Below are 57,290 nucleotides of genomic sequence, written 5' to 3' on the forward strand. Positions count from 1 at the left end.
ACGAGTCGGTGCAGATCTATAACAACGAGCGGCCTCATCTGTCGCTGAAATACAAAACACCCGATGCGGTGCATCGGGCGTTTTGAGGCTGAAACAGGTGTAAACCTATTTCAGGACTAGACACGCGCGTGATTGGGCTGTGCGCTTGTCGGGTCCTTGGCTAAACTGCCGGATCATTAGCCGAAAAGCCGCCCATCATGCTTCGTTTACTGTTCTGGATTGCCTTGATCGCCGCCGCTGTCTGGTTGTGGCGCAAATTCAAGGCCCCCGCCTCGTCCAACCGATCGCCTCGCGAACAGGATGCCGCGCCGATGGTGCGCTGCGCCCACTGCGGCGTGCATCTGCCCCGCGACCGCGCGCTGAACCTTCAACAACAGTGGTATTGCAGCCAGGCTCATCTTGAGCAAGGCCCCGGCTCCAGTGATCGCTGAGGCCGACAACGCCGACAGCAAACAGGCTCAGCGACTGCTGCGCCTCTATCATCTGTACCGTTTGAGTGTCGGCATCACCCTGGTGTTGCTGATCTCCAGCAACATGGACAACCGCCTGCTGACCTCGGCCAACGACGAGTGGCTGCGCAATGGCAGCTGGTTGTACCTGGTGCTGAACATCCTGCTGGTGGTGTTTCTCGAGAACATTCGCCGCCCCGCCCAGTTGTTCGGCCTGGCACTGGTCGACATCCTGCTGCTATGCGGCGTGTTCTATGCGGCCGGCGGCGTGGCCAGCGCGATCGGCAACCTGCTGATCGTCTCGGTGGCCATCAGCAACACCTTGCTGCGACGACGTATCGGCTTGCTGATCGCCGCCATCGCCACCCTCGGCATCGTCGGGCTCAGCTTTCTGCTGAGTTTCAGCCATCCCCTGAGCGCCAACGATTATCTGCAGGCCGGCACCCTCGGCGCCCTCTGCTTCGCGGCGTCATTGCTGGTGCAAGGTTTGATGCGCCGTCTCGAAGTCAGTGAGAACCTGGCCGAACAGCGCGCCAGCGAAGTCGTGGGGCTGGAAGCCCTCAACGCATTGATCCTGCAACGCATGCGCACCGGCATTCTGGTGCTCGACGAACAACGCCGGGTGCAACTGGCCAACCACAGTGCCAGGGTCCTGCTGGGCCAAACGCATCTTGAAGGTGACTTGATCGACGAGCACTCGAGCGCATTGGTCGAACGCCTGCAACTGTGGCTGAACAACCCGACCCTGCGGCCGCAAAGCCTGAAAATTGCCGGCAACGGCCTGGAGCTGCAGCCGAGTTTCATCGCCCTGGAACAGAACCCGAACCGCCAGACCCTGGTGTTTCTTGAAGACCTCGCCCAGATAGCCCAGCAGGCCCAACAATTGAAACTGGCTGCGCTGGGCCGGCTGACCGCCGGTATCGCCCATGAAATCCGCAATCCGCTGGGGGCCATCAGTCATGCAGCGCAGCTGTTGCAGGAGTCCGAGGAACTCGACAGCGCGGATCGGCGTCTGACGCAGATCATTCAAGACCACTCCCAGCGCATGAACCGAGTCATCGAAAACGTCCTGCAACTGTCCCGCCGCCAGCAAAGCGCACCGCAACGGCTCGACCTCAAGCCGTGGCTGGAGCAGTTCGTCAACGAGAGCCGCGAACGCTCCGGCGAGCGCCAGCACATTCACCTGCACATCGGCCCGGGGGATTTCCGCACGTTGATGGATCCCGGCCAGCTCACGCAGATTCTCGACAATCTGTTACGCAACGGCTGGCGCCACAGCGCCCTTTTGCACGACCCGGCCGAGGTCTGGATGACGCTGTTCATCGACCCCGAGAGCACGCTGGCCGTGCTCGAAGTGCAGGACAACGGCCCCGGCGTGCCGCTGGATCAACAGGCTCACCTGTTCGAACCGTTTTTTACTACCAGCAGCCAGGGCACCGGCCTTGGGCTTTATCTGTCCCGTGAGCTGTGCGAAAGCAATCAAGCGCGCCTAGACTTCAAATCACGCCAAGGCGGCGGCTGCTTTCGCATCACCTTTGCTCACGGACGGAAACAAAGTTGAACACGAGCCCACGGCAAAAAATCCTCATCGTCGACGACGAGCCGGATATCCGCGAACTCCTGGAAATCACCCTGGGACGGATGAAACTCGACACCTTCAGCGCACGCAATCTCGAAGAAGCCCAGGCACTGCTGCACCGCAAGACCTTCGATCTGTGCCTGACCGACATGCGCCTGCCCGACGGCACCGGCCTGGAGTTGGTGCAGCACATTCAGCAACGTTATCCACAACTGCCGGTGGCGATGATCACCGCCTACGGCAGCCTGGAAACGGCAATCAACGCCCTGAAGGCCGGGGCATTCGACTTCCTGACCAAACCGGTGGACCTGACACGCCTGCGCGAGCTGGTCGGCTCGGCATTGCGCATGCCGGCGCCGGGCAATGTCTGCACTTCGATCGACCGGCGGTTGCTCGGCGATTCACCGCCGATGCGCAACCTGCGCAAGCAGATCGACAAACTGGCCCGCAGCCAGGCACCGGTCTACATCAGCGGCGAGTCTGGCAGCGGCAAGGAGCTGGTGGCCCGACTGATTCATGAACAGGGCCCGCGCGCCAGCCAGCCGTTCGTGCCGGTGAACTGCGGGGCGATTCCGTCTGAGTTGATGGAAAGCGAGTTCTTCGGCCACCGCAAAGGCAGTTTCAGCGGCGCGGTGGAGGATAAACCGGGGCTGTTTCAGGCGGCTCATGGCGGCACACTGTTTCTCGATGAAGTGGCGGACCTGCCACTGCCGATGCAGGTCAAGCTGCTGCGGGCGATCCAGGAAAAAGCCGTGCGCAGCGTCGGCGGCCAACAGGAAACCGTGGTCGATGTGCGCATACTCTGCGCGACGCACAAGGATCTCGATGCTGAAGTGGCTGCCGAGCGATTCCGTCAGGATCTGTATTACCGGCTGAACGTGATCGAACTGCGTGTACCGTCCCTGCGCGAACGTCGCGAGGACATCGAGGCACTGGCCGGCCACATGCTCAAGCGCCTGGCCAATGGCACCGGGCAACCGGCGGCACGCCTTCATCCCCATGCCCTCGAGGCGCTGAAAAACTACCGTTTTCCGGGCAATGTGCGGGAGCTGGAAAACGTACTCGAGCGGGCGCACACCCTGTGTGAAAACCGCACGATCGAGGCCGAGGATTTACGCCTGAGTGAAGGTAATGGCGCCGCCGAGGCCGGGATTGCCGATCTGACGCAGATCGACAACCTGGAAGACTATCTGGAAAGCGTCGAACGCAAACTGATTCTGCAGGCGCTGGAAGAAACCCGCTGGAATCGCACGGCGGCGGCGCAGCGGTTGAGTCTTTCGTTTCGGTCGATGCGCTACAGGCTCAAGAAACTGGGGCTGGATTGAACATTCAGGGGAACGCAGCCTTTGTCGGCTGCGTTTTGTTGATATGGCTTCAGATCCGTCCGGCCGGTGCATACGGCGCCGGATCAATGATCGGCGCGCGCCCCAGCATCACATCGGCAAACAACTGACAGGACGCCGGCGCCAGCACCAGCCCGTTGCGGTAATGCCCGCAGTTCAGCCATAGACCGTCAACCCCCGGAACCCGGCCAATGTAGGGAATGCCCTCGGGCGAACCCGGTCGCAGCCCGGCCCAGTGCCCCACCACTTCGGCATCGGCCAGCGCCGGCAGCAACTCGACTGCCGAGGCCTTGAGGCTTTCCAGTGCGTTGTCCGTCGGGGTCTTGTCGAAGCCTTCGTGTTCCAGCGTACTGCCGATCAGAATGTGCCCGTCACGGCGCGGAATCGCATAACGCCCCTTGGCCAGCACCATGCTCGGCAGGAAATCCGCTGCGCACTTGTACAGAATCATCTGACCCTTGACCGGTTCCACCGGCAGCGACAGGTCCAGGTTCTTGAGCAGTTCGCCGCTCCACGCCCCTGCGGTGAGAACGACCTGATCACCGGTGATCAAACCCGTGGAGGTCTGCACGCCCACCACCCGCTCGCCCTCACGGACAAACCCGCTGACTTCACACTGCTCGTGAATCGTCACATTCGGCAGTGCCTGCAACGCCGCTTTCAAAGACTTCACCAGCCGCGGATTGCGCACGTTGGCCACATCGGCCATGTAGATCGCCCGGGAAAAACCGCCTCCGAGCACCGGCACCGCATCATGCGCCGCCGAGATATCCACAGCCCGCAGCGGACGGTTTTCCCGCGCGGCCCAGGCCAGCGCTTCGGCTTCGTCATCCAGGTCCAGCCAATACAGGCCGGTGGTCTGCACTTCGGGGTCGACCCCGGTATCGGCAAAAAGGCGCTCGCCCAGCTGTGGATAAAAATCCTGCGACCAGTGCGCCAGCGCGGTGACGGCCGGGCTGTAGCGCCACGGGTACAGCGGAGACACGATACCGCCGCCGGCCCAGGACGATTCCTGGCCGACGTTCGAACGATCCAGCAGCACCACGCTGCCGACCTCGGAGGCGAGGTTGTACGCAGTGAGCAGGCCAATCACCCCGCCACCGACAATCACCACTTGCTGTTGCCTGGTCATGTTTGATCCAACCGTAAAAAGACAGTGGGCGCAAAAGGCGCCCGAAATAAAGCGGCTCAGCGGCCCCAGCAATCCTTGGTAGTCAGCCCGGTGGTCGCGTTGTTCATGCTTCTGACACCGGTGTTGGTGAGAGTGAAATCCCCGCACTTGTCAGTGGCCATAGCCGTGCCGGTCTTGCGGGTCGCGGTCAGCTGGAAGGTCTGATCGGTGATCGTCGGCGTGATGGTGTAGAAATCGTTGCCGGTGCTCAACCCAGTGACACCGGTGTAGACGTTGTTCTTCGAATAGAAGCGTTCGAGGATCTGTGCCTGTTCCGACAAATTGCTGACTACGTCGGCACGGCGGCCCTTCTTTACGTATTCGGTGAGGCTCGGATAGCCGATGGTGATGACGATACCGATGATCGCAATCACGATCATGATTTCGATCAGGGTGAAACCTCGGTTGGATCTGCGCATGCCTCGAACTCTCGCTTACTGAATTTGCCGCCACATGATACGACGGCTGCCGCCGCCGGATTTTTCCACCAGGGTGGTGATACCGCCACTGGAATCGTTCACGACCTTGCGTGATGCACCGTTGACGATGGCGTTCAGGGTCGGGATACCGCCGGTGAACACCACGCCGCTGGAAATCGTGTCGTTGCTGTCGACCACGCCATCAGCGTTGGTGTCGAGCACCGCGTAGTTGAGCATCTTACCGCTGAACGCATCGAGTTCGATCAGTTTGCCGGTACCGAAACTGGAACACGGGTCTGTGGTATCGACGCTGGCCGTGGTAAACACGATGCGTCCCAGCACCAGACTGGCCTGGTTGATCACCCGTTCGCCGGTCAATGCGTTGTTGTACACCAGCGGCAGGTACCAGCCCTTCTCCGCCGGATACGTCGTGTCGTTCTGGCTGGTGGTGACGAACTGCCCGGTACTGCCGGAGAACACCCCGGTAATCGCCTGCGCCTGCAAACTGCTGACCGTGATCTGGCCCGACCCGCCATCGGCGTCCCACACCGAATAGAACGCCTGCAAATCCTTGTTGGTCTTGTCGGCGGTTTCGTTGAATTTGCCGGTGCCGACGAAAATCTGTTTGCCACCCAGAGCGTTGTCCGCCAGCAACGGTTGCGCGGTGATCGGCTGAGTCGCCCCGCCAGCCGTGGTAAATAACGGCTTGCCGGAAAACGCTACGCCCCAGCTGTCGGACGACGTGGCGCTCAGGTCGAACTTCCACAACCGTCCCTTCAAGTCACCGCCATACGCAGCCTGCACCACGTTCTGCGAATTGACCCGCAGCTTCACCGAGGACAAACCGTTGGTGGTTTCCGTACTGTCGATGACGATTTTCTTGATCAGCGAGCCGTCACGGACATCCAGCACATACAGCGCCGCCACGCCGGAGTTGCTGCCGTAACCGTTGGCAATGAATGCCGCCCAGCGACCATCGGCCAAGCGTGCCACTTCCGGGCGGGCATAGGCGTAACCCAGATCATTAAATGCGTTGGAAGTACTGGCGGTGGCCGGAGCGCTGACCTCCCACAAGGCACGGATGATGTTGCCCGCCGAGGCATCGAACAACTGGAGCCCGTAGAAAGTCTTGCCGCCGGCGCCCGTGCCGCCGATGGCCAGGGTTTTCCACGCCGTACCGAATTGCGCGTCGAATACACCGAGCTGACCATCCACCAGAAACTTGTGGCTGACGCCGTTGATGTAATTCGGATCGGCAATCAGGCGCAGCGAGGGCAATACGCTGGACGGCATGTAGGCATAGCGTCGGGTACCGTTGGCCGAGTTGATGACACTGACAAAACCGTCGTTGGCGTTCACCACGAGGCTGGCATTCATGTTCGAGGCTTTGGTGGTCAGGTAGGTACTGTAAGTGGTGTCACCGGCCAGATCGGAAGCGGTTTTTTCCGTGGGCGAAGCCAGCACCAGTGGTGAGTTGATGATGTCCCCGAGCAACACGCTGCGCACTTTGAGTCCGGTCTTGTTGGTGCCCTTGCTCCATTCGACCAGGTCGATGCCGCTGATACCGGTGGGCAACCCCTGGCTGAGAACAGTCTGCTGGGCCGGGGAGAGGTTGCCGTAGGCCAGCGTCACCGCCGCGTTGTTCAGGGTGTTCCACGACTGGTAGGTCGGCGCGGTGGCGCCGGGCACGATGGCCGTGTCGGTGGACCACAATACCGCCGAGGTGTTGACCGCCCCGGCCGAGGTAAAACCAAAGGACTTGATCGTGCCGCGCCAGTCCTTGGGGTCATAACTGGTCTGGAAGTAACTGGTGCCGCTCGCGAGCGTGGTGCCACTGGCCACACCGCTGCCGCCGGAGCCGGCCTTGGAGGTGATATCGCTCAGTGCCGACGACAGCGCGGCGTTCAGGCCGGCGCTGTCGGTCGCCTGGTAGTAGCGGCCCTGTCCGTAATCCGCTGCGTCCGAGAGCATGTCATTGGAGGCGGTGAAACCCACGGTGTAGGTGTTCATGTTCTGCCTGGGAAAGTCCACCGCATTCCAGCTCTTGCCAGCCGCGTCGGTGCCGGAGGAACGCATGTCGATGTCGAAGGCGAACTTGGCGATATCGTCCAGGTACAGCGTATCGCCCTCCCCGTCCCCGTTCAGGTTGTTCCCGTCATTGTTGATGCCATCCCAGTTCGGCAAGCGGCTGCCGCCCAGCGGGTCGTTGCTCGGAAAGGTGCGGTCGTAGGTCGGCAAACCGTCAGTGATCACCACGCCGTAGTTTTTCTGGCAGCGATACTGGATCGGGCTGGTGTAGGTGCTCGGCGTGCTGTTGTAGTAAGGCGCCATCCCGCGCATGTAGCGGGTGATTTCATAATAGGTCTCGGCCAGGGGAGTGTTGGCCACCGCGCTCAGGCCGTTGATCGAGGAAATCAGTGCGTTGTAGTTGGTGTCGGCCTGGGCCTGGGTCACGCTGCCGCTGACCGGTGACAGGTCGCTGATGGAGCGTGCAATGAAACCGCCGTTGCCGGGGTTGTTGCTGGTAGCCGGATTGAAGGTGGCCAGGCCCATGCGCAGGTTGCGGTTGCTGGTGACCAGTGCGGTGGAGACGTTGCGCGCCACGTTGATCCGGTAATCATTGGGAATGGCCCCGGTGGTGAAGTCGCGTGTGCCGTTGTTGATCGCCAGCCCGACCACGTAGGAAATGTAATCCGCCGAATAGCGAGTGTTGCCGCTGCCCACCGGATCCGGCAGCTTCAGGCAGAGCGGCGTCAGGCTGTTGTTGTAGAACGCATAAGCGCCGCCGGAGCAGCCGGAGGTTGGCAGGCTCGAGAGAAAGATCGTATCGCCGGTAATGGCGCTCGAGCTCAGGCACAGGCCAATGACTGCGTTGCACTGGCGGGCCGCCGTGCGATCCACGGTCGGATCAAATCCTGTCGCATAGATGATGCTGTTCATGCTGCCCGAGTCGTCGATCATCAACATCACGTTCGGCGGCACGGCGGCCGCGCTCAACAGCGGCGAATCGGACGGTGTGAAGGCATACGCCGGCGCGGCCAGATAGAGCCCGGCCAGCATGCCGAGTAGCAGCGACAACCACTTGAAGCGTCGCTCAATACTTCGCATAGACACTCTCCACCACACTGCGCGAAGTACCCGCGATGCCAACGGCCGTGACCCGGTACAAGGTCGCCGAGGTGTTGCTCGGCACGTTCACCGCAGTCAGGGTCGTGCCGATGTTCTGCACCCCGTAGAACCCACTGCCGGCGGCGATCCAGGTCACGCCCGACGTGGAGTTGAACCCCGCCGCGCTGACCACCGAGGATTCCGCCGGCGGCGCACATTGAGTAGTGCTGGCACACACCGCCAGCGTGTAACCATCCAGCTGCACCGCACTTTCGCCGATGCGCAGTGCCGCCTCGGCAGTCTGGAACGATTGATTGCGCAGGCTCACGCTGCCAGCCATTTTTTCCTGCAGGTTGGCGCTCTGCATCGATGACAGGCCGATCACCGTCAGGAGCAGCAGAAACACCAGGCTGACCAGCAACACCATGCCGCCCTGGGACCGTCGCCGATGGAGAGAAACACTCATCGCTCGCCCCTCACTGCAAGCGGTTGCGCAAGGCGGCAACCACGTTGAAGGTTTGATTGCGGACCCGATTATTCGGGTCAGTGAGGGTCAGGCTCAGGCGCACGCTGCGGATCCGCGCCGGATCACCCGGGTTGGCGCTGTAGGTGGAAGCCGCGACGTCGGTCGCGGAACTCGCCAGACCGAACATCACAGTGAACGCACTGACGTTATTCACCAGCACTTGCTGGGCCGGATTACCGCTGCCGGTGCCCATCAGAATCTGGTTGTTGCTGAAGCTGTAGATCAACCGACGGATCGGAAACGCGATCTGTCCCGTCGCCGCAGCCCGTGCGCCGGTATAAGCGGTGGCGCTGTTGCGGCAATCGGAGACCACGGTCCAGGTCGGCGTCCCGCCCGCGCTGCCGACATCGGCGGTGACCAGGGTCAGCTTGAGGTTGGCGTTGTCCCAGCTGATCGGCGTGATCTGGGCCGCATTGAAATCTCCCGCCGAGCTGGAATCGGTAATCGTGCCCAGGCAACCGAACATGCCCACCATGCGCAGTTCCTGAATCATCTTGCTCAACACGAACCGCGCGTCTTCCTGCATGGCGGCCGCACTGTTCTGGCTGACGTAGGTGTTCTTCGCCGCCAGGAAGATTTGCACCACACCCAGCCCCACGATCAATCCCAGCGCCAGGGCGACCAGCATTTCGATCAGGCCAAAGCCGAGGTTATGGCGCTTCATGGCGTGGCCACCGGATCGACCGCGGCGCGGCTGGTCAGGACGAAACTGCGGGGCGCACTGGTCGTATTGGCGGCGCGCGCGTCACTCCAGGTGATGGTGATGGTGTACACGCGCTGATTGAGGGTGATGCTGCCGGTGGCGGTCGGGCCGCCGAAATTGACGATGTTGGTGGTGAAGTCGTAGAGATCCTGATCCCGGGCGACACTCAGGTTGCCCGTGGTCGGCGGTGTGACGGTGTAGTCGGCGCCCGAGTTGGCGCGGATTCGATCCATCATGTCGTAGGCGATGAAACTCGCCTGGCTGGTCATGCGCGAGCTGTCGGTGTACTTCAGCGCATTGAGCTGAACCGCCGCCGCGCCCAGCAATCCGACCGTCAGAATCAACAACGCGACCAGCACTTCGATCAGCGTCATGCCCTCCTGTGCGTGCTTGCTCCCTGCCCTCATCCGCAACTTCCACCCAATTGAATTCGTCCGTTCAGACACACGTTCAGCGTCCTGCTTTGCGTTCCCAGCACATAACTGATGACCACCGCCGTGGACGGTGCCGCCAGTCCGCCCAGATTGTTGAAATCCAGCGCGGTCACTCCAGAGGGTAGCGTCAGAGCCGCGCCGCTGCTCATCGCTGGAACAACCCGCAATACATTGGCCGGAGTGCCAGTACTGTCGTAGACCGACAACTCGCCGGTCCAGACACTGCCGCCGGCGCTCGGCCGCAAGCGGGTGGTGACGCCCCGGTTGATCGCCTCGAGCCTTGCGTAGTTGAGGGCCCGTTGCAGGTCGCCGACCTCGGTGTCGGCCTTGCTGCCCTGCACCGAACGGGTGAATCCCGGCACCGCCATCGTGATCAGGATCACAAACACCGCGACCGCCACCAACAGCTCGATCAGCGTGAAACCTTTTGTACGATGATCCATCGATGCCCTCCGTTGCCGTCGGCTATACCTGTACAAACCTAGAACATTCGACCGGCATGCGCCGGTTGATTTACCGCGAACGGCGCACGGATTGCGCCGCTGTGCACAATCCAGGGAGGACGCGCACATGCCGCAACAGGGTTTCAGTCTGGTCGAACTGCTTATGGGACTGGCGATCGGCGCAATTGTTCTGTCGCTGGTCAGTCCGGCGCTGGCGGACCTCACCGAATCAAACCGGCGGCAGCTGGCCGCGCAGTCTTTGCTCGACGGGATCCGCAATGCCCGGACCATGGCCATCACGCGCAACCAAAGCGTGGTGATTCATGGCATCAACGGTGATTGGGGCCAAGGCTGGCGGATCATTCTGGATATCAGCGGAAAGGGTCCGGGAGATGCCGGTAATCCCTTGCTGATCGAGCAGGCGAGTGACGCAAAGATACCGATTGTCGGCAACTGGCTGGTGAGCCGCTACATACGCTTCAGCAGCCTGGGCCAGCCACTGGTGCCGGACCGGAAATTTCAGGCGGGGACGTTACATCTATGCTCGGCTCGCGAGCCGGTAAGCCAGCTCCAGGTGGTGCTGGCGGCAACCGGTCGCGTACGCCTGGTCAGTCAAAAGGCTGAACAGGCGCTGTGTCGAAAGGATAAAGCGATCAGATCGAGCGAACGCGCAGCTCTTTAGGCATCGAGAACGTGATGTTCTCCTCACGCCCGGCCAGTTCGTCGGCGCCGGTGGCGCCCCAGGCCTGCAACTGCTGGATCACGCCACGCACCAGAACTTCCGGGGCGGAGGCGCCGGCGGTGATGCCGATACGCTCGACACCGTCGAACCAGCTCTTTTGCAGGTCTTCGGCGCCGTCGATCAGGTAGGCCGGCGTGGCCATGCGTTCGGCCAGTTCACGCAGGCGGTTGGAGTTGGAGCTGTTAGGGCTGCCCACCACCAACACCACGTCGCATTCGTCGGCCAGTTGCTTGACCGCGTCCTGACGGTTTTGTGTGGCGTAGCAGATATCGTCCTTGCGCGGCCCGCCAATGGCCGGGAAACGCGTACGCAGCGCATCGATGACACGGCTGGTGTCATCCATGGACAGTGTGGTCTGGGTGACGAAGGCCAGTTTGTCCGGGTTATGTACCTGCAACTCGGCGACATCCTTCTCGTCTTCGACGAGGTAGATCGCACCGCCATTGCTGGCGTAGTACTGGCCCATGGTGCCTTCGACTTCCGGGTGACCGGCGTGACCGATCAGGATGCATTCACGGCCGTCGCGGCTGTATTTCGCGACTTCGATGTGTACCTTGGTCACCAATGGACAGGTAGCGTCGAACACTTTCAGGCCACGGCCGGCGGCTTCGGTGCGCACGGCTTGCGAGACGCCGTGGGCACTGAAGATCACGATAACGTCGTCCGGTACCTGATCGAGTTCCTCGACGAAAATCGCGCCACGACTGCGCAGGTCTTCGACCACAAACTTGTTGTGCACCACTTCGTGACGCACATAGATCGGCGGCCCGAAGACCTCCAGGGCGCGGTTGACGATTTCGATCGCCCGGTCCACGCCGGCGCAGAAGCCACGGGGGTTGGCGAGTTTGATTTGCATGCGGTGCCTCGTGTCTTGCGCGCGAAAGATTGGATCATTACAGGAGCCGGTCAGCCGGCTCCTGCAGAACAGCAATTACAGCGCTTTGACGGAGAAGATTTCCACGTCAAAGGTCAGCGTCTTGCCAGCCAGCGGGTGATTGAAGTCGACGGTCACTTGCGCGTCGTCGAACTCTTTCACCACACCCGGCAGCTCAGTATTGGCCGCATCGTTGAAGATCACCAGCAGACCCGGCGACAGTTCCATGTCCGCAAACTGCGAACGCGGAATGATCTGCACGTTTTGCGGGTTCGGCTGGCCGAAGGCGTTTTCCGGCTCGACGGTCAGTGTACGCTTGTCGCCAGCCTTGAAACCGAACAGTGCCGCCTCGAAGCCCGGCAGCAGGTTGCCGTCGCCGACCTTGAAGGTCGCAGGGGCTTTGTCGAAAGTACTGTCGACCGTGTCGCCGTTCTCCAGGCGCAATGCAAAGTGCAAGGTGACTTCCGTGTTCTGGCCGATGCGTTGCTCAGCCAATACCTGTTCAGTCATGAACGGCTTCTCCGGTTTTTTTACTTTTGAACATGTCCAGTGCCAGCATCACCGCGCCAACGGTGATGGCGCTGTCGGCGAAATTGAACGCCGGGAAGTACCAGCGGTTCTGCCAGTGCACCAGAATGAAATCGATCACATGGCCGAGGGCAATGCGGTCATAAAGGTTGCCCAGTGCGCCGCCCAGCACCAGCGCCAGCGCAATGGCCAGCCAGGTTTCGTTGCGACCCAGGCGTTTGAGCCAGACCACCAGCACCGCACTGACCGCAATCGCGATCAGGGCAAACAGCCAGCGCTGCCAGCCGGAGCTGTCCGCGAGGAAGCTGAAGGCAGCGCCGGTGTTGTAGGCCAGCGTCCAGCTGAACAGATCGGGAATGACCACGATCTGCTGGAACATCTCGAGCTTGCCTTCGAAGTAGAACTTGCTGGCCTGGTCGATGACCAGAACCAGCAAGCTCAACCAGAGCCAGCTCAGCCGTCCGAAACGGCCAACGGCATTAGGCATAGTGACGAACCTCACCGGCGCCATCGATGTTGTCCACGCAACGGCCGCAGATCTCCGGATGCTCCGGGTTCACGCCGACGTCTTCGCGGCAGTGCCAGCAACGGGCGCATTTCGGGAAGGCGGATTTGACGATCTTCAGCTTCAGCCCGCTGACTTCGGTGGCCACAGCGTCGGCTGGAGCCTGCACGAACGGCGCAACAGTGGCAGTCGAGGTGATCAGGACAAAGCGCAACTCGTTGCTCAGTTTGGCCAGGTCGGCAGTCAGCGCGTCTTCGGCGAACAGCGTCACTTCGGCTTGCAGGTTGCCACCGACGGCCTTGGCCGCGCGCTGGATTTCCATCTCTTTGTTGACCGCCACCTTCACTTCCATGATGCGATCCCAGTACTCGCGACCCAGCTCGAAGCCTTCCGGCAACTCGGTCAGGCCTTCGTACCAGGTGTTGAGCATCACCGATTCGTTGCGCTCGCCCGGCAGGTATTGCCACAGTTCGTCGGCGGTGAAGGCCAGGATCGGCGCGATCCAGCGCACCAGCGCTTCGGAGATGTGGAACAGCGCGGTCTGGCACGAACGACGGGCCTTGCTGTCGGCGCCGGTGGTGTACTGGCGATCCTTGATGATGTCCAGATAGAAACCACCCAGCTCCTGCACGCAGAAGTTGTGGATCTTCGAGTAGACGTTCCAGAAACGGTATTCGCCGTAGTTTTCCTGCAATTCGCGTTGCAGCAGCAGGGCACGGTCCACGGCCCAACGATCCAGCGCCAGCATGTCTTCGGCCGGCAGGATGTCGGTGGCCGGGTTGAAACCGGTCAGGTTCGACAGCAGGAAACGTGCGGTATTGCGGATACGACGGTAGGCATCGGCGCTGCGGGCCAGGATCTGGTCCGACACGGCGATTTCGCCCGAATAATCGGTCGAGGCCACCCACAGGCGCATGATGTCGGCACCCAGGGTGTCGTTGATCTTTTTCGGCTCAATCACGTTTTTCAGCGACTTGGACATCTTGCGGCCCGTCTCGTCGACGGTGAAGCCGTGAGTCAGCAGCTCGCGGTACGGCGCGTGATTGTCGATGGCGCAGCCGGTCAGCAAGGAAGAGTGGAACCAGCCACGGTGCTGGTCCGAACCTTCCAGGTAAAGGTCGGCACGCGGGCCGGTCTCGTGGCCCATCGGGTGCGAACCGCGCAGGACGTGCCAGTGGGTGGTGCCCGAGTCGAACCAGACGTCGAGGGTGTCGCTGATCTTGTCGTACTGCGGCGCTTCATCGCCCAGCAGTTCGGCAGCGTCGAGTTTGAACCAGGCTTCGATGCCTTCGACTTCAACGCGCTTGGCGACTTCTTCCATCAGCTCGACGGTCCGTGGGTGCAGTTCACCGCTTTCCTTGTTCAGGAAGAACGGGATCGGCACGCCCCAGTTGCGCTGACGGGAGATGCACCAGTCCGGACGGTTGGCGATCATCGAATGCAGGCGCGCCTGGCCCCAGGCCGGGACGAACTTGGTGTCTTCGATGGCTTTGAGCGAGCGTACGCGCAGGGTGTCGCCGGATACCGGCTCCTTGTCCATGCCGATGAACCATTGCGCGGTAGCGCGATAGATCAGCGGGGTCTTGTGGCGCCAGCAGTGCATGTAGCTGTGTTCGATGACGGTGGTGTGCAGCAGCGCACCGACTTCGGTCAGCTTGTCGACGATGGCCGGGTTGGCCTTCCAGATGAACTGGCCGCCGAAGAACTCCAGCGACGGCACGTAGACGCCGTTGCTCTGTACCGGGTTGAGGATGTCGTCGTTGACCATGCCGTATTTTTTGCAGGTCACGAAGTCGTCCACGCCGTAGGCCGGGGCGGAGTGAACCACGCCGGTGCCGGCGCCCAGTTCCACGTAGTCGGCCAGGTACACTGGCGACAGACGGTCGTAGAACGGGTGACGGAAATTGATCAGTTCCAGCGCCGAACCCGGAGCGGTCGCCAATACAGTGCCTTCGACGCCGTAACGGGTCAGGCAGGATTCGACCAGCTCTTCAGCCAGCACCAGCAGCTTGTCGCCGATGTCGACCAGGGCGTAGGTGAATTCCGGGTGAACGTTCAGCGCCTGGTTGGCCGGGATGGTCCACGGGGTGGTGGTCCAGATCACGATGGCAGCAGGTTTGGCCAGCGATGGCAGACCGAACGCGGCGGCCAGTTTGGCCTCGTCAGCGATCGGGAACGCGACGTCGATGGTCGAGGACTTCTTGTTCTCGTACTCGACTTCCGCTTCGGCCAGGGCCGAACCGCAATCGAAGCACCAGTTCACAGGCTTCAGGCCCTTGAACACGAAACCGCCCTTGACGATTTCGGCGAGGGCGCGGATTTCACCGGCCTCGTTCTTGAAGTTCATGGTCTTGTACGGATTGGCGAAGTCGCCCAGCACGCCGAGGCGGATGAACTCGGTCTTCTGCCCTTCGATCTGCTCGGTGGCGTAGGCACGGCACAGTTCGCGGGTCTTGTCCGCGCCAAGGTTCTTGCCGTGGGTCACTTCAACCTTGTGCTCGATCGGCAGGCCGTGGCAATCCCAGCCCGGGACATACGGCGCGTCGAAGCCCGACAGGGTCTTCGAGCGGATGATCATGTCCTTGAGAATCTTGTTCAGTGCGTGACCGATGTGGATCGTACCGTTGGCGTACGGAGGGCCGTCGTGCAGGACGAACTTCGGACGATCCTTGCCAATCTCGCGCAACTTTCCGTACAGGCCAATACTGTCCCAGCGCTGCAGGATCTGCGGTTCGCGCTGTGGCAGGCCGGCCTTCATTGGGAAGGCGGTGTCCGGAAGGTTTAGCGTGGCTTTATAGTCGGTCATTTAAGGCTCTTCATTAGCGATGGGCGCTAGGTGCGGCTAGTGCACGGGCGGCGGCGACATCCGCGCTGATCGCCGTTTTCAATGCCTCCAGGGAGGCGAAACGCTGCTCTTCACGCAGCTTCTGGTGGAAAACCACCGTCAAACGCCGGTCATACAGATCGCCGGCAAAATCTAAAAGATGGACTTCAAGGTGGGCCTTGCCATCACCTTGCACCGTGGGCCGCACGCCGATATTGGCGACGCCGGGCCAGGTCTTGCCGTCGATGTCGACGTCGACCAGGTAAACCCCGGTGAACGGCACGCGACGGCGTTTGAGTTGAATATTCGCCGTGGGCGTACCCAACTGGCGGGCCAACTTCTGGCCATGCAGCACGCGCCCGGCAATCCGGTACGGGCGACCCAGCAGGCGCTCGGCCAAGGCAAAATCGGCGGCGGCCAGCGCGTTGCGCACCTGAGTGCTGCTGACGCGGATGCCGTCCAGCTCGACGGTTTGCGCCGCTTCCACGGTAAAACCGTGGACCTGCCCGGCCTGCAACAGGAAATCGAAATCGCCGAGACGGTCGCAACCGAAGCGGAAATCGTCACCGACCTCCAGATGCTGCACGCCGAGGCCATCAACCAGGATGGTATCAACGAACTCGCTGGCGCTGAGCTTGCTCAGGCGCTGGTTGAACGCCAGGCACAGAACCCGGTCGACGCCTTCGGCGGCCAGCAGTTGCAGCTTGTCGCGCAACCGGGCCAGGCGCGCCGGCGCGGTCTCCGGGGCAAAGAATTCCCGTGGCTGCGGCTCAAAAATCACCACGCAGCTGGGTACGCCCAACTCGAGCGCACGCTCACGCAGTCGGGCCAGGATGGCCTGGTGACCGCGGTGAACACCGTCAAAGTTGCCAATAGTGGCGACGCAGCCCCGATGCTGGGGGCGCAGATTGTGGAGGCCTCGAACCAGCTGCATAACGCGCTTCTTGCTCATAAAGTGGCCGATTATAACCACACCCGACGGCCGACGACAGGCAACACCGTAACCCAAAGTGAACGAGCCGACAAAACTGCCGGCTCGCGCCCGCTTTTCAAGGGTGAAACCTCAGCTCAAGGCCTTGCGATTGAAGTCGCGCAGGCGGAAACCGAGCAGCAGCAACATGCCGAAGTAAGCCACCACACCGGCAACCACCAGGGCGCCCAGGCGCAGGAAGCGCTCCAACATGTGACCCTGATCCCACGCGGGCATGAAATGCATGCCGATCAACAGCACCGCCGACATCACCGCCACCGCGACCAACAGCTTGAAACCGAACTTCAACCAGCCCGGCTGTGGTTGATACATCTGTTGTTTGCGCAGTTGATAGAACAGCAACCCGGCATTAAGGCAGGCACCGGCACTGATCGCCAACGCCAGACCGGCATGGGCCAGCGGACCGATCAGCACCAGGTTGAACAGCTGAGTAACTACCAGAGTGAAGATTGCGATTTTTACCGGCGTACGGATGTTTTGTTGCGCATAAAAGCCGGGCGCCAGCACTTTGATCACGATGATCCCAAGCAGACCGACAGAATAGGCAATCAATGCCCGCTGCGTCATCTCCGCGTCAAATCCGCTGAACTGGCCGTACTGGAACAGCGAAACCGTCAACGGCTCGGCCAGAATCCCCAACGCCAGCGCACACGGCAGTACCAGCACGAAGCACAGCCGCAGGCCCCAGTCGAGTATCCGCGAATATTCGTGGCGATCCTTGCTGGCGTAGGTCTTGGCCAGTGTCGGCAGCAGGATCGTGCCCAGCGCCACACCGAGTACACCGGACGGCAACTCCATCAAACGGTCGGCGTAATACATCCACGACACCGAGCCCGCCACCAGGAACGAGGCGAAAATAGTGTTGATGATCAGGGAAATCTGGCTGACCGAAACGCCGATGATCGCCGGTAACATCTGCTTCATCACCCGCCAGACGCCGGTGTCGCGCAGATTCAGGCGTGGCAGCACCAGCATGCCGATTTTTTTCAGGTGAGGCAGTTGATAGAGCAATTGCGCCAGTCCACCTACCAACACTGCCCAACCGAGGGCCATGACCGGCGGATCGAAATACGGCGTCAGGAACAGCGAAAACACGATCATGCTGACGTTGAGCAGGGTCGGCACGAACGCTGGCACCGAGAAGCGGTTCCAGGTATTGAGGATCGCACCCGCCAGCGAAGACAGGGAGATCAGCAATATATAAGGGAAGGTCACTCGCAGCAGGTCGGAGGTCAGCTGGAATTTTTCCGGCGTATCGGTGAAACCCGGCGCCGTGGCCCAGATCACCCAGGGCGCGGCGATCATGCCCAGCGCGGTGACCAGCGCCAGTACCAGCGTCAGCAGGCCGGAAACGTAGGCAATAAAGGTGCGGGTCGCCTCTTCGCCCTTCTGGCTTTTATATTCGGCCAGAATCGGCACAAAAGCCTGGGAAAATGCCCCCTCGGCGAAGATCCTGCGCAGCAGATTGGGCAGTTTGAAGGCGATAAAGAAGGCGTCGGTCGCCATTCCGGCGCCGAAGATGCGGGCAATGAGCGTGTCGCGAACAAACCCGAGAATCCGGGAAAGCATCGTGATAGAGCTGACGGCGGCCAACGATTTGAGCAGATTCATTGAAGGAATGTGTGCCTGTCGATAAACAGCAGGCGAATAACGCGCCCACTTGTGCGATACTCCGCGCCGCAACAGCACAGAGCCAAAGCTCGCGAGTTTACAGGTCAAGCGCCGGAAATAAATATCCCGCCTCTTTATACCTACCACTTAGCGGAACGTCTCAAGCGCCCTTGACAAGACATCTCTTCATCGGCATGATTCGCGGCCTATTTTGTTTGCTATTTCCTAAAAAGTCTTTCGAGGAGCTCGACGGTGGCCAACTCACCTTCCGCCAAAAAACGTGCAAAACAGGCTGAGAAGCGTCGCAGCCACAACGCCAGCCTGCGTTCCATGGTTCGTACCTACATCAAGAATGTAGTTAAAGCCATCGACGCAAAAGACGCTGAAAAAGCTCAAGCTGCATACGTTCTGGCTGTGCCAGTTATCGACCGTATGGCCGATAAAGGCATCATCCACAAGAACAAGGCTGCTCGCCATAAGAGCCGCCTGAATGGCCACGTCAAGGCACTGAAAGCAGCTGCCTAAGCGACGTAGTCATTAAAAAAACCGACCTCAGGGTCGGTTTTTTATTGCCTGTGATTTTGCTGAAATCAAGGCCAAAAAAAAGAGGAGCCAACCGGCTCCTCTTTTTTTACGCGCGATTAATGAGCCGATGCCCACGGCAGAATCGGGATCGCCGTCACCGCATTCTGCGGGCTGCCCTCGATCAGGCGATCGCTGTAGACCAGATACACCAGCGTATTGCGCTTCTTGTCGAGGAAGCGCACCACCTGCATGGTCTTGAACACCAACGAAGTGCGCTCTTTGAACACCTCTTCGCCATCCTTCAATTCACCCTTGAAGTTGATCGGCCCGACCTGACGACAAGCAATGGACGCCTCGGCACGATCCTCGGCCAGCCCCAACCCACCCTTCACACCGCCCGTTTTGGCGCGCGACAGGTAGCAAGTCACACCCTCGACCTTTGGATCATCGAATGCCTCGACCACGATCCGGTCGTTCGGCCCGACAAACTTGAACACCGTCGACACCTGACCGATTTCCTCGGCCGAGGCCAGCAATGGCAGCGCCATCAGCAAGCCCAACAATCCTTTTGCCATGCGCATCGCGTTTTCCTTACACCAGAATCAGGTTGTCACGATGAACCAGTTCCGGCTCAGCCATGTAACCCAGCAAACCGACAATCGCATCTGACGACTGACCGATGATTTTTTGTGCTTCCAGAGCACTGTAGTTCGCCAGGCCGCGGGCGATCTCACGACCGTCCGGCGCCACGCAAACCACCATTTCGCCGCGACGGAAACTGCCCTGAACCAGTTTGACGCCGACCGGCAGCAGACTTTTGTTGCCCTGGGACAACGCAGAAACCGCGCCATCATCCAGCACCAGCGTGCCACGGGTTTGCAGATGCCCGGCCAGCCACTGCTTGCGCGCCGCGAGCATGCCGCGCTCAGGCGACAGCAGCGTACCGATGCGCTCGCCCGCCTTCAGACGATCAAGCACGCGCTCCAGACGCCCACCAACAATGATGGTATGCGCCCCGGAACGTGCCGCCAGCCGCGCCGCGCGCAGCTTGGTCTGCATGCCGCCACGACCCAATGCACCGCCAGTACCGCCCGCCACCGCATCCAGTGTCGGATCATCGGCGCGCGCTTCATAAATCAGTTGGGCGTCAGGGTTACTGCGCGGATCGGCGTCGAACATGCCGTCGCGATCCGTCAGGATCACCAGCAGATCAGCCTCGACCAGGTTGGCCACCAGCGCCGCGAGCGTGTCGTTGTCGCCGAAGCGGATTTCGTCAGTGACCACGGTGTCGTTCTCGTTGATCACTGGGATGACTTTCAGCTCGACCAACGCGCGCAAGGTGCTGCGAGCGTTCAGGTAGCGCTTGCGATCGGACAGGTCGTCGTGAGTCAGAAGAATCTGCGCGGTGTGCCGGCCATGCTCGGCAAAGCTCGATTCCCAGGCCTGCACCAAGCCCATCTGGCCGATTGCGGCAGCGGCCTGGAGCTCGTGCATCGCACTGGGTCGCGCAGTCCAGCCCAGGCGACTCATGCCTGCCGCCACCGCCCCGGAGGACACCAGCACCAGCTCGACGCCAGCCTCATGCAGAGCCACCATCTGCTCGACCCAGACACCCATTGCCGCGCGATCCAGCCCTTTGCCATCCGCTGTCAGCAAAGCGCTGCCGATCTTCACGACCCAACGCTGCGCACCTGTCACCTTGCTCCGCATCATCTTCAACCTTAGCTTGAGGGCAGCGCGACCTGGCTCTGCCCGTGACGTTATTCGTGATTCTTCGTGACCAACAATCGATTTCCAGATACTAAAACGCCGCTCGATTGAGCGGCGCTTAAGTTTACTGCAACGAATCAGTCACGCACGTAAATGATTTCCGGACCGTCTTCGTCATCCACATCTTCTTCGTCCCAATCATCGTCGCCGATGTCGTGAACCGACTTCACGCCACTGCGACGCAGGGCACGCTTGTCATCCAGCGCCTGCAACTGCGCACGGGCTTCGTCTTCGATGCGCTGATCGAGATCGGCCAGCTCTTCCTTGTAGGCCGGATCATTGGCCAGGCGATCGGCACGATCCTCCAGGTAGCGCATGATGTCGCGCGTCAGGCGCTCGGTGCCTTCTTTGGCAATGGCCGAAATCACGTAGACCGGACCGGTCCACTCCAGACGATCAACGATTTCCTTGACCCGCGCTTCGTGCTCTTCTTCGAGGATCTGGTCGCACTTGTTCAGCACCAGCCAGCGATCACGCTCGGCCAGCGACGGACTGAACTTGATCAGCTCGTTGACGATCACTTCAGCGGCGTCCGGCGCACTGCTTTCATCCAGCGGCGCCATGTCCACGAGGTGCAGCAACAGACGAGTACGCGCCAGGTGCTTGAGGAAACGGATCCCCAGGCCGGCACCGTCGGAAGCACCTTCGATCAGACCCGGAATGTCGGCAATGACGAAACTCTTCCAGCGGTCAACACTGACCACACCGAGGTTCGGCACCAGAGTGGTGAACGGGTAATCGGCGACTTTCGGCTTGGCAGCCGACACCGAACGGATAAAGGTACTTTTACCGGCGTTCGGCAGGCCCAGCAGACCGACATCGGCCAGAACCTTCATTTCCAGCTTCAGGTCGCGCTGCTCGCCCGGCTTGCCCGGCGTAGTCTGACGCGGTGCACGGTTGGTACTGGATTTGAAACGGGTGTTACCCAGACCGTGCCAGCCGCCCTGAACCACCATCAGCTTCTGACCAGCCTTGGTCAGGTCGCCAATGACTTCCTGGGTGGCGGAATCGATCACGGTGGTGCCGACCGGCACGCGCAGGATCAGGTCTTCACCCTTCTTGCCGGTGCAGTCGGTGCTGCCGCCGTTGGAGCCACGCTCGGCATCGAAGTGCCGGGTGTAACGGTAGTCAACCAGGGTATTCAGGTTTTCGTCGGCCATCATGAAGATGGAACCGCCATCACCGCCGTCACCACCGTTCGGACCGCCGTTTTCAATGAACTTTTCCCGACGGAAACTCATGCAGCCATTGCCGCCGTCACCAGCCTTTACGCGGATCGATACTTCATCAACAAACTTCATAACCAACGCCTCTCGCCGTACGGACGAGCCGAAAAACAATCAAGACATAAGACTCTTGCAAAAATGAGCGCAGCGACCCCAATCCACGACCTGCATCGCACGCCGGCAGCCCATACAAACAGCTTTGCAAGAGACTCACCCCACAAACGAAAAAGCCCCGTCGCAAGACAGGGCTTCTCCAGCACTCTCGCAGTTAGGCTGCGACAACGCTCACGTAACGACGACCGAAGGCGCCTTTTACTTCAAACTTGATCACGCCTTCGATTTTCGCGAAGAGGGTGTGATCTTTACCCATGCCAACGCCGTAGCCAGCGTGGAATTGGGTGCCGCGCTGACGCACGATGATGTTGCCGGCCTTGATGACCTGGCCGCCATACATCTTCACGCCAAGGCGTTTGGCTTCTGAGTCGCGACCGTTACGGGTACTACCACCAGCTTTTTTGTGTGCCATGAGTTCAATTCTCCTAGTGAGGAATTAGGCTGTAATTAAGCCTGAATACCGGTGATTTTGATCTCGGTGAACCACTGGCGGTGGCCCATACGCTTCATGTGGTGCTTACGGCGACGGAACTTGATGATGCGGACTTTATCGTGACGACCTTGGGAGATCACTTCAGCCTTGACGGTTGCGCCAGCAACAACAGGTGCGCCGATGTTCACGTCGTCGCCGTTGGCGACCAACAGAACGCGGTCAAAAGTCACGGATTCGCCAGTGGCGACTTCCAGTTTTTCGATCTTCAGGTATTCACCTTCAGCGACCTTGTATTGCTTACCGCCGGTAACGATTACTGCGTACATGGTATTTCTCCGATAATCCTGCTCACCCAGCTCTTTATAAGAAGAGGTATTGGCTGGCATGGCTGCATGGGGCTGGAACGGCCCAAGTGCAATTGCGTAAGGCAGGTGCTGCCCAGGAAGTTCAGGGTGCGCGATTGTACGCAAGCCTTCGAAGTCATGCAAGGGGCCGTCCATCGCGCCTTGACAGGCCCGGACGTGGGTCCTAGCATGCCGCGCAACCCTTCTGGAGCACCTGTCGCTGATGCAACCCCAAGCTTTCTACCGCGCGGTGGCGGACGATTTTAGCGCCGTCGACGGCATCATCAAGAAGCAGCTGACTTCCCGAGTGCCGCTGGTATCGAAAATCGGCGATTACATCACGTCGGCCGGCGGCAAACGCCTGCGTCCTTTATTGGTGCTGCTGTGCGGCAAGGCCCTGGGTCGCGAAGGCGACGACATGCGCCTGCTGGCCGCTACCATCGAATTCCTGCACACCGCCACCCTGCTGCATGACGACGTGGTCGACATGTCCGGCATGCGCCGTGGCCGTTCGACCGCCAACGCCATGTGGGGCAACGCCCCGAGCGTGCTGGTCGGCGACTTCCTGTACTCGCGCTCGTTCGAGATGATGGTCGAACTGGGCTCGATGCCGGTGATGAAAATCCTGTCCCAGGCCACGCGCATCATCGCCGAAGGCGAAGTGCTGCAACTGTCCAAGGTTCGCGACGCCAGCACCACCGAAGAAACCTACATGGAAGTCATCCGCGGCAAGACCGCGATGCTCTTCGAGGCTTCGACACACAGCGCCGCAGCACTGGCTGGCGCGACCGCCGAGCAGAGCGAAGCCCTGCGCACTTTCGGTGATCACCTGGGCGTTGCGTTCCAGCTGGTCGACGACCTGCTCGACTACAAGGGCGACGCCGAAACCCTGGGCAAGAACGTCGGTGACGATCTGGCCGAAGGCAAGCCGACCCTGCCGCTGATCTACACCATGCGCGAAGGCACGCCGGAGCAAGCCGCACTGGTACGCCAGGCGATCCAGAAAGGCGGGATCGAAGACCTGGAAAGCATCCGTATCGCCGTGGAAGCCTCCGGTTCGCTGGAATACACCGCGCAACTGGCCCGTGATTACGTGGCTCGCGCGATCAAGTGCCTCGACGCGCTGCCGGCCAGCGATTACCGCGATGCACTGGTTGAGCTGAGCGAGTTCGCGGTCGCCCGCACGCACTGATCAGCATCGCGTCATCAAAAAACCGCAGCCTCCGTTGGAGCCTGCGGTTTTTTGTTGCCTGCCATCAGCGGTTAAAACCCTATACAATGTGCGACTTTTAGCGATCCCCTCTCCAAGGAGCCTTAGTGAGCACGTTGCCACCCTGCCCGAAATGCAATTCCGAATACACCTACGAAGACGGCACCCAACTGGTGTGCCCGGAGTGCGCCCACGAGTGGTCTGCCGGCGGTGAAGCCGAAGTGACGTCCGATGATGCCGTGAAGAAAGATTCGGTCGGTAACGTCCTGCAAGACGGCGACACCATCACCGTGATCAAGGACCTGAAGGTCAAAGGCACCTCGCTGGTGGTCAAGGTCGGCACCAAGGTCAAGAACATCCGCCTGTGCGATGGCGATCACGACATCGACTGCAAGATCGACGGCATCGGCCCGATGAAACTCAAATCCGAGTTCGTCAGAAAAGTCTGAGTCTGCTGTCTTCCATCCCGCGCCCGCCGTGGGATGGAGCTTCACCCTCCCCCGCAATCCCCAGCAAATCCTCGCGATAGCCAAACGCCAGCTGTTTTGACCTTACGCAATCTTTACCCGCAAAAAATCACAAACCGCCAATAGGCGCTTGCTATTTGACGAATAAGAATTATTCTCATTGAAACCCTTTCAATGGAGATGAGACCCATGACTTATTTGATCGACGCCTGGCTGGATCGCCCGCACCCGTACCTCAGAATCCTGCATCGGGAAACCGGTGAAGTCTGTGCCGTACTGGAAGAAGAAGCCCTGCACGAGTTGCAGGATCAAGGGGATCTGGACGTCAGCGGCCTGAGTTCCAGCGAGCCATTGGTGCTCAAGGAGCTGGTGCGCAATCTGTTCCTGTTCTGCTATGCCCGGGCCTTGCGCCCGACCAGTGAACTGCACAACAAGATCGAAGTATGAAAAACGCGGAGAAACCCTGCACAAGCCACGCTTGTGCAGGGTAACGGGATTACAGAACCTCGAGCAGCTCGACGTCAAATACCAGAACGCTGTGCGGCGGGATGCTGCCAACGCCTTGAGCGCCGTAAGCCAGTTCGCTCGGCACGTACAGACGCCATTTGCTGCCGGCATTCATCAGTTGCAGGGCTTCGGTCCAGCCCGCGATAACGCCACCGACCGGGAATTCAGCCGGCTGGCCGCGCTCGTAGGAGCTGTCGAACACAGTGCCGTCGATCAGTGTGCCGTGGTAGTGAGTACGCACGGTGTCTTCACGGGATGGCTTGGCGCCTTCACCCTGAGTCAGCACTTCGAACTGCAGGCCGGATGCCAAAGTCGTGATGCCTTCTTTCTTGGCGTTTTCAGCCAGGAATGCCAGACCTTCGCCTGCGGCGGCTTCAGCCTTGGCAGCGGCTTCAGCTTGCATGATCTCGCGGATCACCTTGAAGCTGGCGGACATGGCTTCCTGGCTGACACGGCTTTCCTTGCCGGCGAATGCGTCGGTCAGACCGGCCAGGATGGCGTCCAGGCTGACACCCGGTGGCGGGTTGTCGCGCAGCTGGTCACCCAGCTGACGGCCGATACCGTAGCTGACGCGGGTTTCGTCGGTGGACAGATTTACTTCGGACATGACACTGCTCCGCTGTGCGGACGGCCTCGGAACACGCCGTGCGTACACAGCGCGTCCCGGCGCGCCCGGAACCAAAAGGGCGAGCAGACTAGCACAGATGTTCCGGCAATGATCAGGCCCCTGGGCCTACAGTGCGGACCGCCAGGCCAGCGGCACCTTCAGGCTTTCTTCGGCACTGGCGCCAAGACCGCACATTTCATCGTGCACCGAGGTGTGCACCAGGTTGAACGGCAGCATCGGAAAGTTATGCAGCACATCCCGGGCATGCTCGACCGAACGCAGTGTCAGCATTTTTCCCTGCGCATCGCTCAGCGGGTACGCCGCACCATGCATCCGGGCTTCAAGCAGATAGATTCCGCCTTCCATGGAGATCAGGTTCAGTTCGTCGACCTTTCTGGCGACGGCAAACGCATTCAGTTCTTGCAGGTTCATGAACGCACCTCACGCGGTGGCAAGCCTTGAGACCTACAGGGATATGCCTCGGCCGAACAAAGTACAAGCCACAAACGACACCGCCCGTCTGTTTCGCAACAGACGGGCGGTTTTGTTACAGCCAACGACAGCGCATCAGTGCTTGGTGAGCTTGTCCAGATAACCCATGGCGAACGCCGAAATCACGAAGGTCATGTGAATGATCACGTACCACATCAGGTGTTCGGGATCGACATTCTTGGCATCCATGAAGATCCGCAGCAGGTGGATCGAGGAGATCGCCACGATCGACGCCGCCACTTTCATCTTCAGTGACGAGGAGTCCATGGTGCCCAGCCAGCTGAGCTTTTCCTTGCCTTCATCGATGTTCAGCTCGGACACGAAGTTCTCGTAGCCGGAAATCATCACCATCACCAGCAAGCCACCGACCAGCGCCATGTCGATCAGCGACAGCAGCACCAGAATCAGCTCGGACTCGGCCATGGAGAAGACATTGGGAATGACATGAAACACTTCCTGGAAGAATTTCAATGCCAGCGCCAGCAGCCCCAGGGACAGCCCGATGTAGATCGGCGCCAGCAGCCAGCGCGTGGCGTACATTGCATTTTCGATAAAGCGTTCCATTGACTCTCACACAAGAAGGGTTGAAATCGGCGGCGAGTATACCAGCCGCCCATGACAGCCAGAAACCGCCCGGAAATCCGCCACCTGCGTGTGTGTGTCAAAGTTTTTCTGCTAGTGTCCAAACCATTGACAGCCCAGCGACAGTGGACAGGACGACTGGAAATGGATGTGCGATTGCCGATAACGACTGCCGGAATTTGTCTCGCCATATTGCTTGGCGGGTGTTCGCCCGGCGATGAAAAACCCGCCGTCAGCCTCGAAGAAAAGACTGCGCGGTTCGAGCAATCGCTGGACGCCATCACCGACCCGAAACTCAAGGACGCCGTGACCGAACTCGGCGGTTCGCTGCTGTTGCTTGAACGCGCACAACAGAAGCTCGACAACAAACCGCCCCGCACCGAATACGGCGAGGACGCTCTCGGCGTGCTCAGGCATTACCCAACACCCCAGGCGCTGGTCGACACGTTCATCAATGGCCTGTTCGTGCTGCACAAGGACTCCAGTTCCGATTACCTCACCGACCTGCAGCCGGTGTTCCCCTTCGTGCTCAACATCCCCGGCGGTTTTCTGTTCCCCCATGGCGTGGAATGGCATTCGGTGACCCTGAGCAACAAACGGATCATCGCCTATCAGCCGGAATGGTCGGAGACCGATCCGGGCATTCAGTTGAGTCCGTCCAGCTCCAACGTCACCAACCCCGATGACCTGACCGTCACCTACCCGTTCATCGAAGGGCTGAATGTCGACAAGAAGAACCTGCCGCGCCCGGTCAGCCTGCAAGGCCAGGTGGAAGTCATCGCCCCGAAACGCCTGCACAGTTTCAACCTGGACAAAAAGGACGTCGGCCAGACCCGCTCCGACGGCAACCTCAGCGTGACCCTGCTGAAACTGGACACGCACTACGCCGAACTCGAGTTCAGCAACCAGCTGCCGCTCGCCCCGGAAGTCGCCAACACCCGGCTCAATCCGTTGATCGTTCAGGCCCGCGACTCGACGGGCCAATATCTGGTGCGTGCCGGCGCCATCAACGAAAACCCCGAGCAGGTGGCGTTCTATCAAAAGCAGTTGGCGTACCTGCAGCAGCAAAAAGCCTGGAGCGAGGCGCTGGAAAAAAAGCTGGACGATGAACAACAGGCCTTTGAGCAACAGCATCCGCACCACTACAACAAGGTGTACTTCAACGGCCCGATCGACACCCTCGAAGTCAGCCTGCTGGATTTTTCCGAGGCGACCGTCACCCGCAAGGCGCTGGACCTGCCGGTGCGCGAATTCGATCCGCATACCACGGAAAAAGCCGTGCAGCCGCTCGACCTGCCGATCACTGTCTACGACGATCAGGCTCCCGAATGGCTCAAAGGCGCGTCCCTGACTGAAGAACAGCTGAAAAGCGGCGTTCATATCCGCCAGTCGGTTGAAGAACCAAGCGCCGCGCGCATCGAATTCGACCACCGCAAAACCTTCAATGATGAAATGCTCGGCGACGACTTCAGCCCCGGCGAAAGCCCGGTGACGTTCTTCACTGAAAAGCACAACGGCAAACTCGACGAGCCCATCGAGCTGCCGCCCGAGGCATACCAGGTCGATCCACTACAGGCGACCATCACCTACGACCTGAACCTGTTCCCGGAAACCCCGGCGATTGCCGTCGGCTCGATGCCGTTGTTCCTGGCCACGGTGGACAAACAGGCTTATGAAGCCAAGGCCCTGCCCAAAGGTCTGGAAATCAGGAACAACGCGTTGGTGGTGGATTTGAAGCGATACCCGGCCAACGAATGGCGCTTCTTCGTCAAGGACGACAGCGGTCATTACCTGAAGCAGATTCTGTCGGTCAGCCACGACGCGAGCGCGGAAGGGCCGGCGTTATTCGGCGTGCATTATTTCTATGGCCGTCCGACGCACGTGGAAACCTACCAGCGAACCGACCTCGCCACCGTGCAATACGGCTTTGAGGTCAAACTCGACAAGGCGCAGACCCAGGGCGCTGCACCCTGATCGGCGCTGATGATCGGCACTCTAGTGATCGAAAGTGCCGATACTGCGTCCGCGCCCACCGTTGATCTGCCGCAACTGCGCCTGCAGATGCAACGACCAGATCTGTGGATCATTGGCCAGCTCATAGCCGTGCATCGTCAGGCTTTCAACGATGGTGTCGAGAATCGACTCGGCGGCGATCGGCCCGTGAAACGGGCCCTGGGCTTTGATGGCGGAAGGTTGTTCACCAGCCATGCCGGCGGCGAAGAGCAATGTCCACATGCCGTTATCGCCGGCCAACGGCTTGATGGCGCATTCGATACGGGTCACGAGACCCAGGCATTGACGGGTGAGGCAGAGGTTGCGCGACATGGCGGCGACCCTCGGTAAAGCCGGTGTTCAGCCCTTGCTGAAGAGCTGTTTCGATCCAGTGATACTGTCGATGTCCTTGAGCAGAGAATAGAAGAAAAGTCCGCCGCGCAAGCCGCCCAGAACCAGAAGGCGCCGAATGGTCATTGTGTGAATATTGACGCCAGAGTGATGGCACTTTTGCCGACGTTCGCGACAAAACAAAAACGGGAGCCAAGACTCCCGTTTTTTTGACTGCCGCTGACTCAGGCCGGTTTGGCCTCCGCCAGCGCCTCCTGCGCCAGTTCCTTCTCGGCCTCCTTCAGATCCTCTTCGCTGATCATCTCGGCAATCACCCGCAGACGCTCCACCACCCGCGCGTTGACGCTGCCTTCCGGAAATTCGCCCTGTTCGTTCGGCTCACCGGCCGGCTCGCCCACCAGCAGGCTCAACGCTTCGTCGGCCTGACGCACCGCGTAAACGTGGAACTGCCCGGCACGCACCGCTGCCAGCACCTTCTCATCGAGCATCAAGGTGGCGACGTTGGCCTGCGGAATGATCGCGCCCTGCTCGCCCGTCAGCCCGCGCGCTTCGCAGAGACGGAAGAAGCCTTCGATCTTCTCGTTGACCCCGCCCACCGCCTGCACTTCACCGAACTGGTTGATCGAGCCGGTGATCGCGAAGCATTGCTTGAGCGGGGTTTTCGACAACGCCGAAATCAGCGTGCACGCCTCGCCCAGCGACGCACTGTCGCCATCGACGTAGCCGTAGGATTGCTCCAGCGCGATGCTCGCGGAAATCGCCAGCGGGAATTCCTGGGCGTAACGGCTGCCCAGATACCCGGTAAGAATCATCACGCCCTTGGAGTGGATCGGCTGGCCGAGGTTGACCTCACGTTCGATGTCGACGATGCCGCTGCCGCCCGGGTACACCGTGGCGGAAATCCGCGCCGGCACACCGAACGCCGAGTCACCGACTTCGAGCACCGTCAGCCCGTTGCACTTGCCGACCGCCGCCCCATCGGTATCGATCAGGATGATCCCCGCCAGCATGTCGTCGAGAATCCGCGCCGACACCCGACCGGTGCGAGTGGCCTTGGCCTTGAGCGCACGCTCGATGTGGCCGGCGTCGGTCATTTCATCGTTGGCCAGATGCCGGATGAAATCCGCCTCGCTGACCAACTGAAACAGATCGCCGATCCGCGCCGACAAACGCCCCTGGTGTTCGGCCAGACGCGCACTGTAAGTCGCCAGGCGCGCCACCGCGTCGGCGGTCAGCGGCGCCATGCCCTCTTCCGAAGTGCGGGTTTTCAGCAACTGGGCGAACTGCTCCAGGCTTTCGTCGACCATCGGGATGTCTTCGTCGAAGTCCACCAGAACGCGGAACATCTCCTGGAAGTCCGGATCGAGGTCCTGCAGCGTGTAATACAGCTGACGGGCACCGATGATGATCACTTTGACCTGCAGCGGAATGTGCTGCGGGTTGAGCGTCATGGTGGCGAAACGGCCCATCTCGCCCAGCGGCGACTCCATCTTCAGCTTGCGCGATTGCAGGGCGCGCTTGAGCGCATCCCACACGAACGGCTCGCCGAGCATTTTTTCTGCTTCAAGGATCAGGAAACCACCGTTTGCACGGTGCAACGCACCCGGACGCAGCTGGCGATAGGTGGTGTAGAGCGCGCCTTGATCGGTGGTGTACTCGATACGGCCGAACAGGTTTTCGTAGGTCGGATGCGGCTCGAACACCACCGGCGCACCGCCGCTGGCCGGATGGCCGACCACCAGGCTGGGGGCGTATTGCTCTTCCAGCAGCTTGCGCGCGACGGCGTCGGTCTTGCTGTCATCGACCAGTTGCTCGACCACGGTTTTCAGCAGATAGACCTGCATCGCTTGCAGATAGCCGCAGACGGCCGCGTTTTCCGCGTACTTTTCCGACAGCGGTGCGAGCAAGGGCTGCAACGCCAGGGTGATGGTTTCTTCGTTGAGCTGACGCAACTGGTTGCTCGACTCGCGCTTCCATTGCGGCAGGCTGGCGAGTTCTTCGTTCAGGCGTTCTTCGAGGCCGGAGATGTCGTCGTGAAAACGTTCGCGCTCGGCTTCCGGCAATTGGGCGAACTCGGCTTCGTCCAGCGCCTTGCCTTCGAGCATCGGGGTGAAGGCGATGTTACTGCTGTCACGGTACAGGGCGACGTCTTTTTCCAAAGCCAGACGTTCGATGACATCCAGTGCCTTGTCATAGCGCTGGTTGAAGGCGCGGTCGATGGCGCTCTTTTTCTGCTGGTAGGACGGGTGTTCGAACACCGCAGGAAAGGTCGCCAGCAGGTTGTCGATCAGGCCGTTGATGTCGCCGATAAAAGCACCGGCAGTGCCCGATGGCAGTTCCAGGGCACGGGGCTCGCGCGGCTCATCGAAATTGTTGACGTAGACCCAGTCCGCCGGGGTCTGCAGGCGTTTGCCTTCGGCCTTAAGGTAGCGTTTGACGAACGAGAACCGGCCGGTGCCGGGCTCGCCCATGACGAACACGTTGTAACCGGGGCGTGGCATGGCCACACCGAACTGCAAGGCTTCGACCGCACGTTCCTGGCCGAGCACACCGCGAAAGGGCTCCAGATCATTGGTGGTAGTGAAGCTGAACTGTTCAGCGGAAAACGGACGGGTCAGCGCTTCGGGCGCTAGACGCAAGCTGGCAGCAACAGGATCAGGCATCGGGCTTCCTTAACAATCAGGCGGGGCAGATAGCGGCATTCTGGCGCTGCCCGAGCCCCACTGGCAAGGCGCGCCACACGACAAAGCATAGACAACCGGCCGACCTTGACGCAGCCCCCGTGAAACCGGGGGTATCGCCAAATCTTTCTTAAAAAATCACGGAACCCCGGGAACGTGCCTAAACTCCAAACTGCGCGGCTGGAACTAATACCGGCCCACTGGCTTCGTTTGGATCTGTTTCGTACAGAGCTTGGGGGGCCAGAACCCTGTCCATTGGTATGCACATAAAGAGAACAAAGCTATGAAACGGATTCTTCTCGGTACTCTCTTCACCGCTGTATCCATCAACGCAATGGCGCAAGCTCCAGGCGGCCCGGATTGCGGTTGGGGCAACATGCTGTTCGAAGGTCAGCGTGGCACCCCGGCTCACTTCCTGGCATCCACCACTAACGGCACTTCCGGTAACGCCACGTTCGGCATGACGTCCGGCACCAACGGTTGCTCCACCAACGCTTCGCTGACCTATGGCGGCAAATCCTGGTTTGCCATGAATGGCATGATGAACGAGCTGTCCGAAGACATGGCAAAAGGCAACGGCGAAGCGCTGACGACCTATGCCGTGGTACTGGGCGTGGCGCCGGAAGACCGTGCGCACTTCGCTGCTGTCACTCACGAGCACTTCCAGCAGATCTTCAGCAAGGCTGACGTGACCGCTGAAGACGTGCATACCAACACCCTGGCCGTTCTGAAGGCAGACCCACGTCTGGCCAAGTACGCGACTCAGGCTTAAGCTCGACCCACCCGCTTCCTTCGGGAAGCGGGTTTTATTTTTTCGGCCCGCCCTCCTTGGGTCTTTGTTTCTTTCGACTTAAGTTGCCATTTATGCTCAAACGCCTTGCCTGGCTGGCGCTGTGTGTCTGCGCCCCGCTGTCCGCCGCGCCCCACATCGACCCTCAACGTTTGCAGCAACTGGCCAACGACCGCTTCTGGATTTCCCTCGGTCATTACGAAACCGCCAAGCTCGGTGGCTGGCGCAGCTACGTCAGCGACAAAAAATTCTTCCTCGCCCCCGACGGCAACGAACACCCCGACCATGAGCTGGCCGCTACCGTGCAAGCGCTGTACGCCCCCGCCAGTCTCGGTGAGCAACACGCCCAGTGCGTCTACCCGGCACGCACCCGCTGGCTGAAAGATCAACTCAACCTGACCGACCTGCCGACGCCGGACTGCGCCGAATTCAAGAAATGGTTCAAGGACGTCTCGCCCCACAGCGCAGTGATGATTTTCCCGGCGGCCTATCTCAACAGCCCGTCGTCGATGTTCGGCCATACCCTGCTGCGCATCGACCAGGCCGACGTGCAAAGCGACAAGACTTCGTTGCTCAGTTACGCGATCAACTTCGGCGCCTACATCGAAGGCTCGGACAACAGCATCCTGTACGCCTGGAAAGGCCTGATGGGCGGTTATCCGGGATTGTTCGCGCTGGTGCCCTACCAGGAAAAACTCTCGGAATACCGCAGCCTGGAAAACCGCGACCTGTGGGAGTACCGGCTCAATCTGACGCAAGCCGAAACCGCGCGAATGGTCGAGCATGTGTGGGAGTTGAAGCAGATCCAGTTCGATTACTTCTTCTTCGATGAAAACTGCTCCTATCGCCTGCTTGAACTGTTGCAGGTGGCGCGCCCGAGCCTGCGCCTGACCGAGCAATTCCCGCTGACGGCGATCCCCACCGACACCGTCAAAGCGGTGAAAGAAGCCGGGCTGGTCGAGCACATTGAATATCGCCCGTCCCGCGAGCGCGAACTGCTCAGCCGCGCCGAGCCGCTGAGCGGCGAAGAACAGGACTGGGTGCTGAAAGTCAGCACCGATCAACAGCAATTGCAGGACCCGGCCTTCAAGGCCCTGCCCCGGGACCGGCAAGCGCTGATCATCGACGCCGCGTATCGGCTGGAGCGCTACCGCGCCAACGGCCAGGAACGTGATCCACAGCGAGCCCAGCGCAGCTTCGAACTGCTACGAGCGATCAACAAGAACCCGGCGCCAGAGCTGCAAATTCCACAACCAGGCCTGCCCGAAGACGGCCATGAATCGCGCACCTGGCAGGCCGGTCTCGGCACTCGCGGTGACCGTGCTTTCGGTGAGTACGGCTTGCGCATGGCCTATCACGACCTCAACGACAACGCCGAGAGTTTCCCCCTCGGCGCGCAGATCGAAATCCTGCAGATGAAGCTGCGCCAGTACGAAGGTAATCACTGGCAATTCCAGCAACTGGATCTGGCGACCATCCGCTCGCTGACGCCGCGCAACGCGCTGTTGCAGCCGTTGTCGTGGCAAGTCACCGGTGGTCTTGAACGGGTGCCGGGCAAGCATGACGACGAGACGTTGGTCAGCCACGTCAACGGTGGCGGTGGCGGCACCTGGGCGTTGGGTGACGATGTGCTGGGGTTCGCCCTCGGCACGGTGCGCGTTGAACACAACAATGATTTCGCCGAGTTCGTTTCCCCCGCAGGCGGTTTCAATACCGGCGTGCTGTGGAAAAACCCGTTGGGCAATCTTAGCCTGGAGGCCAAAGGCGATTACTTCTTCAACGGTGAAGTGCGCCGCAGCCTGAGTCTGAACCAACAGTGGGAATTGTCGCGCAACCTCGGCCTGCGCCTGAGCGCCCAGCGTGAGTTCAGCCATCTGGCCACGCCGGAGACCGAAGTGATGCTGGAAGTGAAGTGGTATCACTACTGAGGTTTTGATCTTTCTTTCACGACCCATCGACGAATCCGCTTCTAGACTTTCCTTATCAGCCGTTTGACGGCCCGGGAGAGTGTGATGTGGCGGTGTGTGTTTTTTGCGGGCGTGTTGCTGTTGCTGGGTGGCTGTCAGAGCACCCACGAAGATCTGATTGCCAAGGGTTATCCACCGGCGTTCGCTGACGGTTTCGATGACGGTTGCATCAGCGGTCGCCAGGCCGCCGGCTCGATCAGCGGCGAGTTTCGCAAGAACGTGCCGCGTTATCTCAAGGACAAGCAATACGCCGAAGGCTGGAGCGACGGCTTCCGGCAGTGTCAGGCGATGCTGGAAAACAAGGACCGCGAACAGTATCGCAACGAACACTGGGACGAACGCGAACGCGCCTGGCAGCAGGAGAAGGATCAGGGCGCAGCGCGGGCTTATCGTTCGCAGTAGGTCGCTTCCAGACATCCAGCGAAACCTTTTGCCTGCGACCATGGCCCAACGGCTATAACAGGAGCCCACCATGAGTCGCGCTTTCGTCAACGAAGACAACGCCGCTGCGCAAGCCGATCAGCCGGTCGAACGGCAGGTCAGCACCCAGCCCAACTACGTCACGCCGCAAGGACTTGCCCAGTTGCAGGCGAAACTCGCCGAACTGCAAAGCCTGCACGCCGAACAATCCGCCAAGGGCGAACAGGCCGACAAACAACGACTGGCCGATCTCGAACGGGATTTGCGTTATTTCAATCAACGGGTCGCCAGCGCTCAGGTCGCACCGGCCCCGACGTCGAACGACAAGGTGCAGATCGGCAGTTGGGTGACCTACGCCGACGAACACGGCACCGAGCGCCGGGTGCAACTGGTCGGTGAAGACCAGGCCGATGCCGCCAACGGCCTGATCAACTGGGCCTCACCGCTGGGCCGTGCGCTGCTTGGCGCGCGGCTCAACGATGAAGTGCTGTGGCAGCGCCCGGCCGGTGATCAGCTGATTGAAGTGATCCGCATCGAGCGCTCTTGAGCCCCGTTGCTTAAACCACGCCTTGGGCGAGCATCGCGTCGGCGACTTTGACGAAGCCGGCGATGTTCGCGCCTTTGACGTAGTTGATCCGGCCGTTTTCCTCGCCGTAGTGCACACAGGCGTGGTGGATCGACTGCATGATCCCGTGCAACTTGCTGTCCACCTCGCCGCCCGTCCACAGCAGGCGCATGGCGTTCTGCGACATCTCCAGCCCGCTGACCGCCACGCCGCCGGCATTCGAGGCCTTGCCCGGCGCGAACAGAATCCCGGCCTCGATAAAGATATCCACAGCCTCAAGGGTGGTCGGCATGTTCGCGCCTTCGGCCACGCAGACGCAGCCGTTGCGCAGCAAGGTGCGGGCGCTTTCGGCGTCGAGTTCGTTCTGGGTTGCGCATGGCAGCACGATGTCGCACGGCAACGACCATGGCAATTGACCGGCGCGGAACTCCAGGCCGAAGGCGGAAGCCAATTCGCTGATCCGTCCGCGCTTGACGTTCTTCAGTTCCAGCAGCGCCAGCCACTGTTCTTCGCTCAGGCCCGCCTCGCAATACAGCGTGCCTTCGGAGTCGGAGAGGGAAATCACCTTGCCGCCCAGATCCATCACCTTGCGGGCTGCGTACTGCGCGACGTTGCCGGAACCGGAGATCGCCACGCGTTTGCCTTCGACGGTCTGCTCGCGGCGCTTGAGCATTTCCTCGGCGAAGTACACGCAACCGAAACCGGTGGCCTCCGGGCGGATCAGGCTGCCGCCGTAGGTCATGCCCTTGCCGGTCAGCACGCTGGTGAACTGGTTGCTCAGGCGTTTGTACTGGCCGAACAGGAACCCGATCTCCCGCGCGCCGACACCGATATCACCGGCCGGGACGTCCACGTCGGCACCGATGTGGCGGTACAGCTCGCTCATGAATGCCTGGCAAAAACGCATGACTTCGGCGTCGCTCTTGCCCTTCGGATCGAAGTCCGAGCCACCCTTGCCTCCGCCCATGGGCAGCGAGGTCAGGGAATTCTTGAAGGTCTGCTCGAAGGCGAGGAATTTCAACACGCCCAGATTCACCGAAGGATGGAAACGCAAACCGCCCTTGTAAGGGCCGATGGCGCTGTTCATCTGGATGCGGAAACCGCGATTGACCTGGACCTTGCCCTGATCGTCGACCCACGACACCCGGAACACCACCGCCCGCTCCGGCTCACAGATACGCTCCAGAATCCCCGAGGTCAGATAGTGCGGATTGGCTTCGAGAAACGGCCACAGGCTGCGCAGGACTTCTTCGACGGCCTGGTGGAATTCGGGTTGATCCGGATCGCGTTTTTTCAGACGGGCGAGGAAGGATTCGACGGATTCGATCATGGGAAAAGTCTCGGCAGATTTGTTGTCGTTGGAGGAGATTGAGCCGGACTGTAACAAACGATATGTACACAGCAACAGACAAAAATGTCGCATTTATGAAAACAAATAGTACACACGCTATAAAACAGTCTGCATTGCAGGCAAAAAAAAGCGGAGCCCGAAGGCTCCGCTTTTTCATGCAACCAACCCGTAATCAGGCCAGTTTCTTGTGGCGTACCCGGTGTGGCTGGGCCGCTGCTTCGCCGAGGCGCTTTTTGCGATCGGCTTCGTACTCGGTGTAGTTGCCCTCGAAGAACACTGCTTGCGAGTCGTCTTCGTACGCCAGGATGTGAGTCGCGACGCGGTCAAGGAACCACCGATCGTGAGAGATCACAATGGCGGCGCCCGGGAAGTCCAGCAGGGCTTCTTCCAGGGAACGCAGGGTTTCAACGTCGAGGTCGTTGGACGGTTCGTCGAGCAGCAGGACGTTGCCGCCCTCCTTCAGGGTCAGCGCCAGGTGCAGACGACCGCGCTCACCACCGGACAGGTCCTTGACGAACTTCTGCTGATCGCCGCCCTTGAAGTTGAAGCGACCGACGTAGGTACGCGACGGGATCTCGTAGTTGCCGATGCGGATCTGGTCGGAACCATCGGAGATCTGCTGGAACACGGTCTTGCTGCCGTCCAGGTCTTCGCGGCTCTGGTCAACGCAGGCCAGTTGCACGGTTTCGCCGATCTCGATGCTCCCGGAATCCGGGGTTTCCTTGCCCATCAGCATGCGGAACAGGGTCGACTTACCGGCACCGTTACCGCCGATCACGCCGACGATGGCGCCCTTCGGCATGGAGAACGACAGGTTGTCGATCAGGACGCGATCGCCGTAGCCCTTGGTGACGTTCTTGAATTCGATGACCTTGTCGCCCAGGCGTGGACCGGCCGGGATGTAGATCTCGTTGGTTTCCGAACGCTTCTGGAATTCCTGCGACTGCATTTCTTCGAAGCGTTGCAGACGAGCCTTGGATTTCGACTGGCGGGCCTTGGCGCCTTTGCGCACCCACTCCAGCTCTTCCTTCATGGCTTTTTCGTGAGCCGATTGCTGCTTGGATTCCTGGGCCAGACGATCGGACTTGGCTTCCAGCCAACCCGAGTAGTTGCCCTCGTAAGGAATGCCCGCGCCGCGGTCGAGTTCCAGAATCCAGCCGGCAACGTTGTCCAGGAAGTAACGGTCGTGCGTGATCGCTACCACAGTGCCCGGGAAGTCGTGCAGGAAGTGTTCGAGCCAGGCAACGGAGTCGGCGTCCAGGTGGTTGGTCGGTTCGTCGAGCAGCAGCATGTCCGGGGCGGACAGCAGCAGACGGCACAGGGCCACACGACGCTTTTCACCACCGGACAGGTGTTCGACCCTGGCGTCCCAGGCCGGCAGACGCAGCGCATCGGCGGCAACTTCCAGCTGGCGCTCCAGGTTGTGACCGTCGCTGGCCTGCAGGATCGCTTCGAGCTTGGCCTGTTCGGCGGCCAGCTTGTCGAAGTCGGCGTCCGGGTCGGCGTAAGCGGCGTAGACCTCATCCAGACGCGCTTGCGCATCCTTGATCACGCTGACCGCTTCCTCGACCACTTCGCGCACGGTCTTGGTCGGATCCAGCTGTGGCTCTTGCGGCAGGTAACCGATGTTCAGGTCCGGCATCGGGCGCGCTTCGCCTTCGAACTCGGTGTCGACGCCGGCCATGATTTTCAGCAGGGTGGATTTACCCGAACCGTTGAGGCCGAGTACGCCGATCTTGGCGCCGGGGAAGAAAGACAGCGAAATGTTTTTCAGGATTTCCCGCTTCGGCGGAACAACTTTGCCCAGCCGATGCATGGTGAAGACGTATTGAGCCATGGAGAACCTTGGGTCAGTGACTGATGAATGATTGGGACACAGGCAATGCCCGGCCAGACCGTGCGCGTCGTTCACTGGAAGATATCAATGCGTGCGCGCGGAAAGTCTAGGAGCTGGAACGCTCCCGCGTAACCGGCAAAGCTACCTGAATGACGGAAGGCAGTCCAGCCGAGCGGGGCTGGCACTTCGCCACAACTCAAGGCATGCTAGCCGCCTCTTGGGCGTCCGGCTTATAGTGCACGTCGCGCCAGTCCAGCCAGACCGCAGGATTACAGCTTGTCCAACGTCACTCCGCCAGCCTCTGTGAGCAGCACCCAACCGGCGCCCGGCTCGTCCCTGCGCGGAACATTGAAAGGCGCGCTGGCGACATTGGTGCTGTTGCTGCTCGCGCTGCTGTTCTGGCAACTGCTCGATCAACTGCGCGAAACCCAGAAAAACCAGCGCCAGTACACCATCGACTACACCGCTGACCTCGCCGCACAGGTCAGCCTGAACATGGCGTTGAACGCGCAGATCGCCCTCAACCTGCTACCGATCGTCGAACAACCGCAGTCGGCCGACGAACAGCAGGCGCTGCTGCGCAAACTTCAGAAGTCGCTGCCCGACCTGCGCAGCCTGGCCCTGCTCAGCCCCTCCGGAAAAATCCTCAGCGACAGCGCGACTGACAGCCAAGACGCCGATTACCTCAGCGATCTGGTACGCCGCAGCCGCGCTCAGGCGCATTACTTCAGCAATGACGACGACGGCTCGGTGGTGCATCTGCTGTTGCATCAGGCCAGTGGCAGCACTCGCGGTTACTGGGCACTGCGGCTGACACCCACCTTCTTTAAAGCACTGACTAAACAGGGCGAAACCGGGATCCGTCCTCTGTGGCTGGTGGAGAATCGCATCAACCATCAGATCATCAGCCGCGACGAAGCGATGCCCATCGGCAGCACCAGCGTCCTGACCCCGGACGATCTGGCCAACAGCGTGCTGACCGTGCCGCTGAGCAGCAGCGACTGGCAACTGCGTGGCCTGTTCGACCGTCAGCATGTGCTCGAACAACTGCTGCCGGCGTTCATCGGCAAATGCCTGTTGGGCCTGGCGCTCTCGCTGCTGCCGTTTATCGCGTTGCTCAACATGCGTCGCCGTCAGCGTCAGGTGCATGAAGGGCGTCGGCGTTATCAGGATATTTTCGAAGGCACCGGCGTGGCGTTGTGCGTGCTGGATCTTTCGGGGCTCAAGCAGGTTTTCGAAAAGGCCCAGATCCAGACCAGCGACCAGCTCAAGGCCTGGCTCGACCAGCCGGCGCAGCGCCAGCAATTGCTCCACGAACTGCGGGTGACCGAGGTCAACCAGGTCGCGCTGCAACTGCTCAACGTCAATTCCTGCGACCACGCCTGGCAACTGCTGATCGACGGCCAGCCGCAAAGTCAGTGCGCCATCGGCAATCAGGTACTCGACGCCGTGCTCCAGCAGCAAAAGCAGCTGGAACTGGAAATCAAGCTCCCGGACATCAATGGCCGCGACCAGCATCTGTGGCTGGTGCTGCGCCTGCCGCAGGAGCAGCACGACTACAAGGCCGTGATCCTGAGCATCAACGACATCACCAGCCGCAAACTGATCGAACTGTCGCTGCTGGAGCGCGAAGGTTTCTGGTCGGACGTGGTGCGCACCGTGCCGGATCACCTGTACGTGCAGGACGTGATCAGCCAGCGGATGATCTTCAGCAACCACCACCTCGGCCAGACCCTCGGTTACAACCGCACCGAACTGCATCAGATGGGCGAGTATTTCTGGGAAATCCTTCTGCACCCGGAAGACGCCGACTATTACCACCGCTCGCGGCAGATGCAGCGTCACGCCGGTTACAGCCAGTTGTTGCAATGCCAGCTGCGCTTCCGTCATCGCGACGGCAAATGGCGGCGCTTCGACATTCGTGAACAGGCGCTGGCCCGGGACAAGCACGATCAGGTGACGCGGATCATCGGCGTGGCCAAGGACATCACCGAGCAGATCGAAGCCAGCGAATCCCTGCGCGACAGCGAACAACGCTACCGGATGCTCGCCGAAAGCATCAGCGACGTGATTTTCTCCACCGACAGCCAGCTGTCGCTGAACTACGTCAGCCCGTCGGTGCAAGCGGTGCTGGGTTATGACGCCGAATGGATTTTCCAGAACGGCTGGCAATCGACCATCGCCAACCCACAGCAACTGAGCGGCATCTATCACCTGATGGATCGGGTCAGCAAAGCGCTGGGCAAACCCGAGCAACTGGTGACTTTGCGAAGCCAGGTGCAGACCCAGATGTTCCTGTTCGACTGCCTGCGCGCCGACGGTCGCAAGATCCCGATCGAACTGCGTCTGGTGCTGGTGTGGGACGAACATGGCGCCTTCGAAGGCGTGCTCGGGGTCGGCCGCGACATCAGCCAGCAGCGCCGCGCCGAGAAAGACCTGCGCATGGCGGCCACGGTTTTCGAGCACTCGACCTCGGCGATCCTGATCACCGACCCGGCCGGTTACATCGTCCAGGCCAACGAGGCGTTCAGCCGGGTCAGCGGCTACGCGGTCAGCGAAGTGCTCGACCAGTTGCCGAACATGCTGACCGTCGACGAACAGCAGGACGCGCACCTGCGCTACGTGCTCAAGCAGTTGCATCAGCACAGCACCTGGGAAGGCGAAGTCTGGCTCAAGCGCCGCAATGGCGAGCATTACCCGGCGTGGGTCGGCATCACTGCGGTGCTCGATGACGAGGGCGATCTGGCCAGTTACGTGTGCTTCTTCAGCGACATCAGCGAGCGCAAGGCCAGCGAGCAGCGGATCCACCGCCTCGCCTACTACGACGCCCTGACCCACCTGCCGAACCGCACGCTGTTCCAGGATCGTCTGCACACCGCGCTGCAATCGGCCGAGCGGCAGAAGTCGTGGGTGGTGCTGATGTTCCTCGACCTCGACCGTTTCAAACCGATCAACGACTCCCTCGGTCACGCCGCCGGTGACCGCATGCTCAAGGACATGGCCACGCGGTTGCTGGCCTGCGTCGACGATGACGACACCGTGGCGCGGATGGGCGGCGACGAATTCACCCTGCTGCTGCAACACCGCTCCAGCCGCGAGATGGCGCTGAACCGGGCGATCCACGTGGCCGAACAGATCCTTGGCAGTCTGGTGCGGCCGTTCGTGCTGGAGGGTCGCGAATTCTTCGTCACCGCCAGCATCGGTATCGCCCTGAGCCCGCAGGACGGCAACGAACTCAGCCAGTTGATGAAGAACGCCGACACCGCGATGTACCACGCCAAGGAGCGCGGCAAGAACAACTTCCAGTTCTATCAGGCCGACATGAACGCCAGTGCGCTGGAGCGCCTGGAACTGGAAAGCGATCTGCGCCACGCCCTGGAGCAGAACGAATTCGTGCTGTATTACCAGCCGCAGTTCAGCGGCGACGGCAAACGCCTGACCGGCGCAGAAGCCCTGCTGCGCTGGCGTCATCCCCGCCGCGGACTGGTGCCGCCGGGGGACTTCATTCCGGTGCTCGAAGAACTCGGGCTGGTGGTGGACGTCGGCGACTGGGTCATCAGCGAAGCCTGTCGCCAGCTCAAAACGTGGCACCAGAGCCGCGTGCGCGTGCCGAAGGTCTCGGTGAACATTTCCGCCCGGCAGTTCTCCGACGGCCAGCTCGGCACGCGGATCGCCACCATCCTCAAGGAGACCGGCCTGCCGCCGGCGTGCCTGGAGCTGGAACTGACCGAAAGTATCCTGATGCGCGAAGTCAGCGAAGCGATGCAGATCCTTGCCGGTTTGAAGAACCTCGGCCTGAGCATCGCAGTCGACGACTTCGGCACCGGTTACTCATCGCTGAACTACCTCAAGCAATTCCCGATCGACGTGCTGAAGATCGACCGCACCTTCGTCGACGGCCTGCCGTCCGGCGAGCAGGACGCGCAGATTGCCCGGGCGATCATCGCCATGGCCCACAGCCTGAATCTGGCGGTGATTGCCGAGGGTGTGGAAACCCATGAACAACTGGACTTCCTGCGCGAGCATGGCTGCGACGAGGTTCAGGGTTATCTGTTCGGGCGGCCGATGCCGGCGGGCCGGTTCGAGGCGCAGTTCAGCAATGATGCGCTGTTCATGTTCGACTGAAGATCGGCGGCGCAATCTTCGCGGGCAAGCTCACTCCCACAGGGATTGATGTTGATCACAAAATCGCGGGCCGGCCTCGGTTATTGTGCGAACCGGCTGGTCAGCGAAGGCCGGCACGGACGCCACATATCTGGTCATGAACGCCACTTGTCTGCGACATGATGTCGTTTCATATGCCATCCAAAACCTGTTGGGGTAGAATGCCCCCCTTTTCTGCCCCCGATCCTTGAGGACCGCCATGTTCAGCCGTGATTTGACTATTGCCAAGTACGACGCCGATCTTTTTGCCGCCATGGAGCAAGAAGCCCAGCGCCAGGAAGAACACATCGAGCTGATCGCTTCGGAGAACTACACCAGCCCAGCGGTGATGGAAGCTCAAGGCTCGGTACTGACCAACAAGTACGCCGAAGGCTACCCGGGCAAGCGCTACTACGGTGGTTGCGAGTACGTCGACGTTGTCGAGCAACTGGCCATCGACCGCGCCAAGGAACTGTTCGGCGCCGACTACGCCAACGTTCAGCCGCACGCTGGCTCCCAAGCCAACGCCGCTGTCTACCTGGCCCTGCTGTCGGCCGGTGACACCATCCTGGGCATGAGCCTGGCTCACGGCGGTCACCTGACCCACGGCGCCAGCGTTTCCTCCTCCGGCAAGCTGTACAACGCCATCCAGTACGGCATCGATGCCAACGGCCTGATCGACTACGACGAAGTCGAGCGCCTGGCGGTCGAGCACAAGCCGAAAATGATCGTGGCCGGTTTCTCTGCCTACTCGCAGATCCTCGACTTCCCGCGCTTCCGCGCCATCGCCGACAAGGTTGGCGCCTACCTGTTCGTCGACATGGCTCACGTGGCTGGTCTGGTCGCCGCTGGCGTCTACCCGAACCCGGTTCCGTTCGCTGACGTCGTGACCACCACCACCCACAAGACCCTGCGCGGTCCACGTGGTGGCCTGATCCTGGCCAAGGCCAACGCCGACATCGAGAAGAAGCTGAACTCCGCCGTATTCCCGGGCGCCCAAGGTGGCCCGCTGGAGCACGTGATCGCCGCCAAAGCGATCTGCTTCAAGGAAGCACTGCAGCCTGAGTTCAAGGCTTACCAGCAACAAGTGGTGAAAAACGCCCAGGCCATGGCCGGCGTGTTCATCGAGCGCGGTTTCGACGTGGTTTCCGGCGGTACTGAAAACCACCTGTTCCTGCTGTCGCTGATCAAGCAGGAAATCTCCGGTAAAGACGCCGACGCCGCTCTGGGCAAAGCGTTCATCACTGTGAACAAGAACTCCGTGCCAAACGACCCACGCTCCCCGTTCGTCACCTCCGGCCTGCGCTTCGGTACTCCGGCAGTGACCACTCGCGGCTTCAAAGAGGCGGAGTGCAAAGAGCTGGCGGGCTGGATCTGCGACATCCTGGCTGACCTGAACAACGAAGCGGTGATCGACGCCGTTCGTGAGAAAGTCAAAGCCATCTGCAAGAAACTGCCGGTATACGGCGCTTGATTGCGACGTTAAACCCGTAACATGAAAAACCGGCCAGTGATGGCCGGTTTTTTTCGCCCGCAAGAAAGTTTCGATCGCTAAATGGCTCAAGGTCGGGGCCTCGCGCTCAACTGGTCAGACCGGTCATGCCAATTCGTCATTTTTCACTTGCGATCCCTAAAAAACAGCGCCTAGACTGCACACGCACTGGACATACCGGTAAGACCACAATAATTAAGTCCTGAATCTGATGCGCCCCGCGCACGGCAGCCAGGACACCGACCAGGATTCCTCCCATGCTCAGATGGTGCTCGCGTTCAATCTTCCTCCAAGTGGTTCTCGGACTGATGCTCGGCATCGTCTGCGGACTGACCCTTCCCGAATACTCGGCCCAGCTCAAACCGCTCGGCGACGGTTTCATCAAACTGATCAAGATGCTCATCGGCCTGATCGTGTTCTGCGTGGTGGTCAGCGGCATCAGTGGCGCCGGCGACTTGAAGAAGGTCGGGCGCATCGGCCTCAAGTCGGTTATCTACTTCGAAGTACTGACCACCATCGCCCTGGTGATCGGTCTGGTGTTTGCCTTCACCACCGGGATCGGCAGCGGCGCCAATATCCATCTGGAGCAGCTGTCCGCCGCCGACATGGGCGACATCGCCGAACGCGGCCAGCACATGCACACCACCACCCAGTTCCTGATGGACCTGATCCCGACTTCGGTACTCGGCGCCTTTGCCGACAACAACATCCTGCAAGTGCTGTTGTTCTCGGTGCTGTTCGGCAGCGCGTTGAATCTGGTGGGCGAAGCGGCTTCCGGGATCTCGCGGCTGATCAACGAACTGAGCCATGTGATCTTCCGGATCATGGGCATGATCGTGCGTCTGGCTCCGATCGGCGTGTTCGGCGCCATCGCCTTCACCACCAGCAAATATGGCCTGGATTCGCTGCAACACCTGGGCAGCCTGGTCGGTTTGTTCTACCTGACCTGCATCGCTTTCGTCGCGCTGATTCTCGGTCTGGTAATGCGTCTTTCCGGCCTGCGAATGTGGCCGTTGCTCAAGTACCTGCGTGAAGAGTTGCTGATCGTCATGGGCACAGCGTCCTCCGACGCCGTGCTGCCGCAGATCATGCGCAAGCTTGAACATCTGGGCATCGGCAGCTCGACTGTCGGGCTGGTGATTCCCACCGGTTACTCGTTCAACCTCGACGGTTTTTCGATCTACCTGACCCTGGCCATCGTGTTCATCGCCAACGCCACCGGTACACCGCTGGCCATGACCGATCTGCTGACGATTTTGCTGGTATCGCTGATTACCTCCAAAGGTGCCCACGGCATTCCCGGTTCGGCGCTGGTGATTCTCGCGGCCACGCTGACGGCGATCCCGGCGATCCCGGTGGTCGGTCTGGTGCTGGTACTGGCGGTGGACTGGTTCATGGGCATCGGCCGGGCGCTGACCAACCTGATCGGCAACTGCGTCGCCACCGTGGCCATCGCCCGTTGGGAAAAGGACATCGACGTGCAGCGGGCGAACAAGGTGCTCAACGGCGAGCAGGGCTATAACTTTCAGCCGAGAAAAACGGTCGCTCAAGCGGCGGCCAAAGAATTCTGAATGAGCGCCGTGCCTGCGCCAATGCAGGCACGGCTCATGGAGCGAACACGTGATTACTACATCAACCGTCGTCAACTCAGTGGTGGAAAAACTCCGGGCCGCGCTGGCCCGGGGTCAGTGGCGCTCCGGCGAAATGCTGCCGGGCCAGCGTGAACTGGCCGAACAACTGGGCATCAGCCGCCCGAGCCTGCGTGAAGCGGTGATCGTGCTGGAGACCCTTGGCCTGGTGCGCTCGATGCCCGGCAAAGGCGTGGTGGTCCTCGACGCCCAGGCCAGTGACAGCCAAAGCCACGACAGCGCCGTGGCCGGCGCCAGCCTCGAAGACGTGCTGCAACTGCGCTACACCCTTGAACCGTTCATCGTTGGTCTGGTGGCGCAGTCGATCAGCAGCAAGGAAGTCGGGCAACTGCGCCTGACCCTGATGGACATGCGCGAAGCCCTCGAAGCGGGTGACAGCGAGGCCGGCGTCGGTGCCTACATCGCCTTCCACGAAGAACTGTTCACCCTGACCTCGAACCCGATTTTCCAGAGCGTGGTGCAACAGACCAGCAATGCCCTCAAGCAAAGCGCCGAAGTGCTGCGCAATTCACCGGAGCACCTGGCCGAACGCCTTGAGGAAAACGAAGCCGTAGTACGCGCGATCCGCAGCAAGAACAGCGCCCAGGCCAGCGCCGAAATGCGCCGGCACATCCTGCGTGAAGGCCAGCGGATGGGCATCGAGCTGAATATCCCGGATGACAACCTGAGCCACTGACACGCCTCACACTGGAGACCGGCCATGAACAGTCTTGCCACGCCGTCGCATCCTCGCCCGACCCCGACGGCCCTGCCCTTCTCCCGCCTGCACGCGCCGGTGGAGGATCTGTATCCGCGCCTGTTCGACGCAATCCTCGAACAGCGCATCGATGCTGCCAGCCGTTTCACCGAAGAAAGTCTCAAGCAGATGTTCGGCGTCAGCCGCGCCGATGTGCGTCGGGTGCTGACCCAGCTGTCCCACGAACAGATCATCGTGCTGCGGGCCAACCATCGACCACGAGTGGCCGCGCCGGACGCCGAGCAGACACGTCAGGCCCTGCACGCCCGGCGTCTGGCCGAGAACACGCTGGTGCGGCTGGCTTGTCAGCATGCGCAGGCTGAAGATTTGAAGCGCCTGCGAGCACTGATCGAACGGGAGCGTCAAGCTGTGGATCAAGATCGGCGCGGGGCGGCAATTCGCCTGTCCGGGGAGTTTCATTTGCAGGTAGCGAAAATGGCGCAGAATGCACCTTTGGCGCATTTTCTCGGCACGTTGGTGCCGTTGACCTCACTGGCGATTGCGCGATGCACAGAAACCACGCACAGCTGTTGCGGCTGGCAGGATCACGCCCGGATCGTCGAGGCGATCGAGCGTGATGACTCCGTCGAGGCGGCGTCGCTGATGAACCGTCATCTGGATCACCTGGAGCAGACGATTCTCAGCGGCTCCACGCACTGAGAGCGCGGCGGACTCAGTTCGCCGCCACCCTGGCAAACCCCGCCCGGATTTTCTCTTCCGGCAAATCGTCAGCGATAAACACGATCACGCTTTCCCGCGCCTCGCCTTCCGCCCACTCGGTGTCCCAGTCGAAGCCGTAGAGTTTCAGTACGCCTTGGAATACCAGGCGCCGTTCTTCGCCTGCAATGTTCAACACGCCCTTGTACCGCAGCAATTGCTTGCCGTGCTCTTCCAGCAATTCATTCATGAATTCGCTGAGCTGATCGATATCCAGCGGCTGGTCGGTACGCAGCACCAGACTGGAAATCCGGTCGATGGACGGCGCCTTGCTCACGGGCCGCAAGCTCACCCCGCCGCCAAGATCGGCATTCAGGTTGAAACCGCGCACATCAAGCAATTCGGCCAGATCGATGTTGCCGTGTTCGACCACGCGAATCGGTGCCCGGCGGTTGATGCGGGTCAGTCGCTCGCTGAGCGCGGTGAACGCGGCCTCGTCCACCAGATCGGTCTTGCTCACCAGCAGGCGGTCGGCAAAACCGATCTGCGCCTGGGCGATGGTCTGGGTCAGGTGCAGTTCGGCATGGGCCGCATCCACAAGGGTGATGATGCCGTCGAGCAAATAGCGCTCGCGCAGTTCTTCGTCGATGAAAAAGGTCTGTGCTACCGGGGCCGGGTCGGCCAGACCAGTGCATTCGATGACCAGCCGATCGAAGGCGATTTCGCCGCTGTCCAGCCGTTCGAGCAGCAGGTACAAGGCCTTGGTCAGGTCGGTGTGGATGGTGCAACAGACGCAGCCGTTGGCCAGGGTCATGACTTGCACCGGCTCATCGCCCAGCAATTGGCTGTCGATGCCGGCGTCGCTGAATTCGTTTTCGATCACGGCGATTTTCAGGCCGTGCTCGGCTTTCAATAAATGACGCAGCAAGGTGGTCTTGCCGGCGCCGAGGAAACCGCTGAGCACCGTGACCGGGATGGGAGAAGACAAACTCGATCTCCTTCAATTGCACAAATAAAAATGGGAGCAGGCCGAAAGACCTGCTCCCACCTATCTCTGGTGAACCGCGATCAGCGATTCAGCAGCACTTCGGCCCACCCTTGCCACCGTAACGGGCTTCCTGACGTTCGCGAAAGAACATCTCGTAGCTCATCACCGGTTTGTCCGGGTGTTTGGTCTGCATATGCTCGACGTAGGTGTCGTAGTCGGGCATGCCGACCATCAGGCGCGCGGCCTGACCGAGGTATTTACCGAGGCGACTGAGGTCATTGAACATGCTGCAATCCTCTGGTTACGCGTCCGGCAGGGCCTGGAATGGCGATTCTTTGTCCGTACGCTCTTTTTTGCCCCAGGCGGCGATGCCGACCTTGAGCGCATAGAACAGGATGCTGAATACCACGAACAGGAACAGCGCGGTCAATGTAGCGTTGGTGTAGGCGTTGAAGATCACGTGCTGCATCTGCTCGACGCTTTTCGCCGGCGCCAGCACCTGACCGTTGGCCAATGCATCGCTGTACTTCTTGGCCAGAGACAGGAAGCCGATCGCCGGGTTGGCGTCGAACAGCTTGATGAAGCCTGCAGTCGTGGTGCAGATCAGCAGCCAGGTGGCCGGCAGCAGGGTGACCCAGATGTAACGCTGGCGCTTCATCTTGATCAGGACCACGGTACCGAGCATCAGCGCGATACCGGCCAGCATCTGGTTGGAGATACCGAACAGCGGCCACAGGGTGTTGATCCCGCCCAGTGGATCGACCACGCCCTGATACAGCAACCAGCCCCACATCGCCACACAACCGGCGGTGGCGATCAGGTTGGCGGACCAGGATTCAGTACGTTTGAGTGCCGGCACGAAGGAGCCGAGCAAGTCCTGCAGCATGAAGCGACCGGCACGTGTACCGGCATCGACTGCGGTCAGAATGAACAGCGCTTCGAACAGGATCGCGAAGTGGTACCAGAACGCCATGGTGTTTTCACCCGGCAGGACACTGTGCAGGATCTGCGCGATACCGACCGCCAGGGTCGGTGCACCACCGGCACGAGCCAGAATGGTGGTTTCGCCGATGTCATGCGCCACGGCTTGCAGGGCTTCCGGGGTAATTGCAAAGCCCCAGTTACTGACTGCGGTTGCCACGGACACCACATCACCGCCGACCACGGCGGCCGGGCTGTTCATGGCGAAGTACACGCCTGGCTCGATCACCGAGGCAGCGACCATGGCCATGATGGCCACGAACGATTCCATCAGCATGCCGCCGTAACCGATGTAACGGGCGTTGGTTTCGTTATCCAGCAGCTTCGGCGTGGTCCCGGAAGAGATCAGCGCGTGGAAACCGGATACCGCACCGCAAGCGATGGTGATGAACAGGAACGGGAACAGACCGCCCTTCCACACCGGGCCGGTGCCGTCGACGAACTGGGTCAGTGCCGGCATTTTCAGCTCGGGCATGGTCACCAGGATGCCGATCGCCAAGGCGACGATGGTACCGATCTTGAGGAACGTGGAGAGATAGTCACGCGGCGCCAGAATCAGCCACACCGGCAGCGAAGCGGCGACGAAACCGTAACCGACCAGCATCCAGGTAATCTGCACGCCAGTGAAGGTGAAGGCCTTGGCCCAGACCGGATCGGCGGCAATCTGCCCACCCAGCCAGATCGAACCCAGCAGCAGCAACACGCCGACTACCGAGATCTCGCCGATGCGGCCCGGACGGATGTAGCGCATGTAGATGCCCATGAACATCGCGATCGGGATGGTCGCCATCACGGTGAAGATGCCCCACGGGCTCTCAGCCAGGGCTTTCACCACGATCAGCGCCAGCACCGCGAGGATGATGATCATGATCAGGAAGCAGCCGAACAGGGCGATGGTGCCGGGGATACGGCCCATTTCTTCACGCACCATGTCACCCAGCGAACGGCCGTTGCGACGGGTCGACATGAACAGGACCATGAAGTCCTGCACCGCACCCGCCAGCACCACGCCGGCGATCAGCCACAGCGTACCGGGCAGATAACCCATCTGCGCCGCCAGTACCGGGCCAACCAGAGGTCCCGCGCCGGCGATGGCCGCGAAGTGGTGACCGAAGAGAATGTGTTTGTTGGTTGGAACGTAGTCCAGACCGTCGTTGTTGAGCACGGCGGGGGTGGCCCGACGCGGATCGAGTTGCATCACATTGTTAGCGATGAACAGACTGTAGTAACGGTACGCAACCAGATAGATGGCCAAGGCGGCGACCACAATCCACAAGGCGTTGATCGCCTCGCCTCGGCGCAATGCCACTACGCCCAGGGCGCACGCTCCTACGATTGCCAGCAGCAGCCAGGGTAAGTGGCGTAGCAGGCTATTATTATTTTTCATTTTATTATTCCAGCCAGGGTGGACAAGAAAGACAGCCACCCCGAGTTTAGCGCTACTGGCGGCAAAGGCCATACCCCGACATTGGTCTAGACAGTCCATTCGTTGGCATCACCCCGCCGGTCGGGTCTATAGTCAGCTGACCTTCCTGAGGATTGCGCCATGAGCGAGCACCCGTCCGAGCGTCGCCGCTTCAAACGTATCGCGTTCGACGCCAGAACCGAATTGAGCCAGGGCGAGTACATCTGGCCGGTGAAGCTGATCGACCTGTCGCTCAAAGGGCTGTTGATCGAGCGGCCCGAGCCGTGGCTGGGCAATCCCGAGCAGGACTTTTTCGTCGACATTCATCTGAGCGAGGACGTGCACATCGAGATGGATGTGCAACTGGCTCATGAAGATCACGGCCAGCTCGGTTTCGTGTGCCGGCATATCAGCCTGGAGTCGATTCAGCGCCTGCGTCGCCTGATCGAACTCAATCTGACCGACGAAACCGAACTGGAACGCGAGCTTGGGGCGCTGATTGACGTCTGATCACTCGAACAACGAGTCCAGCGCCTGCTCCAGACGCGTCACCGCAATGATCTGCAAACCCGGAGGCGCTTCCTTCGGCGCATTGCCCTTGGGCACGATCGCGCGCTTGAAGCCGTGCTTGGCGGCTTCCTTCAATCGCTCCTGACCGCTCGGCACCGGGCGCACTTCGCCGGACAGGCCGACTTCACCAAACACCAGCAAATCATGGGGGAGCGGACGGTTGCGCAGGCTCGACATGACGGCGGCCATCAACGCCAGGTCAGACGCGGTTTCCAGCACCTTCACCCCGCCGACCACGTTGAGGAACACGTCCTGATCGTGGGTCGGAATGCCGCCATGCCGGTGCAGAACAGCCAACAGCATCGCCAGACGATTCTGGTCCAGACCCAGCGTCACCCGACGCGGATTGGCCAGATGGCTGTCATCCACCAGTGCCTGGACTTCCACCAGCATCGGTCGGGTGCCTTCCCACGTTGCCATCACCACACTGCCCGGGACTTCTTCCTGAGCGCGGGTAAGAAAAATCGCCGAAGGGTTGGAGACTTCTTTCAGGCCCTTGTCGGTCATGCCGAACACGCCGAGTTCGTTGACGGCACCGAAACGGTTTTTTACCGCTCGCAGCAAACGCAACCGGCCATCGGACTCGCCTTCGAAATACAGCACGGTATCGACCATGTGTTCCAGAACCCGCGGCCCTGCAAGCGCGCCTTCCTTGGTCACGTGGCCGACCAGGAAAATCGCCGTGCCGCTTTGCTTGGCGTAACGCACCAGCAACGCCGCACTTTCGCGTACCTGGGATACGCCGCCCGGCGCCGATTGCAATTGTTCGGTGAAAATCGTCTGGATCGAGTCGATCACCATCACCTTGGGTTTTTCCTGGCGGGCGGTGGCGATGATGGTTTCGATGCAGGTTTCGGTCATGACCCGCAGTTGATCCTGCGGCAGGCCCAGGCGGCGTGCGCGCATGGCGACCTGTTGCTGGGATTCCTCACCGGTGACGTACAGCGCCGGCATGCTCTTGGCGAGGTTGCACAGGGTCTGCAACAGAATCGTCGATTTGCCGATGCCGGGGTCGCCGCCGATCAGTACCACCGAACCGTCCACCAGACCGCCGCCAAGGACTCGGTCGAGTTCACCGGAGGCTGTGGAAAAACGCGGAATCTCTTCAATGCTGACTTCGGCCAGGGTCTTGATCTGGGCCTGTTGTCCGGCCCAGCCGGTGCGCCCGCTCGGGGCGGCGGCACCGCCGCTCTCGACCATGGTTTCGGTCAGGGTGTTCCAGGCGCCGCATTCGCCGCACTGCCCGGCCCACTTGGGAAAGGTTGCGCCGCACTCGGTGCAGCCGTACATGCGCTTGGCCTTGGCCATCTGAACCCCCGGCAAAAACCGAGATGATAACGCAGCCATCGTCGATCAGCGCGGCGCACCGGACCGGATTTCTCCGCTGGCCAGACGCGCGGCGCTGCTGTCGGTCAAACCCCGACAGTTGCCGGGGTTTGAGGGGCGCGCGGTCAGTCGGCCAGTTTGGCCGCCAACGCCTTGACCCGACTCAGGTCACCCTTGGCCACTTTGGTCACCCCGGCGCCGTATTCCGGATCCGCCTTATAGAGGAAGGACAGCATGATGTGCTTGCTCTCGTCATCGGCACTCGCCAGCGAACCGCCAAAGCTCTCGATCAGATCCTGACGTTCCTTCTTGCTGAACGAGCGATACAGATCTCCGGCCTGCTTGAAGTTCTGTTCACGCTGGATCTTCGCCTGTTGCGTGCTGCCCTGCAGCGCGGTCTGGCTGTATCGCGTGCCTGCCGTCTCTTCACGCGGCTGCAGACGGCTAGGCTCATAGTTGACGCCCGAGGTGCTCGCACCGGCATTCATCGCGCCATCCTGATTGCCATTGTTGACAGCAGTTTTGGCGGCATTGATCGGCAATTGCAGGGCGTTGGCGCCAAGGCGATACATCTGGGTATCGGCGTAGGCAAATATCCGGCCTTGCAACAGACGGTCTTCCGAAGGCTCGATGCCCGGCACCACATTCGATGGCGCCATGGCGACCTGTTCAGTTTCCTGGAAGACATTCGCAGGATTACGGTTCAACACCATTTGTCCAACTTTTCGCTCTGGAACACCTGGCCAGATCTTGGTTGCATCAAGAGGATCGAATTCAAACTTGGACAAGTCTTGCGGATTCAAGACTTGAATGTACAAGTCCCACTTGGGAAAGTTTCCTTTTTGAATGTTTTCTACCAAGTCGTGAGTCATGTGGCTGTAGTCGCGCCCCTGAACTTTCTCAACTTGTTGCGGATCGAGATTTTTGATGCCCTGCAAACTTTTCCAGTGAAACTTCACATAGTGCACATCGCCCTTGGCATTAACCAACTTGTAGGCGTGCACACTATTGCCGTCCATCTCCCGATAGCTGGCCGGAGTGCCCGAGTTGGAATACAACTCGGTCAATGTGCGGGTGGCTTCCGGTACATGGGAGAAGAAATCGAAACGACGCGAGTCATCGTCAAGGTTAGTACGCGGATCGGGCTTGAAGGCATGCACCATGTCCGGAAACTTGATCGCATCGCGGATGAAGAACGTCGGGAAGTTGTTGCCCACCAGATCCCAATTGCCGTCAGCGGTGTAGAACTTGGTTGCGAATCCCCGAGGGTCACGCAGGGTTTCCGGAGAGTGATTGCCGTGAACCACCGCCGAGAAACGTACGAACACCGGCGTGACCTGGCCGGCGGTAAACACCTTGGCCTTGCTCAGATCACTCAGATCGTTGGTTGTGGTGAACGTGCCATGGGCACCGGTGCCGCGAGCATGCACGACACGTTCGGGAATGCGTTCACGGTCGAAACGTTGCAGCTTCTGGATCAGTTGCACGTCCTGCAACAGCACCGGGCCGTTGGCGCCGGCGGTTTGCGAGTTCTGGTTGTCGCCGACTGCCGCACCGTTATCCCGGGTCAGGGGGGCGGCGTTCACGGAAAGGGTCAGCAGGCTGGCGGCCAATACGCCAATGGTGCGACGGGGAATAATCCCTGAACCAAGTGTGGAATTCATTTCAGGTTCCTCTGTTTTTTTGAGGCGCATCCAGGTGCGCCAGACAGAGGCTAAGAGCTCAGCCAGACAAACATAAATAGAAAGATCGTAACGCGATGATTGATTAATTTTTCTTCAGGATCAGGGAGTTGCAGCGTATTTCGCGCGCGATTAGTGGCACTTTGCAAACTAATTGCGAAATGGTGTGTCGATAAAAACGGGCTTTGTAAGAAGGTGTTACGCGCAGGACGCGTTATGCTGATTTACACTGCGTACACCAAACTCATCTGTAACAAGGAAATAACTATGGGCGTGCTCAGCGAGTTCAAGGCCTTCGCGGTCAAAGGCAATGTGGTCGACATGGCCGTCGGTATCATCATCGGCGCGGCCTTCGGCAAAATCGTTTCGTCGTTTGTCGGCGATGTGATCATGCCGCCAATCGGCCTGCTGATCGGCGGAGTGGATTTCAGTGACCTGGCCATCACGCTGAAAGCCGCCGAGGGCAGCGCCCCTGCGGTGGTGCTGGCGTACGGTAAATTCATCCAGAGCGTTCTTGACTTCGTGATCGTCGCCTTCGCGATTTTCATGGGCGTCAAAGCCATCAACCGCTTGAAACGCGAAGAAGCCGTAGCGCCTACCTTGCCGCCCGTGCCGACCAAGGAAGAAGAACTGCTGGGCGAGATCCGCGATCTGCTCAAGGCCCAGAACAACCGGCCCTGAAGACTGAAACGGCGCCTGAGGGCGCCGTTTTCTTACCAGTAGTTTTCCACCGCGACCTGCCCCGGTCGCCGGGTCAGACTCAAGGCCATGCCACGTTGCTTGAGCAGGGCCCGGGTGTCATCGATCATCTGCGGGTTACCGCAAAGCATGACTCGCGAATGCGCCGGCGTCAGCTCCACGCCTGCCCTATTCTCCAGCTCGCCATTTTCGATCAGCGTGGTGATGCGCCCGTTGAGGGCGCCGGCATACGGTTCACGGGTAACCACCGGGATGAACTGGAACTTATGAGCATATTCAGCCAGGTAGTCACGCTGAGTCAGCTCGGCAATCAGCTGCTGATAAGCCAGTTCCCGCGCCTCTCGCACGCTGTAGACCAGAATGATTCGTTCAAACTTCTCCCAGACCTCGAAGTCCTGAAGGATCGACAGAAACGGCGCCACGCCTGTGCCGGTGGATAACAGCCAGAGATCGCGGCCATCAATGAAGCGATCCAGCGTCAGATAACCAAAGGCCTGGCGCTCGATCAGCAAGGTATCCCCGGCTTTCAGCCGGCTCAGTTCACTGGTGAATTCACCACCCGGCACCACGATGGAAAAGAATTCAAGAAATTCGTCGAACGGCGAAGACACCATCGAGTAGGCGCGCCACACCGTACTTCCATCCTCGCGCGTCACGCCGATCCGGGCAAATTGTCCGGCACGGAAGCGGAAACCTGTATCCCGCGTGGTACGCAGCGTGAACAGGTTCGGGGTCAGTGGTTGCACATCGAGCAGTGTCTGGCGGCTGAATTTTTCGCTGCTGGCGGTCATCGATTTACTCCATCAACAATGACTCAAGTGTTACGCATTAGTCCTCGCGGGAACACCGACAGTTTGTAATGACATTCCATAGTGCTATCACTCTGAAAAAATTCAATCAATTAGTGTGAGCATTAAAGATCTTTATATGAACCCTCACATATAAAATCCGGTTATGGATATTCTCTATAACCCGCCTCTTCAAGAGCAAAAAAGTTTAAACACTTTGCAGGAAGCGTCCTACACTGGATTTCGTGTCGGGGATCTTGGATCCAATCCCCCCCCCTGCGAACCAGCTCCTGGAGAACTAAAAAATGGATAGGTGGAAGGAGTACCAGATAAAACAGCTTACGCGCGCGAAGGAAATCGAGAGTGCATTCCCGATTTTGAGAACGTTTGCCAATAACATAGGTTTCCAGTTTTGCGGCATTCAAGTCTCGCGACCTGAGTCCCCGTCATTCAAACCGTTCCATATCAATAACTTCACTAAAGCGTGGAACGAAGAATACGAGAATAACTACAGTGAAGAGGACCCAATAACATCATACTGCCACCAATCCATGTTGCCATTTCTCTGGAACAGAAAAGCCTTCTCGAAAGCACCGCAAATGTGGAATGCACTTCGAAATCACGGAATGGAACATGGCTGGTCGCAATCGTATCTCAACGAAGAAAATGACCTGTGCTGCACAATCAGTCTGGCACGTCCCCAAAGCGAAATCTTCGCACTGGAACTCTACGATCAATACGGCGTCATGCATTTCATCACGCAGCACTTGAGTGAATTATTCGTCCATGCACTACCGCCAGTGCCGGCCAAACCGCCTCCCGTGCGCCTGTCTACTCGAGAGCTGGAAATTGTCAGGCTGTGCGCCTATGGCAAGACCGCCTGGGAAATCGGTCAGATTCTGAATGTGGCCGAGCGGACCGTGAACTATCACATCAAAAATCTGATCGTTAAACTCAACGCGTGCAACAAGATGTCAGCCATCGTCAAGGCTTCCAAGCTCGGATTCCTCTAGACCTCGTTCAACCCTCGCAGTGAAATCAGACGAGTATTGCCAACAAAAAAAAAGTACCATTTGCAGCCTTCCTGAGTGATGTCGTGAGCGTTCACGTCGCAGTGCACTCGGTTGGTTCCGCCGCACTAAACCCTGGGCCGCGGGACACCCGTCGATTACCCAGAGTCCCCGCCCCATGCCTTTGCTCGATACGCCCTTCGCCCAGCTTGATCTGATCCGCCAGCCCGAACAGCAGAACGAACCGCTACAAGCCTTCGACGCAGCCGACGAATACCTGCTCAATCATCTGGCCGAACAGAATCTGCCGATCGAGACACGGGTTCTGGTGCTCAACGACAGTTTCGGCGCGCTGGCCATCAGCCTGTCAGGCAACGTGCAGGTCAGCACCAGCGGCGATTCGTTCCTGGCGTTTCAAGGCCTTGAAAAAAACCTGCTGCGCAATGGTCAGGCATTCGATGCGCTGCGCGGCATTCCCGCCAGCGAGCCGTTGGTCGGGCCATTTGACCGGGTGCTGATCCGCGTTCCGAAAACCCTGGCACTGCTGGAAGAACAACTGATTCGCCTGCAAGGCCAATTGGCGCCCGGCGCGCAAGTGGTCGCCGCAGCCATGGTCAAACATCTGCCCCGCGCCGCCGGTGATCTGCTGGAACGCTATATCGGCCCGGTTCAGGCTTCGCTGG

The 57,290-nt window shown here is 60.2% G+C and carries 53 protein-coding genes (1 of these 53 running past the window's edge); 22 read left to right on the top strand and 31 right to left on the bottom strand.

Translation table 11 applies throughout. The annotated features are described in order from the left end of the window. The first annotated feature begins 197 nt into the window (after positions 1-197). The 3 genes from JKA62_RS16425 to JKA62_RS16435 are packed head-to-tail and all read left to right on the top strand — an operon-like array spanning position 198 to position 3,353. Complete coding sequence (locus tag JKA62_RS16425) at positions 198-431, top strand: PP0621 family protein (RefSeq protein WP_011335992.1); 234 nt, start codon at positions 198-200, stop codon at positions 429-431. Continuing rightward, entirely contained in the window at positions 421-2,010 is a 1,590-nt protein-coding gene (locus JKA62_RS16430; protein WP_201818871.1) for an ATP-binding protein, read from the top strand. Before JKA62_RS16425 ends, JKA62_RS16430 begins: the two co-directional genes overlap by 11 nt. Continuing rightward, positions 2,007-3,353 (top strand): sigma-54-dependent transcriptional regulator, encoded by a 1,347-nt coding sequence (locus JKA62_RS16435; protein WP_201818676.1) that lies wholly within the window; start codon positions 2,007-2,009, stop codon positions 3,351-3,353. Before JKA62_RS16430 ends, JKA62_RS16435 begins: the two co-directional genes overlap by 4 nt. 49 nt (positions 3,354-3,402) lie before the next feature. Here JKA62_RS16435 and thiO read toward each other — a convergent pair whose 3' ends face one another. Genes thiO through JKA62_RS16470 form a run of 7 tightly spaced genes read right to left on the bottom strand, consistent with a single transcriptional unit; the run spans position 3,403 to position 10,175 of the window. Beyond that, complete coding sequence (gene thiO / locus JKA62_RS16440; protein ID WP_011335995.1) at positions 3,403-4,503, bottom strand: glycine oxidase ThiO; 1,101 nt, start codon at positions 4,501-4,503, stop codon at positions 3,403-3,405. Between the two features lie 56 nt (positions 4,504-4,559). After that, complete coding sequence (locus JKA62_RS16445; RefSeq protein ID WP_011335996.1) at positions 4,560-4,961, bottom strand: type IV pilin protein; 402 nt, start codon at positions 4,959-4,961, stop codon at positions 4,560-4,562. A gap of 15 nt (positions 4,962-4,976) precedes the next feature. Next, positions 4,977-8,069, bottom strand: a complete 3,093-nt coding sequence (locus JKA62_RS16450; protein ID WP_201818678.1) for a pilus assembly protein — start codon at positions 8,067-8,069, stop codon at positions 4,977-4,979. Continuing rightward, entirely contained in the window at positions 8,056-8,535 is a 480-nt protein-coding gene (locus JKA62_RS16455; protein WP_011335998.1) for a pilus assembly PilX family protein, read from the bottom strand. The genes JKA62_RS16450 and JKA62_RS16455 overlap by 14 nt, the downstream gene beginning before the upstream one ends. 10 nt (positions 8,536-8,545) lie before the next feature. After that, a complete protein-coding gene (locus JKA62_RS16460; protein WP_201818680.1) occupies positions 8,546-9,259 on the bottom strand; it encodes a PilW family protein in 714 nt (237 codons plus the stop codon). After that, positions 9,256-9,705, bottom strand: a complete 450-nt coding sequence (gene pilV, locus JKA62_RS16465) for a type IV pilus modification protein PilV (RefSeq protein WP_011336000.1) — start codon at positions 9,703-9,705, stop codon at positions 9,256-9,258. Before pilV ends, JKA62_RS16460 begins: the two co-directional genes overlap by 4 nt. Then, entirely contained in the window at positions 9,702-10,175 is a 474-nt protein-coding gene (locus JKA62_RS16470) for a GspH/FimT family pseudopilin (RefSeq protein ID WP_011336001.1), read from the bottom strand. The genes pilV and JKA62_RS16470 overlap by 4 nt, the downstream gene beginning before the upstream one ends. 127 nt (positions 10,176-10,302) lie before the next feature. On the opposite strand from JKA62_RS16470, the gene JKA62_RS16475 reads away from it, so the two are divergent. Beyond that, positions 10,303-10,857 carry a GspH/FimT family pseudopilin gene (locus tag JKA62_RS16475; RefSeq protein ID WP_011336002.1) on the top strand — a complete coding sequence of 185 codons (555 nt, stop codon included), beginning with the start codon at positions 10,303-10,305 and terminating at the stop codon, positions 10,855-10,857. On the opposite strand, the gene ispH is transcribed toward JKA62_RS16475, so the two are convergent. The 6 genes from ispH to murJ all read right to left on the bottom strand — a co-directional run bounded on the left by ispH (position 10,829) and on the right by murJ (position 18,250). Continuing rightward, on the bottom strand, positions 10,829-11,773 hold the full coding sequence (ispH, locus tag JKA62_RS16480) for a 4-hydroxy-3-methylbut-2-enyl diphosphate reductase (protein WP_201818682.1): 945 nt from the start codon (positions 11,771-11,773) through the stop codon (positions 10,829-10,831). The genes JKA62_RS16475 and ispH overlap by 29 nt on opposite strands. 75 nt (positions 11,774-11,848) lie before the next feature. Further along, positions 11,849-12,286: an FKBP-type peptidyl-prolyl cis-trans isomerase gene (gene fkpB, locus JKA62_RS16485; protein WP_170928297.1), complete on the bottom strand. Its 438-nt coding sequence runs from the start codon at positions 12,284-12,286 to the stop codon at positions 11,849-11,851. A gap of 7 nt (positions 12,287-12,293) precedes the next feature. Beyond that, positions 12,294-12,806, bottom strand: coding sequence for a signal peptidase II (lspA, locus tag JKA62_RS16490; RefSeq protein WP_011336004.1), 513 nt, complete (start codon positions 12,804-12,806; stop codon positions 12,294-12,296). After that, on the bottom strand, positions 12,799-15,630 hold the full coding sequence (gene ileS, locus JKA62_RS16495; protein ID WP_201818684.1) for an isoleucine--tRNA ligase: 2,832 nt from the start codon (positions 15,628-15,630) through the stop codon (positions 12,799-12,801). The genes lspA and ileS overlap by 8 nt, the downstream gene beginning before the upstream one ends. A gap of 13 nt (positions 15,631-15,643) precedes the next feature. Next, positions 15,644-16,582 carry a bifunctional riboflavin kinase/FAD synthetase gene (gene ribF / locus JKA62_RS16500; protein ID WP_007959537.1) on the bottom strand — a complete coding sequence of 313 codons (939 nt, stop codon included), beginning with the start codon at positions 16,580-16,582 and terminating at the stop codon, positions 15,644-15,646. A gap of 129 nt (positions 16,583-16,711) precedes the next feature. Beyond that, positions 16,712-18,250, bottom strand: a complete 1,539-nt coding sequence (murJ, locus tag JKA62_RS16505; protein WP_011336007.1) for a murein biosynthesis integral membrane protein MurJ — start codon at positions 18,248-18,250, stop codon at positions 16,712-16,714. A 252-nt stretch (positions 18,251-18,502) separates the two neighbouring features. Between murJ and rpsT the strand changes: the two genes are divergently transcribed. After that, positions 18,503-18,775, top strand: coding sequence for a 30S ribosomal protein S20 (rpsT, locus tag JKA62_RS16510; RefSeq protein WP_011336008.1), 273 nt, complete (start codon positions 18,503-18,505; stop codon positions 18,773-18,775). 116 nt (positions 18,776-18,891) lie between these two features. On the opposite strand, the gene JKA62_RS16515 is transcribed toward rpsT, so the two are convergent. From JKA62_RS16515 to rplU, 5 genes are all read right to left on the bottom strand, one after another. Next, entirely contained in the window at positions 18,892-19,356 is a 465-nt protein-coding gene (locus tag JKA62_RS16515; RefSeq protein ID WP_007959533.1) for a CreA family protein, read from the bottom strand. A 10-nt stretch (positions 19,357-19,366) separates the two neighbouring features. After that, positions 19,367-20,485, bottom strand: coding sequence for a glutamate 5-kinase (proB, locus tag JKA62_RS16520; protein ID WP_179693687.1), 1,119 nt, complete (start codon positions 20,483-20,485; stop codon positions 19,367-19,369). 137 nt (positions 20,486-20,622) lie between these two features. Next, positions 20,623-21,846 (bottom strand): Obg family GTPase CgtA, encoded by a 1,224-nt coding sequence (gene cgtA / locus JKA62_RS16525; RefSeq protein ID WP_011336011.1) that lies wholly within the window; start codon positions 21,844-21,846, stop codon positions 20,623-20,625. A 193-nt stretch (positions 21,847-22,039) separates the two neighbouring features. Continuing rightward, a complete protein-coding gene (gene rpmA / locus JKA62_RS16530; protein ID WP_003228360.1) occupies positions 22,040-22,297 on the bottom strand; it encodes a 50S ribosomal protein L27 in 258 nt (85 codons plus the stop codon). Between the two features lie 35 nt (positions 22,298-22,332). Beyond that, positions 22,333-22,644 (bottom strand): 50S ribosomal protein L21, encoded by a 312-nt coding sequence (gene rplU, locus JKA62_RS16535; protein ID WP_003228361.1) that lies wholly within the window; start codon positions 22,642-22,644, stop codon positions 22,333-22,335. A 241-nt stretch (positions 22,645-22,885) separates the two neighbouring features. Here rplU and JKA62_RS16540 point away from each other — a divergent pair, with 241 nt between their 5' ends. The 3 genes from JKA62_RS16540 to JKA62_RS16550 all read left to right on the top strand — a co-directional run bounded on the left by JKA62_RS16540 (position 22,886) and on the right by JKA62_RS16550 (position 24,786). Continuing rightward, positions 22,886-23,854 carry a polyprenyl synthetase family protein gene (locus tag JKA62_RS16540; RefSeq protein WP_201818686.1) on the top strand — a complete coding sequence of 323 codons (969 nt, stop codon included), beginning with the start codon at positions 22,886-22,888 and terminating at the stop codon, positions 23,852-23,854. Between the two features lie 125 nt (positions 23,855-23,979). After that, positions 23,980-24,321, top strand: coding sequence for a zinc ribbon domain-containing protein YjdM (locus JKA62_RS16545; RefSeq protein WP_011336012.1), 342 nt, complete (start codon positions 23,980-23,982; stop codon positions 24,319-24,321). A 207-nt stretch (positions 24,322-24,528) separates the two neighbouring features. Then, the gene (locus JKA62_RS16550; protein WP_007950964.1) at positions 24,529-24,786 is read left to right on the top strand and encodes a PA4570 family protein; all 258 of its coding nucleotides are present in this window, start codon (positions 24,529-24,531) and stop codon (positions 24,784-24,786) included. Between the two features lie 49 nt (positions 24,787-24,835). Here the strand turns inward: JKA62_RS16550 and JKA62_RS16555 are convergent, their stop codons facing one another. The 3 genes from JKA62_RS16555 to JKA62_RS16565 form a co-directional block, all read right to left on the bottom strand. Beyond that, positions 24,836-25,453 (bottom strand): FKBP-type peptidyl-prolyl cis-trans isomerase, encoded by a 618-nt coding sequence (locus JKA62_RS16555; protein WP_011336013.1) that lies wholly within the window; start codon positions 25,451-25,453, stop codon positions 24,836-24,838. A 126-nt stretch (positions 25,454-25,579) separates the two neighbouring features. Further along, complete coding sequence (locus JKA62_RS16560) at positions 25,580-25,885, bottom strand: DUF6482 family protein (protein WP_011336014.1); 306 nt, start codon at positions 25,883-25,885, stop codon at positions 25,580-25,582. A gap of 135 nt (positions 25,886-26,020) precedes the next feature. Continuing rightward, entirely contained in the window at positions 26,021-26,509 is a 489-nt protein-coding gene (locus JKA62_RS16565; protein ID WP_007950967.1) for a TIGR00645 family protein, read from the bottom strand. A 162-nt stretch (positions 26,510-26,671) separates the two neighbouring features. On the opposite strand from JKA62_RS16565, the gene JKA62_RS16570 reads away from it, so the two are divergent. Continuing rightward, the gene (locus JKA62_RS16570) at positions 26,672-28,501 is read left to right on the top strand and encodes a hypothetical protein (RefSeq protein WP_011336015.1); all 1,830 of its coding nucleotides are present in this window, start codon (positions 26,672-26,674) and stop codon (positions 28,499-28,501) included. 21 nt (positions 28,502-28,522) lie between these two features. On the opposite strand, the gene JKA62_RS16575 is transcribed toward JKA62_RS16570, so the two are convergent. Both JKA62_RS16575 and JKA62_RS16580 read right to left on the bottom strand, forming a co-directional pair. Further along, positions 28,523-28,852, bottom strand: a complete 330-nt coding sequence (locus JKA62_RS16575) for a PA4575 family protein (RefSeq protein WP_007950969.1) — start codon at positions 28,850-28,852, stop codon at positions 28,523-28,525. Positions 28,853-29,094: 242 nt separating this feature from the next. Further along, the gene (locus JKA62_RS16580) at positions 29,095-31,533 is read right to left on the bottom strand and encodes a Lon protease family protein (protein ID WP_201818688.1); all 2,439 of its coding nucleotides are present in this window, start codon (positions 31,531-31,533) and stop codon (positions 29,095-29,097) included. Between the two features lie 301 nt (positions 31,534-31,834). Between JKA62_RS16580 and JKA62_RS16585 the strand changes: the two genes are divergently transcribed. The 4 genes from JKA62_RS16585 to JKA62_RS16600 all read left to right on the top strand — a co-directional run bounded on the left by JKA62_RS16585 (position 31,835) and on the right by JKA62_RS16600 (position 35,275). Then, complete coding sequence (locus tag JKA62_RS16585) at positions 31,835-32,323, top strand: DUF3015 domain-containing protein (protein WP_007950971.1); 489 nt, start codon at positions 31,835-31,837, stop codon at positions 32,321-32,323. 92 nt (positions 32,324-32,415) lie between these two features. After that, positions 32,416-34,269 (top strand): Lnb N-terminal periplasmic domain-containing protein, encoded by a 1,854-nt coding sequence (locus JKA62_RS16590; protein ID WP_201818690.1) that lies wholly within the window; start codon positions 32,416-32,418, stop codon positions 34,267-34,269. An 84-nt stretch (positions 34,270-34,353) separates the two neighbouring features. Then, the gene (locus tag JKA62_RS16595; RefSeq protein ID WP_011336018.1) at positions 34,354-34,710 is read left to right on the top strand and encodes a hypothetical protein; all 357 of its coding nucleotides are present in this window, start codon (positions 34,354-34,356) and stop codon (positions 34,708-34,710) included. Positions 34,711-34,780: 70 nt separating this feature from the next. After that, entirely contained in the window at positions 34,781-35,275 is a 495-nt protein-coding gene (locus JKA62_RS16600; protein ID WP_201818692.1) for a GreA/GreB family elongation factor, read from the top strand. A 10-nt stretch (positions 35,276-35,285) separates the two neighbouring features. Here the strand turns inward: JKA62_RS16600 and gdhA are convergent, their stop codons facing one another. Together gdhA and ettA are read right to left on the bottom strand one after the other, a co-directional pair. After that, positions 35,286-36,623: an NADP-specific glutamate dehydrogenase gene (gene gdhA / locus JKA62_RS16605; protein WP_201818694.1), complete on the bottom strand. Its 1,338-nt coding sequence runs from the start codon at positions 36,621-36,623 to the stop codon at positions 35,286-35,288. 193 nt (positions 36,624-36,816) lie between these two features. Then, positions 36,817-38,481, bottom strand: coding sequence for an energy-dependent translational throttle protein EttA (gene ettA, locus JKA62_RS16610; RefSeq protein WP_011336021.1), 1,665 nt, complete (start codon positions 38,479-38,481; stop codon positions 36,817-36,819). 276 nt (positions 38,482-38,757) lie between these two features. Here ettA and JKA62_RS16615 point away from each other — a divergent pair, with 276 nt between their 5' ends. The 5 genes from JKA62_RS16615 (at position 38,758) to JKA62_RS16635 (ending at position 47,161) form a co-directional block, all read left to right on the top strand. Further along, a complete protein-coding gene (locus tag JKA62_RS16615) occupies positions 38,758-42,606 on the top strand; it encodes a sensor domain-containing protein (protein WP_201818696.1) in 3,849 nt (1,282 codons plus the stop codon). 238 nt (positions 42,607-42,844) lie between these two features. Beyond that, on the top strand, positions 42,845-44,098 hold the full coding sequence (gene glyA / locus JKA62_RS16620; protein ID WP_007950978.1) for a serine hydroxymethyltransferase: 1,254 nt from the start codon (positions 42,845-42,847) through the stop codon (positions 44,096-44,098). A gap of 275 nt (positions 44,099-44,373) precedes the next feature. Next, a complete protein-coding gene (locus JKA62_RS16625) occupies positions 44,374-45,687 on the top strand; it encodes a C4-dicarboxylate transporter DctA (protein WP_011336023.1) in 1,314 nt (437 codons plus the stop codon). Positions 45,688-45,736: 49 nt separating this feature from the next. Next, positions 45,737-46,441: a FadR/GntR family transcriptional regulator gene (locus tag JKA62_RS16630; protein WP_201818698.1), complete on the top strand. Its 705-nt coding sequence runs from the start codon at positions 45,737-45,739 to the stop codon at positions 46,439-46,441. 24 nt (positions 46,442-46,465) lie between these two features. Then, positions 46,466-47,161: a GntR family transcriptional regulator gene (locus JKA62_RS16635; protein ID WP_201818700.1), complete on the top strand. Its 696-nt coding sequence runs from the start codon at positions 46,466-46,468 to the stop codon at positions 47,159-47,161. A gap of 13 nt (positions 47,162-47,174) precedes the next feature. Here JKA62_RS16635 and yjiA read toward each other — a convergent pair whose 3' ends face one another. The 3 genes from yjiA to JKA62_RS16650 form a co-directional block, all read right to left on the bottom strand. Continuing rightward, positions 47,175-48,146: a GTPase gene (gene yjiA / locus JKA62_RS16640; protein WP_201818702.1), complete on the bottom strand. Its 972-nt coding sequence runs from the start codon at positions 48,144-48,146 to the stop codon at positions 47,175-47,177. Positions 48,147-48,234: 88 nt separating this feature from the next. Next, the gene (locus JKA62_RS16645; protein WP_003228401.1) at positions 48,235-48,432 is read right to left on the bottom strand and encodes a YbdD/YjiX family protein; all 198 of its coding nucleotides are present in this window, start codon (positions 48,430-48,432) and stop codon (positions 48,235-48,237) included. A gap of 15 nt (positions 48,433-48,447) precedes the next feature. Next, positions 48,448-50,514: a carbon starvation CstA family protein gene (locus JKA62_RS16650; RefSeq protein ID WP_201818704.1), complete on the bottom strand. Its 2,067-nt coding sequence runs from the start codon at positions 50,512-50,514 to the stop codon at positions 48,448-48,450. Between the two features lie 159 nt (positions 50,515-50,673). Here JKA62_RS16650 and JKA62_RS16655 point away from each other — a divergent pair, with 159 nt between their 5' ends. After that, the gene (locus JKA62_RS16655; protein WP_011336027.1) at positions 50,674-51,042 is read left to right on the top strand and encodes a PilZ domain-containing protein; all 369 of its coding nucleotides are present in this window, start codon (positions 50,674-50,676) and stop codon (positions 51,040-51,042) included. Here JKA62_RS16655 and radA read toward each other — a convergent pair whose 3' ends face one another. After that, the gene (gene radA, locus JKA62_RS16660) at positions 51,043-52,410 is read right to left on the bottom strand and encodes a DNA repair protein RadA (protein WP_007950985.1); all 1,368 of its coding nucleotides are present in this window, start codon (positions 52,408-52,410) and stop codon (positions 51,043-51,045) included. A gap of 143 nt (positions 52,411-52,553) precedes the next feature. After that, positions 52,554-54,092 (bottom strand): catalase KatB, encoded by a 1,539-nt coding sequence (gene katB / locus JKA62_RS16665; protein WP_201818706.1) that lies wholly within the window; start codon positions 54,090-54,092, stop codon positions 52,554-52,556. A gap of 285 nt (positions 54,093-54,377) precedes the next feature. Between katB and mscL the strand changes: the two genes are divergently transcribed. Continuing rightward, positions 54,378-54,791 carry a large-conductance mechanosensitive channel protein MscL gene (mscL, locus tag JKA62_RS16670; RefSeq protein ID WP_041475433.1) on the top strand — a complete coding sequence of 138 codons (414 nt, stop codon included), beginning with the start codon at positions 54,378-54,380 and terminating at the stop codon, positions 54,789-54,791. Positions 54,792-54,823: 32 nt separating this feature from the next. Here the strand turns inward: mscL and JKA62_RS16675 are convergent, their stop codons facing one another. Next, the gene (locus JKA62_RS16675) at positions 54,824-55,600 is read right to left on the bottom strand and encodes a ferredoxin--NADP reductase (protein WP_011336030.1); all 777 of its coding nucleotides are present in this window, start codon (positions 55,598-55,600) and stop codon (positions 54,824-54,826) included. A gap of 302 nt (positions 55,601-55,902) precedes the next feature. Between JKA62_RS16675 and JKA62_RS16680 the strand changes: the two genes are divergently transcribed. After that, positions 55,903-56,610, top strand: coding sequence for a helix-turn-helix transcriptional regulator (locus JKA62_RS16680; protein ID WP_011336031.1), 708 nt, complete (start codon positions 55,903-55,905; stop codon positions 56,608-56,610). 175 nt (positions 56,611-56,785) lie between these two features. After that, positions 56,786-57,290, top strand: partial view of a methyltransferase gene (locus JKA62_RS16685; RefSeq protein WP_201818709.1) — the 5' portion only. 620 nt of this gene lie beyond the right edge of the window; 505 of the gene's 1,125 nt are visible here — the first part of the coding sequence; the start codon lies at positions 56,786-56,788; its stop codon lies beyond the right edge, outside the window.

This window comes from Pseudomonas sp. B7, assembly GCF_016735645.1.
GTDB lineage: Bacteria > Pseudomonadota > Gammaproteobacteria > Pseudomonadales > Pseudomonadaceae > Aquipseudomonas > Aquipseudomonas glycinae.

Excerpts from the sequence above, each read along its gene's own strand:
- JKA62_RS16425 (WP_011335992.1), top strand. The coding sequence starts at position 198 with ATGCTTCGTTTACTGTTCTGGATTGCCTTGATCGCCGCCGCTGTCTGG.
- thiO (WP_011335995.1), bottom strand. The coding sequence starts at position 4,503 with ATGACCAGGCAACAGCAAGTGGTGATTGTCGGTGGCGGGGTGATTGGC.
- JKA62_RS16445 (WP_011335996.1), bottom strand. The coding sequence starts at position 4,961 with ATGCGCAGATCCAACCGAGGTTTCACCCTGATCGAAATCATGATCGTG.
- JKA62_RS16450 (WP_201818678.1), bottom strand. The coding sequence starts at position 8,069 with ATGCGAAGTATTGAGCGACGCTTCAAGTGGTTGTCGCTGCTACTCGGC.
- JKA62_RS16455 (WP_011335998.1), bottom strand. The coding sequence starts at position 8,535 with ATGAGTGTTTCTCTCCATCGGCGACGGTCCCAGGGCGGCATGGTGTTG.
- JKA62_RS16460 (WP_201818680.1), bottom strand. The coding sequence starts at position 9,259 with ATGAAGCGCCATAACCTCGGCTTTGGCCTGATCGAAATGCTGGTCGCC.
- pilV (WP_011336000.1), bottom strand. The coding sequence starts at position 9,705 with ATGAGGGCAGGGAGCAAGCACGCACAGGAGGGCATGACGCTGATCGAA.
- JKA62_RS16470 (WP_011336001.1), bottom strand. The coding sequence starts at position 10,175 with ATGGATCATCGTACAAAAGGTTTCACGCTGATCGAGCTGTTGGTGGCG.
- JKA62_RS16475 (WP_011336002.1), top strand. The coding sequence starts at position 10,303 with ATGCCGCAACAGGGTTTCAGTCTGGTCGAACTGCTTATGGGACTGGCG.
- ispH (WP_201818682.1), bottom strand. The coding sequence starts at position 11,773 with ATGCAAATCAAACTCGCCAACCCCCGTGGCTTCTGCGCCGGCGTGGAC.
- lspA (WP_011336004.1), bottom strand. The coding sequence starts at position 12,806 with ATGCCTAATGCCGTTGGCCGTTTCGGACGGCTGAGCTGGCTCTGGTTG.
- ileS (WP_201818684.1), bottom strand. The coding sequence starts at position 15,630 with ATGACCGACTATAAAGCCACGCTAAACCTTCCGGACACCGCCTTCCCA.
- ribF (WP_007959537.1), bottom strand. The coding sequence starts at position 16,582 with ATGCAGCTGGTTCGAGGCCTCCACAATCTGCGCCCCCAGCATCGGGGC.
- murJ (WP_011336007.1), bottom strand. The coding sequence starts at position 18,250 with ATGAATCTGCTCAAATCGTTGGCCGCCGTCAGCTCTATCACGATGCTT.
- JKA62_RS16515 (WP_007959533.1), bottom strand. The coding sequence starts at position 19,356 with ATGCGCATGGCAAAAGGATTGTTGGGCTTGCTGATGGCGCTGCCATTG.
- proB (WP_179693687.1), bottom strand. The coding sequence starts at position 20,485 with ATGCGGAGCAAGGTGACAGGTGCGCAGCGTTGGGTCGTGAAGATCGGC.
- cgtA (WP_011336011.1), bottom strand. The coding sequence starts at position 21,846 with ATGAAGTTTGTTGATGAAGTATCGATCCGCGTAAAGGCTGGTGACGGC.
- rpmA (WP_003228360.1), bottom strand. The coding sequence starts at position 22,297 with ATGGCACACAAAAAAGCTGGTGGTAGTACCCGTAACGGTCGCGACTCA.
- rplU (WP_003228361.1), bottom strand. The coding sequence starts at position 22,644 with ATGTACGCAGTAATCGTTACCGGCGGTAAGCAATACAAGGTCGCTGAA.
- JKA62_RS16540 (WP_201818686.1), top strand. The coding sequence starts at position 22,886 with ATGCAACCCCAAGCTTTCTACCGCGCGGTGGCGGACGATTTTAGCGCC.
- JKA62_RS16550 (WP_007950964.1), top strand. The coding sequence starts at position 24,529 with ATGACTTATTTGATCGACGCCTGGCTGGATCGCCCGCACCCGTACCTC.
- JKA62_RS16555 (WP_011336013.1), bottom strand. The coding sequence starts at position 25,453 with ATGTCCGAAGTAAATCTGTCCACCGACGAAACCCGCGTCAGCTACGGT.
- JKA62_RS16560 (WP_011336014.1), bottom strand. The coding sequence starts at position 25,885 with ATGAACCTGCAAGAACTGAATGCGTTTGCCGTCGCCAGAAAGGTCGAC.
- JKA62_RS16565 (WP_007950967.1), bottom strand. The coding sequence starts at position 26,509 with ATGGAACGCTTTATCGAAAATGCAATGTACGCCACGCGCTGGCTGCTG.
- JKA62_RS16570 (WP_011336015.1), top strand. The coding sequence starts at position 26,672 with ATGGATGTGCGATTGCCGATAACGACTGCCGGAATTTGTCTCGCCATA.
- JKA62_RS16575 (WP_007950969.1), bottom strand. The coding sequence starts at position 28,852 with ATGTCGCGCAACCTCTGCCTCACCCGTCAATGCCTGGGTCTCGTGACC.
- JKA62_RS16580 (WP_201818688.1), bottom strand. The coding sequence starts at position 31,533 with ATGCCTGATCCTGTTGCTGCCAGCTTGCGTCTAGCGCCCGAAGCGCTG.
- JKA62_RS16585 (WP_007950971.1), top strand. The coding sequence starts at position 31,835 with ATGAAACGGATTCTTCTCGGTACTCTCTTCACCGCTGTATCCATCAAC.
- JKA62_RS16590 (WP_201818690.1), top strand. The coding sequence starts at position 32,416 with ATGCTCAAACGCCTTGCCTGGCTGGCGCTGTGTGTCTGCGCCCCGCTG.
- JKA62_RS16595 (WP_011336018.1), top strand. The coding sequence starts at position 34,354 with ATGTGGCGGTGTGTGTTTTTTGCGGGCGTGTTGCTGTTGCTGGGTGGC.
- JKA62_RS16600 (WP_201818692.1), top strand. The coding sequence starts at position 34,781 with ATGAGTCGCGCTTTCGTCAACGAAGACAACGCCGCTGCGCAAGCCGAT.
- gdhA (WP_201818694.1), bottom strand. The coding sequence starts at position 36,623 with ATGATCGAATCCGTCGAATCCTTCCTCGCCCGTCTGAAAAAACGCGAT.
- ettA (WP_011336021.1), bottom strand. The coding sequence starts at position 38,481 with ATGGCTCAATACGTCTTCACCATGCATCGGCTGGGCAAAGTTGTTCCG.
- glyA (WP_007950978.1), top strand. The coding sequence starts at position 42,845 with ATGTTCAGCCGTGATTTGACTATTGCCAAGTACGACGCCGATCTTTTT.
- JKA62_RS16625 (WP_011336023.1), top strand. The coding sequence starts at position 44,374 with ATGCTCAGATGGTGCTCGCGTTCAATCTTCCTCCAAGTGGTTCTCGGA.
- JKA62_RS16635 (WP_201818700.1), top strand. The coding sequence starts at position 46,466 with ATGAACAGTCTTGCCACGCCGTCGCATCCTCGCCCGACCCCGACGGCC.
- JKA62_RS16645 (WP_003228401.1), bottom strand. The coding sequence starts at position 48,432 with ATGTTCAATGACCTCAGTCGCCTCGGTAAATACCTCGGTCAGGCCGCG.
- JKA62_RS16650 (WP_201818704.1), bottom strand. The coding sequence starts at position 50,514 with ATGAAAAATAATAATAGCCTGCTACGCCACTTACCCTGGCTGCTGCTG.
- JKA62_RS16655 (WP_011336027.1), top strand. The coding sequence starts at position 50,674 with ATGAGCGAGCACCCGTCCGAGCGTCGCCGCTTCAAACGTATCGCGTTC.
- radA (WP_007950985.1), bottom strand. The coding sequence starts at position 52,410 with ATGGCCAAGGCCAAGCGCATGTACGGCTGCACCGAGTGCGGCGCAACC.
- katB (WP_201818706.1), bottom strand. The coding sequence starts at position 54,092 with ATGAATTCCACACTTGGTTCAGGGATTATTCCCCGTCGCACCATTGGC.
- mscL (WP_041475433.1), top strand. The coding sequence starts at position 54,378 with ATGGGCGTGCTCAGCGAGTTCAAGGCCTTCGCGGTCAAAGGCAATGTG.
- JKA62_RS16675 (WP_011336030.1), bottom strand. The coding sequence starts at position 55,600 with ATGACCGCCAGCAGCGAAAAATTCAGCCGCCAGACACTGCTCGATGTG.
- JKA62_RS16680 (WP_011336031.1), top strand. The coding sequence starts at position 55,903 with ATGGATAGGTGGAAGGAGTACCAGATAAAACAGCTTACGCGCGCGAAG.